Source organism: Rhodococcus sp. 27YEA15, assembly GCF_049739425.1.
Lineage (GTDB): Bacteria > Actinomycetota > Actinomycetes > Mycobacteriales > Mycobacteriaceae > Rhodococcus_F.
Genome location: NZ_JBMHHW010000002.1, coordinates 172,584 through 230,254, shown reverse-complemented (window position 1 = coordinate 230,254; position 57,671 = coordinate 172,584). Strand labels below are relative to the sequence as shown.

Sequence of the window (57,671 nt, the reverse complement as noted above, 5' to 3'; positions counted from 1 at the left end):
AACGCTACAGACGACGGAGGACAAACATGCAGAACAAGACGGCAATATCAACCGCAGAGCACGGCGAGCGTACGGCGGAGCCCGGGTACTGCCCTGCACGTGAACTGTTTGAAGTCCTGTCGAGCAAGTGGGTGATTCGAACGCTCCTACTCCTCGACGATGCGCCGGCGGTACGGTACTCGGCACTACGACGACAGCTCCCTGGAATCAGCCACAAAATGATGGCGCAGACGCTGCGCATCCTCCAACGAGACGGGTTCGTCTCGCGCCACGCTATGCCGGGAATCCCGCCGAGGGTCGAGTACTCCCTCGAACCGATGGGGCATGAAGTGCTAGCGATCGTGAGCAGCTTCAAGACCTGGACGGAAGAGAATGTCGAACGCGTTCTTGATCACCGCCGATGCAGCTCAGAGGCGATATCGGACAACTCTGAGGGGGCGCTGAGCTCGAGTGCGGTGCTGTAGTCGGCTGCCGCATCGGCACCGATGACATCGGTACGCGCAACGAACGCAAGGGTGGCCGGTGATCCCGTGAGCGCGATCACCACGACGGAATTGGCAGGGACGAATCCGAGCAAGGGACTGCACCCACTTCAGTTGACACGTGGGGTTGATAGCTTCAAGCCGCGTATGCAGCCTGGTTGATTGTCTCAAACTCGATCGGGGTGAGCTTCCCGAGGCGCCGTTGCCTGCGTTTGCGATGGTAGATCTTCTCGATCCAGGTCACGATCGCCAACCGCAGCTGTTCCTGAGTCGACCACCGTTGTCGGTCGAGGACGTTCTTTTGCATCAGTGAGAAGAAAGATTCCATTGCGGCATTGTCACCGCATGCCCCGACCCTGCCCATGGAACCTTGTAAACCGTTGTTGGACAATGTATGAACGAACTTCCTCGACCGAAATTGGCTGCCCCGATCGGAATGTACGATCGTCCCGGCTGCGCCGCGAAGAGCGAGGGCATTAGTCAGGGCGTTCACAGCCAGCGACGCCTTCATTCGGGAGTCGATCGAATAGCCGACGATCCTGTTCGAATACACGTGGCGGTTTCAAGAACCCAGCGCAACACTGCTGATGAGTTCGTTCAGTTTCTCACGAGGGGTATGGAATCCGTGAATCTTCCGGGGGCGGTTGTTGAGCTGCTCTACCATTGCCTCGATCGCGTCGTCGGTGACGTTGTTGAAGTTAGTGCCCTTCGGGTAGTAGTCGCGGATCAAACCGTTCAGGTTCTCGTTCGAGCCTCGTTGCCAGGGCGAATGCGGGTCACAAAAGAACACGGGGCATCGGGTAGCGATCGTGAAGTCTTTGTGTCTCGACATCTCCTGCCCCTGATCCCAGGTCAGAGTTTTCCTGAGATGTTCTGGGAGGCGCATGATTTGGTTGCGGATGACGTCGATCACGGTGGCCGAGTCGCGGACGCCGGGTAGGCGTTCTACCAACGCGAAGCGTGTGTTCCGCTCGACGAGCGTGACGATCCCGGAGCTTGCGGGACCGACAACGAGATCGCCTTCCCAATTCCCAGGTACAGCACGATCGGCTGCGGAAGCGGGCCGGTCCGTGAGCCGGGCCCCCGCTAACCACGGTCGGACATCGCGCGATGGCAACCGTGAGGCAGGTGTCCTGCGAGAACGGCCTGAACGCAACGCCTTGGCGACGGTCAATTCGTGCCGTAACGATCCCCGGCCTTGGACATAGAGGGCTTGGTAGATTGTTTCGTGGGACACCCACAACTGCGGCTGGTTGGGGAAACATCATCCGTTGTCTCCCTGCGATCTGCTGCGGAGAGTGCTTCTCGTTCAAGCCTGTGACGATGAGTGACCGCAGCTCATGGCAATCAAGTTTGCGCGGCCTTGTTCTCACGCGCGAGCGCATCGTGTGGTGATGCGCGACCCCGGCATGGTATCTCGTCTCCCGCGACCCGCCGCGTCCTCGCCCGGTCTCGACTCTGTGACGTCCAAGCTCCCGTGAAATTGTGGACGCGGCAACGTCCAGATGCCGGCCGATCGCTCGCATCGACCACGCGGGCGTGCTGTTGATCGCCATCTCGATGAAGACACGGTCCTCGTGAGTCAAGCGACGGTATGCGCGTTGAGGATTCAACGCTGACGTTGACGTAGTGACAGGCTCGATACCGCCTCGGGCTCCCATACGGATCACCATGCCCGCCAGCCTGGCCCACTCGACGACCGCTCCCGTGTTCACACCGAATCGCCTCGCCGTTTCCTGAGCTGACACACCCACAAGAAGCATCGAATACGCGATGCACCGATCGTTCCACGAAACCGCCACGACAACCTCCGAATGAAGGTGTTGCGCTGGGTTCTTGAAACCGCCCGCAGCACGTCGAGGAGTAGTTGAGTGATTTGGTCCGGGTCGGCTTCATCATCTCCCCTGATGCTGAGAATGCTGGTGTCGAGTAGCAACAGATTGGACTGCCACGATTCTCTGGCATCTTGAGTTGCTTGGGCGGACTCGTGTTCGCGTTCTGGGAACGCCCAGTCGGGTCCGCCGGTCACGTAGTCGAGGAAGCTTTCCACGCGACCAGTGCCGGCCGCGTCGATTACGCGTTTGATCAGTTTCACTCCCACTGATATCAGGCCTGATCTCAAGTCCTTGCCTGCTTCGCCGGCGGTCAGTGTCGCCCACTCTTTTAGGCGATTCGCGTCCCTCCGAATGTCTGAGGGAAAGTGTGGGTAGAGCACCAGGCCCTCTGTATCGACGTACGCGCGCCCGATCACATTGGAAAATTGGGCTCCCGTGAGCAGATCCTGGCCGTTACTGAGTCCGTGGAAGAGCACGGCGGAGGCGGAAAGATTGAGACCTTGTGAAAGTGTCGGGGACGCTATGGTGACTTTGATAGCGCCGTCGTGCAGGAGTTGTTCGATTTCTTTTCTGAAGGGGCCTGGCAGTGTCCCGTGGTGAATCGCGACTCCGAGTTCTAGGCATTTGAGAATGGGGTGGTCCGCTCCGAACCATTCAGTGCCCACTGCGCGGGCGTCGGCGAGATCGGCACCGGGGCGAGGATTGTGCCTATGAGACCTTGCTGGTGGAGTTTGACGATGCGTTCGGCGTATGGAGTCACGCCGCGGCGTTGGGGGCAGAAAATGAGAACCGATTGACCTTCTTCCACCAACCGCCATGCGGTTGCTATGACGGGTTCGCGACGGTCGGCAGGGAAATCTCTTCTTCTACGTCTGCCGACCACCGGAGGCTTCGCCTCGACGTATCGGGGGATGAAAGCAGGTTGCCCACTGCTCAAGGTCATCTCGAGTCTGGCGTGATCACTTTGCCATCGGACGATGCCGAATCTCTGTTGAGGGTGCAGATACGGATCCATCGAGACTGACGACACATGTCCGAGGAGGTCTCCATCAGACCCAGAGCGATTCATCTCGACGTTGATTCTCCGGTTTTCTTTCTGTGTGCGAGAGTGGATATCGCGCAAAAGTTCGACGGTGATATCGTTTTGTCGCATTTTTCGCGATGCCGTGTTCATGGGGATGCGTCGCGCGCTCCCTCGATTTGAGCATCAATGGCAGATGGAATCCATTGTTCTCGTGTTGGTATGGAACGCCTTGTAGTCAAACGCGTCCTCGATCGGCGCCGATTCGTGAACATGGCTGTTGGCCAATCCTCTTATGCGCAAGTCCATCACGAGCGATGCCCTCTCGTGGGCGTTCTTTCGTTGATTCGCTGCGGACCGCCAAGTCTTCCGATGTTCGGGCGAAATCTGTATGCAGCGTGCCGCCCGTATTGCGGAGGCTGACTCGGACGGCACGCTGCGGCAGGACTCATCAAATCCGAGAGTGTCGGTTCGTTGGACCTGATGAGTCGGGCTTATCGGACGTGCTCGGATCAGGCGTGGACGGGAAGCACAGGACGCTGATTTAGTCCCTGAACTTCCCGCTTTCTGGAGGGGCAGCGCAAACCATCGAATGACGTCTCCATCATGGAACTCGCAGTGTTGGCTTTTATCACGGCTCGGGCAGCGCTCGTGCCGTCCGAGCCGTGATGGCTCGCAATAGTGTTCGAGTCGTTACTCATCGCTGGCGATAAGTAACGACTCGAACACTTCGATTGTGTCTCGGCTCGTATGTTGGCCGAGACCCCTTCTTGCCTGCGAGTGCAACGTAGTCGCCACGGAGTATCCGTATCGATTACATCCGGGATATTGGTGTTTTATACAGGTCCCTTGGCCGGAGTCGGTCGCTGAACGAGCAAGCAGTGGCTTCAATTACCTGCTTGGAAAGCGTGACCGAATACGGCAAACAACCCCGGGAGACTGCAAAGTAGTCAGGTCTAGGCGATATACGTCAGTCGCTTGTTCACGAACTCGTCCATGCCGAGTGGGCCCAGTTCACGCCCGAAACCTGAACGCTTCACTCCTCCGAACGGAAGGTCGGCTCCCTCTCCGGCGGTCGTGTTGACGTTCGACATCCCGACGTCGAGGCGAGTCGCGACGCGTTCCGCGCGATCGGTGTCGGTACTGAACACCGAACCTCCGAGTCCGTAGGGGGTGTCGTTGGCGAGGTCGAGTGCTTCCTCATCAGAACTGACCCGGTACACCACCGCTACCGGGCCGAAGAGTTCTTCACGGTAAGCCCGCATGTTCTCGGTGACGCCGCTGAGCACTGCCGGTGAGTAGTAGGCAGCTGGGCCGGAGCCGAGAACGCCACCCGCGTGCAAAGTCGCACCCTTACTCACCGCGTCGTCGACCAGAGCCGACAGTGATTCGGCTGCCGCTCGCGACGACATCGGCGAGAAATTCTCCACTGCCAGGGCTTTGTCAGCCAACTTTGCAACGAAGTCGTCGAAGAGGTCGGACATGACGATCATGCGTTTGTTGGAGTTGCACACCTGGCCGGAGTTGTACATACGGAAACTCCACGCCTTGTCAACCAAGTCGTCGAGATTGTCGGTATCCAGAACAACCATCGGATCCGAGCCTCCGAGTTCGAGGACGCACTTCTTGAGATGCTTGCCGGCGAGTGCGGCAACGATGGATCCTGCCCGTTCAGAGCCGGTAAGGGAGATGCCCTGCACCCTGGGGTCAGCGATGATTGTCTCGAGTTGGGCGTGAGTTGCGAAGACATTCTCGTAGGCGCCGAGTGGCACGCCCGCATCTGAGATGATCTCCGCGATCGCGAGCGCCGAGCGCGGGACCGACGCTGCATGCTTGAGTAGGATGGTGTTACCGAGCATCAGATTCGGAGCTACGAAGCGAGCGACCTGGTAGTAAGGGAAGTTCCACGGCATGATGCCCAGGAGTGGCCCGACTGGCAGCTTCCGTACTACGGCGTGGCCGCCCGACGTCGTCTGGATTTCCTGGTCAGCGGCGAGAGCTGGCCCTTCCGTCGCGTAGTACTCGAAGATCGCCCGGCAGAACTCTATCTCCTCCATGCCCTCTGCAACAGACTTGCCCATCTCCTGAGACATGATCGTGGCCAGGTCGACCGCACGCTCAACGAATAGATCTCCGATTCGGCGCACGACGACCGCGCGGTCGGTGATCGGCATATCCTTCCAGCTGGCGTAGGCCACCGCTGATGCTGTGATGGCCCTCTGAATCTCGGCATCGCTGGTGTGCTCAAACGTCTCGACGACCTCGCCGGTCGACGGGTCAATCACCTGATAGGTCTGGCCGCTCATAGTTGCTATTCCTCACTTAGTTGAAAGATGCGTTGGGGTAGGGGGTGATGGGCTTTTCGGCGGCTGAGTGCCCAGATGCGCCTCATCGACCCACTCGGCGGCGACAGCCCTCATCTGAGGACACGCATAGCGTCGCGGCGTCACGCAGAGGGTGGACGTCGTTTTTTTGTGGGGGTTTTGTGCGTCAGATGAAGCCGTCCATACCGTCGATCTTGTTCATCATGCGCCGGTATGCCATACCCGTTGCGTCTGGGACCTTGATGTGCAACTCTTCACGCAGATCGAGAGGGACCCGTTCCGGACGCTGGCTCTCAACGATCAACCGGTCCTGATCAGCGACGAGTTCACCGAGCTGCCCGGCGAACTCACTGTCGTCCATGTCGAGGTGATGGTTACGTCCGACGTGCATGTACACGATGCAACTCTTGTCGTCGAGAGGGGTGTGGAGTTGGCTGACGACAGTCACTCCGTCTTCGGTGACGCTTCGTGCGTCCCACTCGAGCGACTGGTCGAGAGAGCCGACCAGATGCTTGGTGATGAACATCGTGAACGGCGAGTGGAAGACGTATTCGCGCTGCACGACCGAGTCGTTGTATGTGTACGACATGTTGAAACCGTCGATCTTGACGTCAAACGGTGTGATGACCTCGTCGATGAGCTCGAGGTAGCCAGCGTGGGCGTGGTTGAAGTGCGAGAAGTCCAGAGCACCCTCGCAAGCACGACCGGCGGATCCGTGCCACACCTTCTTGTGGGCCAGGTAGGTGCGGAATCCGGGGTCGTCGTAGCTGTCGAGCGGCCACTGGGGGATCGGCTCGACCGGATCCTCGAGTGCGACCCATACCAGTCCGTAGCGTTCCTGGGCTCGATAGGTGAGGGTTTTTGCCTTACGCGGAATCGTCGTTCCCTCGGGCAACGACGGAATTCGCGCACAAGCGCCCGTCCGGTCGTACTGCCACCCGTGGTAGGCGCAGGTGATCCGGCCGTCGTTGACGCTACCCAACGAGAGTGCAGCACCGCGGTGGATGCACAGGTCGTTCATCACGACCACTCCGTCGGCGTCACGGTAGGCGACGAGTTGTTCTCCCAGCAGCTTGAAGGGTCGGGGCTGGTCGATCACTTCGTCGGAGGTACCGATCGGGTGCCAGAAGTTGGTCAACTTCGGCCGGGGCATGGTTTCTACGTCCATAATCTTTCCTTCGGTGATGCTGTCAGACTGATTCACAGGGATCCCTAGGACACTTCAGAGACCCCCAAAGTCGATAAGCGACCCTGCACAAAGCGAATCTGGTTGCGCGGCCGCTTTGGTCGGCCCGGAAGTTGAGACTCAGCGGGTGGGGAGCGCCGCGACGTGGCTGGTGTCGATTCCGATCGGGCCGATGTTCATTGCCCCTCCGGGGCTTCCCAATGGCTCGTCCCGACCGGGCAAGGTCAAGACGAAAAAGTCACGATTACTCTCGGCAGAGGATGCGAATTCGTCGGGTAGGTCGGTCTCGAGGTACACAGCTCCGACCGGGCAAGCCGCCTCGCAGGCACCGCATTCGATGCACTCGTCGGGGTTTATGTACAAGGCGCGGGCACCTTGGTAGATGCAGTCGACCGGGCACTGTGTCATGCAGCTGCGGTCCATCACATCCGTGCACGCCTCGGTGATCACGTAGGGCATCAGCTTGTCTCCTCGATTGTGGTGGCCTGAGATGCTTCGGCACCGAGTGCACGCAGGCGAGGCCAGTCGGTGATCTTGCTCCTGGTTCGGCCTTCGCTCGCGCCGAGTTCGAGCTCTGCGCGTTCGATTACTTCCCAACCTGAGTAGGGGACGACATCCACTCCTCGGTGCCGGAGCAGTTCGTCGACCGCGGATCGATCTGGATCCGGACGGCGCAGTCTCCCGGCCGCGTGGTCGTCGAGGAGGCTTTGAACGGTCTCTTGCGCGTCGACCTTGTTGGTTCCTATGACCCCACTCGGGCCACGCTTGAGCCAACCGGCTACGTATTCACGGGCGCCTTGCTCGCTCTGATCGCTCACCCGACCAGCTGTGTTCGAGACAACTCCGCGAGAATCGTCGAAAGGCAAACCGGCGATCCCGTTGCTGCGATAGCCGACGGCGCGAACCACCAGGCCTGCGGGAATGGTCGTGAACTCGCCGGTGGCCTGGGTCCGGCCGTCCGCAGTGACCACGGTGCGTTCTACCCGGACTGCCTCGACCCGATCCTGACCTATGATCTCTACCGGGGCGGCGTAGAACCGCAACGTAACGCCACGGGTCGCTTCGGCCGGCGTTGGCCGGGTGGCCCACTCGCCGAACAATTTCAGATTTGCCGCGACCCGCCGGTCCGACTCGTCAAGCGAAGCGGGCTCGTAGTGTGCGGGGTCAACAGTGACAGTGAGTTCGGAGATCGCGCCTAGCTCGCGTAGTTCCTTCGTGGCGAACTTGGCGTCGGCAGGGCCTCGACGGGCCAGCACGTGGACACGCTGGGTGGCGTTGGTCTGAAGCCGGTCGAGTACCGCGCGTGGCATATCGGTACACGCGAGGTCTGCGTAGGGGCGAGTAAGTACCCGTGCGATGTCCAGTGCGACGTTGCCTGCGCCGACGACGACGACGTCGCTGTTCTCCAAGCTGTGGTCGGTGGTGGCGTCGGGATGGCCGTTGTACCAGGCGACGAACTCGGCCGCGGAGACACTGCCGGGCAAATTCTCTCCAGGGATGCCCAGGCGTCGGTCCGAGGGAGCACCGGTCGCGTAGATGACTGCGTCGTATCGTGCGATGAGGTCGCTGCGGGTGAGGTCAGTTCCGATCTCGACATTACCGAGGAATCGAACCCCTGGCTTCTGCAGGACGCTTGCCAATATGGACACTACCGATTTGATAGTGGGGTGATCCGGTGCGACACCGTAGCGCACCAGGCCGAACGGCGTTGGTAGACGGTCCAACACGTCGACCTGCACCGGCGCACCCTCGTAGCGCATCAGTGCCTCGGCGGCGAAAATGCCGGCTGGCCCTGCGCCGATGACCGCGACCCTCAACGAGTCTTGGTCTCCTCTGTACGGCATGTGTTCTGCTCCGTCCTCAGCAGGTCCCCAAAAGTGGCTGCCGGCGTTGTGCGAGTGGTGTACCCATCGGCTACCTGATGGACGTACGCGGCGCCGACGATGACCTATCAGCACCTTCCACAGTCGCCTTCACAGTGCCGACCATCACATCTTGCGCGTGCAATTGCAGGCCCGGAACCTCACACTTTGTCCAGTGTCGAAGGACTTTTAGGCAAAGTGTCGTTTGCCTGTCAGCACATTGCTCCCAAGGATGGAGTAAATCTACGCACCATCATGCCGAGGGTGATGAATTCATCGACTTGGCGATTGAACTTGCGGGAGCGCAGCATGTGGATCTCTCCACATGCTGCTGGCATACAGCCCTGGCAGGCGTGAGAATCGAGGCAGTACGGCCCTCTGGGTGACCGCAACGAGGCGCGCGTCTGCGCGAGAAACTTGACAACGGCCACCGATTGAGACCAAAATCACCGTTTTAAACGGCCATTCAAGTCCCGCGATTGTGAGCGGTTCCATGAACAGTATGCGGCACATGCCCACAAGCTCGCTGGCATTGATCAGCCGATCAGGTCCGGTTCTTTGTCAGTCGGGAAGCGATATGGCGTCCAGGCACATCGGGAACATTCGAGGGCTGCAACGCCCTCTGCCCGAGGGTTGGGTCAGCACTGGACCTCGTGGGAATCACCGGCACGGACCGGATCAATCAACTTTTGAAGGAGCACAATGACCACCATCACTCGCCGTGCGCTGATCACGAACGCCGGCAAGGGTGCCTTGGCTTTGGGTGCATTCGGGTTACTCGGGGCTTGTGCCACCTCTCCGAGCAACCCGAGTGCAGCCTCCTCCGGCGGCCCTCCCATCCACGGGGGAACTCTCCGGGCTGCCTTGACAGGAGGTTCCGTCTCCGACAGTTGCGATCCGAACAGACTTGTCAGCAACCCCGACTGGTGCCGCGCCACGAACATGTACGAGAGCCTCGTGTGGATGGATGCGAATGCGCAGGTCTACAACCGACTCGCCGAAGATATGTGGCCAAACGAGGATGCGACCGTCTGGACGATCCGTCTCCGGTCGGGAATCACCTTCCACAACGGCAAGAGCCTCGCAGCCGACGACCTGATCTTCTCCATCAACCGCATCGTGAACCCTGCCTCTCCCGGTGATGCATCCACCGCCTTGGTCGGCATCATCCCCGATGAGATCAAGAAGCTCGACGATCTGACTATCAGCGTCCCGTTCGACAGGCCGTACTCGACCCTTCGGGAGAGCCTGGCCACCAATGTCACCGTATACGTGATTCCGGTTGGTTTCGATCCCAAAAAGCCAATCGGGACAGGACCTTTCAAACTCGAGAGCTTCACCCCCGGCCGGCAAACAGTGATGACCCGGAACGAAAACTACTGGAACTCACCGTTCCCGTACCTCGATAAGATAATCATCACCGACTATCCCGATGAGACCAGCCAGGTCAACGCGCTGCTGTCCAACCAAGCAGACGTTGTCAACCTCCTTTCCCAAGCGACTCTCCGGGCCGTCACCGGCGCGGGAAGACAGGTGCTGATCTCCGAGGGCGGAGGGTGGAACCCGTTCACGATGCGCGTCGACACGGCGCCGTTCGACGATGTTCGGGTGCGCCAGGCCTTCCGCCTGGCGGTCGACCGTCAAGCCATGTTGGACACCGTGTTCGGTGGCTACGGCACCATCGGCAACGACATCTTCGGCATCTGGTCCCCCGACTACGACCGCAGCATCCCCCAACGTGAGCACGACCCCGACCAGGCGAAGTGGCTCCTCAAGCAAGCCGGCCGCTCGGACCTGACGACCACGCTGGTCACCGGCGACATCGCACAGGGCTCACGCAACATGGCCCAATTGTTCGCGCAACAAGCCGGGGACATCGGAGTGAACGTCAAGCTGCGCAACGTCACCGTCACCGACTTCTACGGTCCGAGCTATAAGGAATGGGTTTTCGCCCAAGACTATTGGTACTACAAGCCGTACTTGACGCAGGTGAGCCAGGCGACTCTCCCGAGCTCGCACTACAACGAAACCCATTTCGACAACCCGAGGTACAACGACCTCTACAAGCAGGCGCTGGCAACCCTCGACGTCGGACTCCGCGGGGAAATCGCCCACGAGATGCAAATGATCGACTACACCGAGGGCGGCTACATCATCCCGTTCTTCCCGCCAGTGTTCGACGGTCTTGCGTCCAACGTTCACGGGGCAGTCGAGTCGAAGACCGGCGGCTCCTTCAACAACTGGGACTTCGCACACTTCTGGAAGTCGTAATGAACACTCCTGAGAGGCAGTGTCGATGAGCATCTCCACAACTACCGAGCCAGCGGCCACCACGCCGGATGCAGGTCCGAGCTCGAGCCGTGCTCCCTACCGTCGCCGACACCCGATCGCCTGGATGATCCTGGTCCGAACTGCCCTTGGGCTGATCACCATCTTCGCGGTCTCTGTCGTGATCTTTTTGGCCACGAAGGCGCTTCCTGGCAATGCGGCCTATGCGGTGCTCGGCCAGTCCGCCACACCAGAGCGCGTGGCGGCGCTCGAACGCGAGATGGACTTGAACCACCCGATGATCGGTCAGTACGTCAGTTGGGTTGGTGGAGTCCTCCATGGTGACTTCGGCACGTCGCTCTCCAACGGGCAGCCAGTCTCCACGCTGGTCGCATCGCGACTCGGAAACTCGGCCGCGCTGGTGGTCGTCGCTGGAGTGGTCGGTACCCTGTTCGCCTCAGCTCTTGGACTCATCGCCGCAGCGCGTCGCGACTCGTGGTTCGACCACATCCTCTCGGTAATTGCCTTTGTCGTTACAGCACTGCCTGAGTTCGTGGTCGCAATCGCTTTGGTCATCGTGTTCTCGGTCAACGTGTTCCACTGGTTCCCTGCGGTGTCTGCGATTCCGCCCGGGGATTCCCCGTTCAGCAATGTGAGCATGCTGGTGCTGCCGGTGGCGACATTGACGCTCGTGCTCTTCCCCTACATCTTCCGGATGGTACGAGGTGCGATGATCGAAGCGATCGAGAGCGACTATGCCGAGATGGCGGAACTCAAGGGCATTCCTCGTTGGCGAATTCTGTTGGTCCATGCGTTCCCGAACTCTCTTCCCTCGGTAATCCAAGTGATCGGACTGAACCTCCTCTACTTGGCGGGCGGGATCGTGGTCGTCGAGTACGTATTCAACTACCCGGGTATCGGAGCGCTGCTGGTCGATGCAGTTTCCAACCGCGACATCCCGACAATCCAGTTCATTGTCCTATTACTAGCTGTGTTCTACGTCTTCGTGAACATTGCAACCGACCTGGTGGCACTGCTCGCGAGCCCCCGCAGCAGGGCAGTCCGGTGAGCACGCACGCGAAGAAAGGTGGCAGCGCGATGATGTCAAGCACGACTCGAGTCTTCCGTCCGGAATGGCTGGTGATTGTCGGACGCGCGGCACGGAGTCGACGAGGCGCGATCGGCTTGACTATCGCAGGCATCGTGTTCCTGATTGCGTTCGTGGGTCCGTGGGTGGCCCCGTACTCGCCGATTACGACGGTGACCGAGGCCTTTGCCTCTCCGTCGTGGGCACACCCACTCGGCGCTGACGGGCTCGGCCGAGACGTCTTCAGCCGCGTTCTGGCTGGCGGTTGGAAGCTTCTTATCATCGCCGGCGCTGCGACCACATTCGGTATGGCACTCGGAGTCGCCTTAGGCGTCACTGCGGCGTACTACGGTCGCGCCACAGATGGCCTGATCATGCGAGTTGTCGACGTATTCTTGGCTTTTCCACAGCTCGTTTTCGGTCTCCTGCTGGTCAGTCTGATTGGCCCAGAGGTCTGGCTGATCGTCGTCGCCGTCGGTATTTCACACGCCGCTCAGGTTGCTCGGGTTATTCGGTCGGTTTCTATTGACGTGTGCGAGCGCAACTTCGTCAAGGCCGTCGAGCTCATGGATGTTCCGACCCCGAAGGTGATTATTGGTGAGGTCATCCCGAATTTGGTCTCGGTGGTGATGGTCGATATCGGCCTTCGGTTCACCTATTCGATCATGATCATCGCGGGATTGAGTTTCCTCGGATTCGGAATCCAACCGCCAGAGGCCAATTGGGGTTTGATGATCGATGAGAATCGAATCGGACTGCTGGTGAACCCCTGGGCAGTGGTTGTTCCGGTTGCGCTAGTTGCGCTGGTCACGATCGGCCTGAGCACGTTCACCGATGCGATTGCACGGGCCTCGCTCGGTGTCAATCGGCCAGCCGAAGAACTTGCCATGACATCGGGCATCGTTCTGGACGACGGCAAATTATGAACTCAAAGGAAAGCATGACTGTTATGACGAGGACCGCAGTTCACGATTCCCAGTGTCTCCTCACGGTTGATCACCTCAGGGTTGTGACTGCCGGGACGAGCAGTGACGTCGTCGACGACGTTTCGTTCACTGTCGCCGCCGGCGAAGTGTTGGGCCTCGTGGGTGAATCCGGTTCTGGCAAGACCACCGTGGCCCATGCGTTGATGGGCTATTCGCGCAGAGGCCTTGAGATCGCGGGGGGGAGCGTGTCCCTCGACGGTCAGGAACTGATCGGACAGCGACCGTCTGTTCTTCGGCGCCTGCGCGGAGAGTCGGTGGCATACGTCGCGCAGGACCCGACCAGCGCGCTCAACCCAGTCCTGAAGATAGGGACTCAGCTTCGCGAGATCTTTGTGGCCCACCCGGACAGTCTCGGTGACACCACAATCGACGACCGAATCGATGAACTCCTTGCCGATGTTCGACTCGACTCCGTCAGCCGAGTTCTCGGGTCCTACCCTCACCAGCTTTCAGGTGGCCAGCAGCAGCGCGTCATGCTTGCAATGGCGTTCGCGTGTCGTCCAAAGCTAATCGTCCTCGACGAACCGACTACTGGGCTTGACGTCACCACTCAACGTCACGTGCTCGACTCGATGCGGCGTCTCTGCCAGACCTACGGTGTGGGCGCAGTGTATGTGAGCCATGATCTCGCTGTGGTGGCCGACATCGCCACCACGATCGGCGTGATGTACGCCGGGCGGCTGATCGAACTGGGGCCAGCTGAACGTGTGTTCCAGGCCCCCGCCCACCCGTACACCCGCGGTCTTCTCCGCGCTATTCCATCGCAGACCAGGGCTCATGTTCTCGAGGGTGTGCCGGGTCAGCCTCCCCGTCCCGGATCTCGACCGAAGGGATGCTTCTTCGGGCCGCGCTGTCACTTCGCTACTGACACCTGTCGTACCGAGTTCCCTGTGGCCGACAAGGTCGGTGACGGGCACTGGACGCGGTGCATCCACGCGCACCACGTGGCGCAGCGGCCTTTGCTCGGCGAGCTACCGCTTCGTGAGCATCTTCCTCTGATCGAAGCCGAGCGGCCCTTGCTACGCATCGAGGCGCTCGATGCCGTTTATGCGGACAAGCCTGTACTGCACAAGGTTTCGATAGACATCCATCCGCGCCGTTGCGTTGCCATCGTTGGGCAGTCAGGTGCCGGAAAGACGACTCTCTCCCGTTGTCTCGTCGGGTTGCACTCAGATTGGTTGGGGACGATCGAATTCGAGGGGGAGGCGATCCCCTCCGATCGTCGCCGTCGCTCGCACGCTGCGGTCCGCTCGATCCAGTACGTGTTCCAGAATCCGTACACGTCGCTCAACCCCCGTAAGACCATTGGCCAGTTAGTGGAGCAGCCACTGCGTCAGTTGTTCGACTTTTCCCGGGACGAGCGTCACCGCCGAGTGGTGGCAGCACTCGAAGATGCAGCACTCAGTGAGAAGTACATGAGCTACTATCCAGACCAATTGTCCGGAGGTGAGCGGCAACGGGTTGCAATCGCTCGCGCTCTCGTGGTCGAGCCGAAACTCCTGGTCTGCGACGAAGCTACCTCGGCGCTCGATGTGTCGGTGCAGGCCGCGATCGTTGAACTGCTGGACAAACTCAAGCGCGACCGCGGACTTACCATCGTGCTGATCACCCACAACCTGGCAATCGTGCGGAGCCTTGCTGACGACGTTGTCATCCTCCGGGACGGAATCGTGGTTGAGCAAGGGCAGCAGGTTCTGGACAACCCACAGACTGATTACGCCGTACAACTGCTCGCCGATACACCGAAGCCTGTCGCTGGCAGCGTCCACTGACTTACGTACGGGCGCATCTAGCCGCCTCTTGCGCGCCCGCACTCGGCAGGGTTAGCATCACGGAATTGAATGACCATTTAAAACCGGCGTTTAAATCGTGTCACGTAGATCTGAAGTGTCCTAGGGATCCCTGTGAATCAGTCTGACAGCATCACCGAAGGAAAGATTATGGACGTAGAAACCATGCCCCGGCCGAAGTTGACCAACTTCTGGCACCCGATCGGTACCTCCGACGAAGTGATCGACCAGCCCCGACCCTTCAAGCTGCTGGGAGAACAACTCGTCGCCTACCGTGACGCCGACGGAGTGGTCGTGATGAACGACCTGTGCATCCACCGCGGTGCTGCACTCTCGTTGGGTAGCGTCAACGACGGCCGGATCACCTGCGCCTACCACGGGTGGCAGTACGACCGGACGGGCGCTTGTGCGCGAATTCCGTCGTTGCCCGAGGGAACGACGATTCCGCGTAAGGCAAAAACCCTCACCTATCGAGCCCAGGAACGCTACGGACTGGTATGGGTCGCACTCGAGGATCCGGTCGAGCCGATCCCCCAGTGGCCGCTCGACAGCTACGACGACCCCGGATTCCGCACCTACCTGGCCCACAAGAAGGTGTGGCACGGATCCGCCGGTCGTGCTTGCGAGGGTGCTCTGGACTTCTCGCACTTCAACCACGCCCACGCTGGCTACCTCGAGCTCATCGACGAGGTCATCACACCGTTTGACGTCAAGATCGACGGTTTCAACATGTCGTACACATACAACGACTCGGTCGTGCAGCGCGAATACGTCTTCCACTCGCCGTTCACGATGTTCATCACCAAGCATCTGGTCGGCTCTCTCGACCAGTCGCTCGAGTGGGACGCACGAAGCGTCACCGAAGACGGAGTGACTGTCGTCAGCCAACTCCACACCCCTCTCGACGACAAGAGTTGCATCGTGTACATGCACGTCGGACGTAACCATCACCTCGACATGGACGACAGTGAGTTCGCCGGGCAGCTCGGTGAACTCGTCGCTGATCAGGACCGGTTGATCGTTGAGAGCCAGCGTCCGGAACGGGTCCCTCTCGATCTGCGTGAAGAGTTGCACATCAAGGTCCCAGACGCAACGGGTATGGCATACCGGCGCATGATGAACAAGATCGACGGTATGGACGGCTTCATCTGACGCACAAAACCCCCACAAAAAAACGAATTACGCTGCGGCAGAAGATAAACGGGTGCCATATAGGTTCGGGCCCTTGAAGTGGTCGAAGTACTCGGCGAGGCCGAGGCCACCCCTTCATTGAACAGACTCGATCGTTCCTGGCCCTGCCTGATGAAGCCAGGCGTTTCCATGATCGGTTGTGCGGGCATGTACCTCGATCGAGCACTATTCAAACGTCGACAGCCGTCCAGAGTCGGTAACCAGTTGGTGCAGCACATCCAGAAACCGTTGAGGATCTGCGGCAGCGACCCTAATGCAGCATTGAGTGATGTTATGTACCCGACGATAGCCGAAATACTCGAAATCCCATCCGTCGCGCGGGGCCTTCCGCGGGTCCGCTCGGGTAGGGCTGCATTGGACACGCGCATACGTTGGGTCCATGTCAACGAGCAGCAGAATCCGGCAGGGAGCCTCTCAGGCGGAGAGTTGATCCTGTCGATAGGGGTTCCGGCGAGCGATCCGACCACGAACCTGGTCGAGTACATCTCGATGCTCAAGTCTGCTGGAGCCGCCGGATTGATGATCGAGATAGGTCAGCACGTGCAGGCTCTGCCGCAGGCGCTGGTTCAGCATGCCCGAGCGATCTCGTTTCCATTGATCGAGTTGCGTCAGAGCGTCCGATTCATCGACGTCACCGAGGCGGTCCACGGAATCATCCTGAACCAACACTATGCGCGCCTCAAATTCACCGAGCGGGTAGCTCAGGTCTTCCGTGGGCTGGCCGTGAGTGGTGCGACAGTGGAGCAAGTTGTTACGGAAGCGGCTGCGCTGCTGACACTTCCGGTCGTACTGGAAGATCTCGGTCACCGCGCCTTGTGTATTGCAGGTGGCAACCCTGAAGAGGTGCTTCGAGATTGGATGTCGAGATCGCGGCAAACTCCCGGAGTCACGAGCGGCGACGGCCCACGGGGCTGGGAAGTGGCACCGATCGGACGTCGACACAATCGGTGGGGCAGGCTGATTGTTGCTGCACGAAAAACGGGTGATGAGCGCGTGGCCATGGTACTTGCTCACGCAAGTGACACTCTAACCCTACTGCGACTAGCCAATTCGCGCAACGCAACTCCCACACAGGACGCGCAGGAGAAAATACTCGCCGACCTGTTCCGTTCGCCGCAAATCCCTGGCGAGAGTCTTCTCACGCGTGCTCGGGCGCTCGGGTTGAACCCTTCAGCAGCCTACGGAGTGCTCATGCTCGCTACATGTCCACAGGACGCGGAGCATCTGATGAGTAGCATCTCCGCCGCTACTCATCGACTAGGACTCGCTGCAGTTGTTGGCAGGGTTACCAATGACCACTTAGCCGTGATCATGCCGAACGTAGCAACGGATGGAAATGACCAACAATCGTTGGAACGGATAGTTGCCGCATTGCCCCCTGAGTTCGTGCGCGCTGTGGGTTGTGCACAATCCGCGAACTTGAATGGTGTCCCGGACGCCCTCGTGGAAGCTGCGTACATATCTGATGTTGTCAACGCGGGCTTATGTTTATCGACTCGCCGTGTATGGAGGTATGGCGACATCGGAATTCGTGGATTGCTCTGGAATCTGAGATCTGACAGTAGGCTCCTGAGCTTCGCGGACGAGCAACTTGCACCCGTTTTGAGGAAGGAATCGGGTGATGATCGCAAGATGCTACTGAAAAGTCTACGCGCTTACATTGATTCCAACGGAGTCATTGCGACGTTCGCCAAGCATCTTGATTTGAGTCGGCAAACGGCGTATGCGCGTGCCGGCAAGCTATCGCGTGTGTTGGGGAAAGACTTGACGGATCCAGTGTGCAGGCTCGACCTGCATGTTGCGCTGATTGCGTTGGATCTGATCGAGAGGGACGTACGCGGCGTGGTCAGCTGAACATTGACCAACGCGAGGTCGACAAATCTGTAGACAAGGCTGCAGAGCCGTCGCGACTCCTCCTGCCTGTGCCTTGGCAGGAGCCTTCGCGGGTTCTGAGGGCCGGCGCCAATCGCTGGACGGAGCCGACGTGCCGGCCGGACAATCCTCTCGAAACGATACGTGCACCGAACTGTGCCGTCAGGTGACAGATCGTTCGGGAATCACCCGATTTCATTCACACTGACGGCTTTCCGAGAGCGCTCGGACGAGGGAGAGTTGGCCATACCTTCGTAACCCGGACGCAGATCGGGTTGTCGCACTTGCCGATGAGGAGCCTCATGCCACACAAGATCGCACGAGCGGGGGAAGGTCTAGCCTTCACCGGGAACACAGCCGGGTGTACGAGCTACGTCGTACCTCTGACAAGAGCTTGGTCGACTTCAGGTGCCTGCTCGGTCCATAGCATAGTACCGAGCAGGGTCGTCCTGCCGCAGTCACTGACGCCAGGTCGCCTTGCAATCGCGCAGGTGCCCGATCTTGCGGGGGAAACCCGATGACACTCCAGAACGGCCGAGTCTCGTACTGGAGATCACGCCCGGAAATACCGCGACCGGTGTTACCGGCAGTCAACGGCGACCTGAGCGTTGACGTTGCCATCGTCGGAGGGGGGCTGACCGGTCTCTGGACGGCCTGGTCACTGGTATGCAATGACCCGAACCTCAAGGTCGCTGTCTTCGAAGCAGAGGACCTAGGCTTCGGAGCTTCAGGACGGCACGGAGGATGGTTGTCTGCCAAACCCGTCGGGATGCGGCCGGTCTTGGCGAGCGGAGTTGCTGGACGCACCGGCGTAATCGCGGCCGACCGCATCCTCGCGCGGTCGATCCACGAAGTGGTCGATGTTCTCGGAGCTGACCAGATCGACGCCAAGCACGGCGGTTGGATGGAGGTCGCTCGAACTCCGAGCGAACTTGCCAGACTCGAGACGTACTTGGCGAAGAGCCGCGCGTGGGACGTGCCCTCCGAAAGACTGCGCTTGCTCAGTGCAGGCGAAGCTCACTCCAGGGTCGCTGTCGATGGTGTTCGGGGAGCGCTCTACTCTCCCGACAACTACCGCGTCGATCCCATCAAGATGCTCTTGAGGCTTGCAGATCTTGCACTCGAAATCGGGGTCGAGATCTACACTGGATCCCGGGTTGACGACGTATCCCCCGGACAATTGCGTGTCAACGGATTTCAGGTCCGCGCGGCGAGGGAGATCGTAATCGCTACCGAGGGCTACTCGCGGTGGGAACGCGGTCAAAGTCGGCAGCTACTTCCGATGAACAGCGCCATGCTCGTCACGGAAAAGCTGACCAAGGACCAGTGGGCGAAAATCGGCTGGGAGGGAGGCTGAAGGACTCGGTGGCGCGAGCCACACCTTCTTCTATGCGCAGCGCACCTCCGACGGGCGTATCGCGATCGGTGGGCGTGGGAGGCCGTATCGATTCGCCTCTGGCTTCGATCGAGATGGCCAGGTTGACCCGGCGACCGTGCAGGCACTTACCGACGCGCTGTCAGACCTTTTCCCCCAGATCAATGTAAATCCAGTCCATGCCTGGTGCGGAGTGCTTGGGGTAACCAGAGACTGGTCGCCATTCATTGATCGACGAACGACAGTTGGTGTGACTCGGGTCGGCGGCTACGCGGGCCAAGGGCTTACCGCCTCGTACGTTACCGGACGCACGGTCGCCGACCTGGTCACTCAGAAGCACTCGGAGTTGACCTCGCTGTCATGGGTTCGGCCGGCTCCGCGTCGATGGGAGCCTGAACCGCTTCGGTGGTTGGGAGCGAACGGGCTCTACAAGGCATACGCGCTCGCAGATCACATCGAGGGGCGGTCCGGTAGTGCTCAAACGGCCTGGCCAGCGCGAGTCGCCAATGTGATCGCTGGCCGCTGACGGACCGTGTGTCCAGATTGCTCCGAGCCGTTGTCGATCTGCACCTCAAGTAGCACGACAACGGCTCGGAACCAATCGACTCGACACTGTGCTGTACTGGACTTCACCCCCGGGCTCGCTGTCGAACCAGCAGATGATGAGATGCGTAGCAGGTGCCGCTGCGGTTCGCCTACGCTCGTCAGAGCCCGTGGGGGCTTGACATGCCACATGGAACTGGATAAAACCACACTTGAATGGCGGTTTTAAATCATCAGTGCGGAGGGTTGTCTTGAACATGGCGGGAAATGGATCAGCGGTCATCCGCCGGGGGGAAGCTGATACCTGTCGATCGGTGGGTGTGGACGTTCCTCGAGGAATATCGGCTCCGAAGCAGACGAGCCGACGTCAATGCACGGTGGGCACGACTGTCGGGACAACCTATTCGTCAGACGCAGTCGTACCCGCAATGAGGACCGTGCGCACTCTCATCGAAACCCAGCGATCCGCAGGACATGCTCAGCATGAGCCCGCTGCCGCCTGAATGGACGACACGACACCGGTCCGGCCGGGAGCTAAGTTGCGTCGCCCCCAGATCCTCGCGAGCGCCGTCGAGGTACTGCGCGAACGCGGCCTGTGGAGCGTCCGAGTACAAGACGTGGCTGAGCGAGCGGGAACCAGCGCTGCGGGTGTCATCTACTACTTCGGCACCAAGCATGCTTTGTTCAGAGCGGCGATCAATTTTGCCGAAGACGCGTACTACGACACTGTCGGTCCTGAACTCGGTGCGCTCGAGACAGGGGTCGAACGCATGGCCTGGTTGGTGGTGCGTTCGAGCGAAAGCGAATGGATTCTGTGGATGGACCTGTGGGTGTATGCCCGCCGACATCCCGATATGCTCCCGACACACCGCGAGTTCAACGATCGCTGGATCGCCACTGTCACGGAGGTGGTGCGGCACGGGCAGCTCAATGGAGAGTTTGCCGGCGCATCCGCCGACGCCGTTGCTGAACGGCTTGCCGCGCTGATGGCTGGGATGGCTATCCAGATGGTCAATGAAGCTCCAGGGTGGACTTCCGAGTACTACATAGAAATGGCGCTGGCCAGTGCAGCCGCTGAACTGGACTGCGACCTGCAGACACTCACTGACGAAGCCCGCGCGGTTCCGCGAGCATGGTCCAGGGCTCGAGGTCAGGCTCTAACCGTGTCGGATCCGATGAGCATGTGTTCTGACGGCGGAGGGGCGACTCCTCGTAAGTGAATGCCACGGTTCGATGCCAACTCAGGAAGAGAAAGCAGCGCGTGTACAGTCCTGATGTTTCCAACGGGCGCAGATGGTGGAATTCAATTTGTCGGAGACAGCACGCCTCTGACAATCAGGAACGCGTCAAGTTGACTTTGAAAACTGGTCAGCGCAGTGCTGCTCGTGCGCAACTGGGCCGGGAGCAACGCGTGGCGTGTGTGCTGGAAAGAGTGCGGGGGACCACCCGACTCGCCGAATCCCGATATCCGGATCCGTTGTGGCTCATGGTATTACGGAAATAGTTACTCGGGTCGACAGCCAGTTTATGATCGTCGATCCTATCGGTGGTGTGGTGCTTGCCGAACATGCACTGTCGAGCAACAGTTTTGCGCACTCGGAGTCAGTGCACAACGGTCTTCTATTGGTGCCGAAGCATTCGGAACACCCGACTGCCGTACGATCTCATTTCGATTCTCTTCGTTGAGATATCAGGAATTTTTGTCTGAAGTTGCACGAATGGAAGGAGCCCTCCCTGCGGGCGCCATTGACCACAGGGAGGACAGTTTCTCAGCGAGACATGTGCGAGTCTGCGACGTCGAGCGCCGCGTCGAGAATTGCCAGCCCTTCACGAGCTTCCGCTGGGGTAACCGTGCAGGGCGGTACCGCGTGGATGCGATTGAAGTTCGCGAACGGTAGAAGACCGCCTGCCTTCGCAGCAGCGATAGTTTCGTTCATTGCAGTACTTGACGTACCATACGGGGCGAGCGGTTCACGGGTTTCGCGGTCAGAGACCAGTTCGATCGCCCAGAACACTCCGACCCCGCGAACTTCGCCGATCGACGGATGTCGCTGAGCGAGTTCCCGCAATCCTGGCCCGAGAACTTCAGCACCGATGCGCGCTGCGTTTTCGATTATGCCCTCGTCCTCCATCGCGCTGATCGTTGCCACTGCGGCCGCAGTCGCCAATGGATGACCGGAATAGGTCAGGCCGCCGGGGTAGGGCCGGTCAGCGAACGTCGCAGCAATTTTGTCGCTAATTGCGATACCGCCGAGCGGAACGTACCCGGAGTTGACGCCTTTCGCGAAGGTGATCAAGTCGGGGACTACATCGAAGTGATCTATCGCGAACCATTTCCCGGTGCGACCGAATCCTGCCATTACCTCGTCAGCGATGAGGATGATGCCGTACCGGTCACAGATTTCGCGAACACCGGCCATGTAGCCGGCCGGTGGAACCATGATCCCTGCAGTTCCTGGCACCGATTCGAGAACGATCGCCGCGATCGTACTCGGACCCTCGAGACGGATCAGCTGATCAAGAGATGCGAGAGCGCGTTCGGCTTCCTGATGCTCGTCCTCTGCGTGGAACTGAGACCGATACAGAAATGGGCCGTGAAAATGGACGATGCCACTGTTTCCGTAGTCGTTTGGCCAGCGCCGGGGATCTCCGGTGAGATTGATCGCGGTATCAGTTCCGCCGTGATAAGAGCGGTATCGAGAGAGGACCTTGTAACGGCCTGTATGTAGACGCGCCATTCGTACGGCATGCTCGTTGGCGTCAGCGCCGCCGTTGGTGAAGAACACTCTGTTCAAATCACCAGGGGTCCGCTCTGCAATGAGCCGAGCGGCCTCCGAGCGAGCATCGTTCACATATTGCGGTGCGATGGTACACAGCTTTGACGCTTGATTTTGAATAGCCGCGATCACCGTCGGGTGTTGGTGCCCGATGTTGGTGTTGACCAGCTGGGAGGAGAAATCGAGCAAGCACCTCCCGGCACCGTCCCACACGTACGAACCTTCTGCAGCCAGAATGGTCATCGGAGTGAGCTGTGCCTGTGCAGACCACGAATGAAATATGTGAGCCCGATCCAACTCATACGCCCGCTCACCTTGTACGCGGGCGTCGTCAAACAATTGGCCACTGGGAAGTGCTCTGGGGGCAACTGAAGATGTCATGATCCGAATGTCCTTCCTGCTCAGTTGTTCTGCGGGAAGCCGAGGTTGATGCCGCCATGGCTAGGATCAAGCCAGCGGCTGGTGACGACCTTTCCTCGGGTGAAGAAGTGGACACCTTCGATGCCGTGGGCGTGGGTATCGCCGAAGAGTGAAGACTTCCAACCGCCGAACGAGTAGTAGGCCGTGGGCACTGGGATCGGAACGTTGATGCCGATCATGCCGACCTCCACCTCGTTCTGGAATCGTCGTGCGGCGCCGCCGTCATTGGTGAAGATCGCAGTACCGTTTCCGAACGGGCCAGCGTTGATGAGGTCAAGTGCCTCTTCGTAGGAATCGACTCGAAGAACAGAGAGGACGGGGCCAAAGATCTCGTCGGTGTACACCGACATGTCGGTGGTCACGTTGTCGATCAGAGTCGGGCCGAGCCAGAAACCGTTTGCTTCGCCATCGGGTTGTACGGTGCGTCCGTCTACCACGATTGTTACGCCGTCACGTTCGCCCGCGTCGACATACGAAGCAACCTTGTCTCGATGCGCCTTCGTCACGAGTGGACCCATGTCGGAATCACGCGTTCCATCACCAGTTTTGAGAGTCAGTGTGCGTTCTTTGATCTTCTGCACGAGCTCGTCGGCGATGTTGCCAACTGCGACAATCACGGATATTGCCATGCAACGTTCACCAGCTGATCCGAAGCCGGCGTTCACCATTGCATCTGCCGCGAGATCCAGATCGGCATCCGGCAGCACAATTGCATGATTCTTCGCGCCACCAAGCGCCTGAACACGCTTGCCATGAGCAGTGCCGGTCGCATACACGTACTCGGCGATGGGGGTCGAACCGACGAAACTGACAGCCTTGACCGCAGGATTTGTCAACAGTTCGTCAACGGCAGTCTTGTCGCCCTGAAGAACGTTGAAGACTCCCGCAGGCAATCCGGCCTCGGCCCACAGTTCTGCGACCCAGATTGCAGCAGACGGGTTCTTCTCCGATGGCTTCAGCACCACGGTGTTGCCCGCAGCTATCGCGATCGGGAAGAACCACATCGGGACCATCGCAGGAAAGTTGAAAGGTGAGATGATCGCGACAGGTCCGAGTGGCTGCCGAACCGAATGAACATCGACATTCGTTGAAGCATTTTCTGTCGTACCACCCTTGAGGAGATGCGCAATTCCACAAGCAAACTCAACTACTTCTTGACCACGAGAGACCTCGCCGAGTGCATCGGAAACTACCTTGCCGTGCTCAGAAGTGATGATTTCTGCAAGCTCGAGCTTGCGCTCGTTGAGCAGTTCGCGGAACTTGAACAGAATCGTTGTTCTCTTGGCGAGTGAAGCATCCCGCCATGCCGGGAACGCCGCCGCGGCAGCATTGATCACCTGGCGTGACTCCTCGACATTTGCCAACGCCACGTGTCCGGTGATCACACCGCTCGCCGGATTCGTCACAGGCGAAGTGGTTCCACCAGCTCCCACGAACGGCTTGTTATCGACCCAGTGTGGAATCGTCCGAATCTCTTCGACCTCGGGCATATTGGGATCCCTTCATCAATTGTTACGCGTGGAACTGCACGCTCGAGTAGTGCGACACACTCACTCTGCTTCGGAAAGACAGCAAACACCCGCTACGGAATGTAAAACTGTTGAACGGCTTCTTTACACTAAGTAGATGCAGCCGACGATTGCGGAAATCCTCGCACTTCCAATTGTTCAAGCCGGACGGCCAGAAGTTGTCGGAGGTGGAACACTGGACAAGTCTGTTCGGTGGGTTCACGTCAGCGACCTTGAGGATCTGTCCGACTTGCTTTCCGGAGGAGAATTGGTCCTCACGACAGGTCTACCACTCGCAGACAACCCGCTCCGATACCTCAACGGGATCGCCGAAGCTGGGGCTGTCGGGATCATTGTGGAACTACACAATCATGTCAAGAGTCTCCCACGACGGATTGGCAGGGAGGCCGACAGACTGCAGTTACCGCTAGTCGCGCTGCACCGAAAGATACGGTTCGTGGAACTCACCGAGGAGGTGCACCGGTCGATCGTCGCAGAGCAGTACAGCGAAGTCACGTTCGCTCGGAGCATTCACGAAATCTTCACTTCCTTGAGCATGCACCGCGCAACCCTCGCCGAGATCATAGAAGCGGCTGCCGACATGCTGAACACCCCTCTCGCTCTCGAAGACCTCAATCGCCAAGTTCTCGCTTTCGCACCCAAAGGGCATCCCGCAGTGACACTTCTCGCCGATTGGGAACGTCGATCGCGCTTGACACCCGTAACACAAACCACGACAGTCGGGGGGCCCCAGTCCTGGTTGACCACTCCAGTAGGGCCGCCGCGGCAGGAGTGGGGCAGGCTCGTCGCACCGGTGCAAGTGGAATCTGCAGAACGCGCGCAAATGACGCTAGAACGCGCCGCGCAAGCGCTCGCGCTTCATCAAATGATCGAACAGAACCGTAGCGCCCTCGAACAGCAAGCGCAAAGTGGGCTGCTGAACGAGCTTCGTCGGGGACGACTCTCCAACGAATCCGACGCAATCGCACGCGCGAAGGCTCTTGGCCTGAATCCCGGGTTGAGTTACCTTCCGATAACCATCCGCATAGAGGAAAGCAGTGGTACCGACCATGCTCTCGCTCAACGCCAAGTACTCGTTTTCGACGCTATTCGGCATGCGGTCCGCACTGCTCGGCAAACCGCGCTAGTCGCAACCCCACACACCGACCGGTTCGATCTACTACTCCCACAGCCAACGACGATGTCCGACAGTGCTGTACTACACGCAGTCAGCTCGGAAATCCGCTCAGCTCTTGCTCGTATCGACGGAATCCGAGGGTGCGCGGTCGGGGTCGGGCCCGAATCGACCAGAATTGTTGAGGCGGCCCGTGGCCTGGACGAAGCCGCGCACATCGCCGGCGTCGCACTTGCGATGCCGCCATCAGGAAGAATATTCCACCGAAACAGAGATATTCGACTCAGAGGACTCTTGGCACTGATCCGAACCGATCCGCGTGTCCAAGCTTTCGCCGAAGCCGAGCTTCACGGACTACTCGAACACCGAGCACGAAGTAACGACGGAGCATACGAACTTCTCCGAAATTTCCTCGAACTCGGCGGCAACAAAACAGAACTCGCCAAGTCTCTCAACATTTCTAGGCCCACCTTGTACACCCGACTTGCAATGATCGAGCGACTCCTAGGACTTTCGCTCGACGACCCGGAATCGCGCACCTCTCTGCACACCGCGGTACTTATCGCCGACAGCGCGTCGAAATCCACTACCCGGGTGTGACTATCGGGCGTTGAAGCCGCCAACGAGTCCGAGGCATTTCTCCGCGATGTTCTCCAGTTGAATATGTCAATCTCATTCAGGTCCAGTGGGGCGGCTTGATCCGGACCCACCTTGCGGATGGGATCAGGCGGATTGCTGAGCTCGGGTATGAGCGAGCCGGTAGGAATCGGTGCCGGTTTCGATGATGTTGCCGCCGAACGTGAGCCGATCCACGATCGCCGCACAAAGCCTCGGATCGGTGAACGTTTTCGTCCAACCGGAGAAGGACTCGTTTGAAGCGATCGCGACGGAATTCTTCTCCTCCCGTTCGGTCAACACCTGGAAGAGCAGCTCAGCACCTCGCTTGTCGAGTTCCATGTAACCGAGTTCGTCCAGCAAAGTAGATCCACTCGGCCGTAACGGGCGATCGTGCGGGCGAGTTGTTTCTCGTCGGCAGCTTCGACGAGTTCGTTCACCAGTCGGGTCGCGAGGACGTATTTGACTCGGTAACCGTGTTCGGCTGCTGCGGCGCCGAGCCCGATGAGTAGATGCGATTTCCCGGTTCCGGAGTCCCCGATCAAACACAAGGGTTGCCCTTTGCGGATCCAGTCGCCGGTGGCGAGGGCACCGATGGTGGCGGGGTTGATGTTGGGGTTGGCATCGAAATCGAATTTGGCCAGCCATTTTTCGCGTGGGAACCCCGCTCCTCTGATCCGCCGCACCACACTTCTGCGGTCGCGGTCGTCGCATTCGGAGAGCAGAAGTTCCGCGAGGAATCCGTAGTAGGAGAGTTGGTCTTTGCGGGCTGCGGTGGCGGCGTCGGCGTCGGCGCCGACGGCGACGACGGCGACGACGGCACGCATGGTGGGAAGCCGAAGTCTCCGGCAGGCTTGATCGACGGCAGCGGTGGCGGCTTCCTCGGTCAAACCTCTGCGACGCAAGGTGGTGGACATTACGGCGGTGGGACGAACCATGTTCATGCCTTTCTTTCACTCGGCTCGGGCGGCAGGTTGGGCGGGGCCTCGGCGTTCGGGTAATCGCAGTAGTTGGTCGTAGTGATCCACCGTCGGCGCGGGCCGGAAATTGGCCGGCAGGCCTGCGATGATCGCTGCCGGATCGGCGAGACGGCGCCTGGTCAGGCTGACAACGCGTTGCTCACGGCCGTCGCGGCGAGCAACGAGATGACGAGCTGAACCGGACCCACCCGTGTTGGTATTCGATGATGCGTGTCGGCGGGCTTCGACCGCGACGACGTCGGCGGTGACCGCGCCGACGGTCAGCGCTGCGTCGATGCCGGCGATCACGTCATCGGCGTTCATGGTGCGGTGCAGGAGTAGAACATCAATGAGTTGGCGGGTTCCGCCGGCATCACCGTCAGTTTTTCTGGCCGCAGCCCAGAATGCGTCATGACTCGAGGTGAATGTTCCGTTCCTGCGGGCAGCGGCCAAAGCGCTCGCCCCGGGCAGGGCGCCGGGTTTGGTGGCCAGCACTTCGAGGTAGTGATCGAGTTCCAGCCCTTGACCGCCTTGGGTGATGACACGCTCGTGACGGGCGATCACCGTCCGTCTCTCGAAGACCACCACCTCCGATGCGCGCAGTGATACTCGCACTCGCCTACCGATGAAACGTGCTGGGACAAAGTATTTCGCCATCCGCGCCGTGATCAATACTGACCGATCGACTCTGGGAGTCAAGGACAGGCCGGGGTCGAATCCTTCGCCAGGAACAGGGCGCAGGAGCGGTGCTTCGACGGTGAAATCAGCTCCGACGGTTCGGATCCGGTCATTGATGCGTCGGCCGTCGTCGGCAGTGTCCCAGCTGCGGATCTTCTCGCCCAAGCTCATCGAGGGAGTCGACAACAGGCATCGGGGACAATCTGTTTCGGCGGAATCTGCCGACCTCGCCCTCCACGCCGCCCTTTTCGTGTGCTCCGGATATGCCGGGTTGGCCGTAGAACGGGTCGAAACCGAAATGCGAACGGAACAGCACCCAACGCGGGTTCTCCACCCGTCCTCGGGAAGACCCGTAGATCACTTTCTGCACTGCGCTGGTCAAATTGTCGTACCGGATGTGACGGGTCGCCGGCACCGCTGATCTCCTCGAACGCCGCGATATGGCCTTCGAAGAACGTTTCCTGCCCTCGCGTCGAGTACACGCGGTGCACAGCTTTCCCCGAGTATGAGAGGCGGAAGGTGAACATGTGGCATTTGGTTTTCACCCCGGCCAAGATCACCCACACTTCACCGAAATCGACTTCTGCTTCGGCTCCGGGAGCGTGTTCCTGCGGGACGAACACTTCGATTCGCCGACCGGCTTCGATGTCGATCTGCGCTCGCCGGACCCGCACGTAATCACGCACCGTCGAATACGACAACTCTTGCGCCCCATGCTCATCAGCCAACCTGGCAAGAATTCGCCGGGCCGTGTGACGTTGCTTGCGCGGGGCCTCGACATCGGCCGCCAGCATGCCGTCGATAGCGGCCGCATACGGATCGATCTTTCGGGACTGCCACACTCTCGGAGCTGGCTCCGGCGGCATCGCCGACGCCAGCGCTTGCCTCACTGTTCTGCGGTGAACGTGGTGACGTTTCGCTAGCGCACGAACCGAGAGCCCCTCGACACGAGATTCACGGCGGATCTGCTCGAACAGCTGCACTCTGGACCCCATCTCATGCCCTCCTGATCGTTGGCGTCACAGCCAACGATGGGGTGGGGCCACTCGAATCCGACACAACACGCCCGGCGCGTCGAGGTGGGGCCAACCAAACTTGTCACGACCCGCTCAACTGGGGCCAATCCAACCTGTCATAACCAGCCTCGATCTGATCGAGGCCGGCGGCGGCTACCAGACCTGTGCCGACGACAACCCAGATAACGGACGCGGCTGCGGCTTGCTCGAGTGCGGTGCTGTAGTCGGCTGCCGCATGGGCACCGATGACATCGGTGCGCGCGACGAACGCGAGGGTGGCTGGTGATCCGGTGAGAGCGATCATCACGACGGAATCGGCGGGAAACGAATCCGAGCAATGCCGGGATTGCGGCCAAGACGTCGGTGGCGGTCCTCAAACGGATGTTCTGCATGTCGTTCCCCTTGCTGTGACAGTGACCGGGCCTGGTGCCTCGCCAATTTTTTTCGCCTTCTGGCAAAGGAGAATCGTGTCGGCATGAGGGGGCCGGCGCTTGCGCCGCCAGGGGTTGCGCACAGGTCACCGCCGACGAGAATCGGAAGGCCCGAAGGAGAATAGAAAGATGTTCTTCATCAGGACGTAGCGCAGCGGAGTTCATTTGGAGAATCCCAGCGCTGAGCTTGTTGCCGCGTATGCAGAGTTGCAGGCTGCGGAGGCGGCGATTGATCGTGGCTACAGGGTCGTTATTAAGCCGCCGTCGACAGCCCGGATCGGTTGCGCTCCTTGCGGCGATGTGAGTGACCCGAAAACGGTTCGGGCTCTTGCTCGGCTGTTGAGCGATCACGCCGAAAAATTCGAGTAGGAGCAGTTCACCGCCACATTTGTTCTGGTCAGTCCGATTTTTGTTTGGAAGTTTTCAGTCGCGGCCGAGGTCGTGGGCGCGTTTCGGTGTCTGGGTCCGCGGGGTTTCCGGCCCGGTCGTCCCTGATTCCCGTGAACTTGTCGGTGGCTGTGCCGGGTAGTCGAGTAGGCGGCTGCGCATGAGGTCGCTGAGTTCGTTGGGGTTGTACGGTGCGCGGTTTCCGCTGCGGAGGTGCTCGATCATCGCTTTGTGGTGCTCGGCTACCTGGAGGTGAATGGCTGTGTCTTGTGTGGCCGCGAGGGTGGGTGGTTCGGTGTTGTTGCGGTGTACGCCGGCGGCGAGGACATCGCGGAGCGGTGTGTGGGTTGCTTCCATGGCGACGTAGCGGGCTGCTTGTACTGCGGAGGCGTGGACTTTTTGCCAGTCGATGCTCCAGCCGGAGGATTTGAGGAGTTCGTCGAAGAAGACTCGTTGTGTGCGGGAGTTGCCGTCTCGGAATGGGTGCAGGACGAACCGCCACCTATTCCATCAGATGCAACATCGCGGTGACCTGCACTGATCCGGCACGAATGTGAGCGCGAGCGCTGCCAAGGACACTTCATGGAAGATACCTAACTCACGATGTTGGTGCACTGTTGCTAGACAGACGAATTCGCGACGAATGCGGCCCATCTTCTGTCCGGGACTCTTGCGGACGGGTCTACGTTTGATGCAACATTGTTGCTGTGAGTACGCCTTCTGAATCTGTCATTGCGGAGTTCCGGCGGCGCGGCATTGTGCCCATCGATGAGCCAGCTTTTGTATTCGACGAGATGGTCGAGGGCTTCTCGCAGCAGCAGGCAAGTCGGGGCCTAGCGAAGGCTACGGTCGAGGTCCGGAGATCGCAGATCCAGCGGTTTCGGCACTTCACAGACACTTACCCTTGGCAGTGGCTGCCCGGAGATCTGGAGGACTTCACCACGAGCCTGCTCTCGGGTGACAAGCCTCGTTCACACTCGACACTGCGCGGCTATCAAGTGACGTTGCGACTGTTCTGCGCGTATCTGACTGACCAGCGCTACAACTGGGTCAGCGAGTGCCGCCAGCGGTTCGGAGAAGTCCCCACCCAGATTTGTTTCGAATGGAACACGATCGCGCATCTGGCAGCATTTGAAGGAAAACCCGGGCGACGGCCGTTCGATTACGACGAGCTCGAGAAGTTCTTCGACGTCGCCGATGCCCGCGTAGACCGCATACGCAGCAGCGGACGTAAAGGGGCTCTCGCCGCACTACGCGACGCACAGTTGTTTAAGACGATCTATGCCTACGGGCTCAGGCGGACCGAGGCACTGCAACTCGACGTTGCCGATCTACGTTCCAACGCCAAGGCAGATCGGTTCGGTCGCTTCGGTCTCCTCCATGTGCGATACGGCAAAGCTTCACGCGGCACACCGCCGAAGCGCCGGTCTGTTCTGACATTGCCCGAGTTCGATTGGATCGTCGAAGGTTTGGACTTCTACCTCGAAGAGATACGAGAGAAGTTCCACCCGGGTGAGAGCCCCGCATTGTGGCCGACCGAACGCGGGACGCGGGTGGGTGGCAAGTACTTCAATCTGCGCTTCGCCGAGTTGCGCGACGAGGCGGGCCTCGACGAAAATCTCACGCCGCACTCGCTGCGCCACTCATATGTGACCCACCTGGTGGAATTCGGATACTCCGAACAGTTCATTCAGATCCAGGTCGGACACGCCTACGCCTCAACGACCGCCATCTACACCTCCGTCAGCGACGACTACCGCAACAGCGTGGTCTCCGACGCAATCAATCGCTTCTACTTCCCAACCAAGGACGGATAGCAATGCGCTCCACAATTGACTGGCGACTGCGATCGTTGATGGCCGAGCGCGGCATGTTCCAAACCACTGACCTTCTGGAACCTCTGCGCGACGCTGGCATCGCACTTTCGCGTGAACAGGTCTTCCGCCTGGTCACACAGACCCCGCAACGAATGAATATGGAAGTCTTCGCCGCGTTATGCACAATCTTCGACTGCGAACCCAACGACCTCATTCACGTCGCCGCGGCCGTCCAGGACACACCGCGCCGAACTGGGACCGGCGGCCCAATCGATGACATCGGCGATGCCCGCCCAGTGCGAGCGCGAATAAACCGGCCACAGCACCGGAAATGACGACAACCCGCACCGGCCGAGATCTAACCGACGCCATCACAAAACTGCTTGCAATCAAGAAGATTCAGGCACTAGACCACGTAGTGGCCGAGGAGATCGCCCGGGTGGACCCCACGCGGCACACCACACTTCTCAGATATCTCTCCCGCTCTGATGTCGATCTCGCATCGGTTGACCCCGAGACACCAATTGCAGCCCAAATCTTTCTTGCACGGTTGATCCGACGAGGCGTCACCACCATCGGCCTACCTGCATGTCCGAGTTGTCACCAACGCCGCGTCCTGCGACGCCGAGATCCGGAAGGACGGCGCGTTTGCTACCGCTGTTACGAGCGGCAACACTATGGCGAGTGTCCTACATGCCAGCGCATGAAAAAACTGACATCAGAAACCGACGGTCAGGGCCGGCGACTATGCCAACGGTGCTCACCGCGAGGCGCCACCCAAATCACCTGCTCTGCTTGTGGGAAGAACGTCACCGCAGCCACCAAGATCGACGGACAAGACGTTTGCCTGAGCTGCTACCCACGCAAACCGAGCACCTGCTCAGCATGTGGCAAGGAGAAGAAAGTCGCCAGCCATATCCGGTCGACGCCCCACTGCTTCGCCTGCCACAACCGCATACTCCGAAACCCGCAACCATGCCCGATCTGCAGAGATAAGCGAATCTTGGCGTTCACCAACGAAATCCAGACACCGATCTGCGCCGAATGCGCCGGTCAACCAGCCCGGTACGCATGCCGCAGATGTGGCAGCGAATCAACCTCACGTAATGAACACGAGGGGCCGGGCGCAACACTCAGCCCGGCCCCTCGCCGCCACACCCACAGCCGAACACCCAATGGACACTTACTTACGTGAGCAGCGGTCGAGAAAACTCTGATGACCAACGCCGGCTGACAGTGAGAGTGCGTCCGGAAACTCACGATGGCGATGGGCGGTGTGGTGGGCTCCTGATTAGGTCAGTGATGTCGATTCGCTGCCCGTACCCAGGAGCCCACCAATGTCGTCATCATTGATTCCGCAGTGCTCGTCGTGCCCGCCCCACGCGGTACGCTGGCACCGGTGCGCGGTGTATCCGTCCTCGTCGCTGACCGACGCGCAGTGGACGATGCTGGAACCGTTGCTGCCGCCGCCTGGTAATGCGGCGGGTCGCGGCGGACGGCCCGAAAAGCATTGCCGCCGAATGATCCTGGATGCCATCCTGTACCTGGTGCGGGGCGGGATCGCGTGGCGTCAACTGCCTGCCGACTTCCCGCCTCCGACCACTGTCTACGACGTGTTCACCCGCTGGGTGCGAGCCGGGGTGTGGCGGCGTATCCATGACGCGCTGCGCGACCGGCTGCGGGTGCGGGCCGGACGAGATCGATGCCCGACCGCGGCGGTTATCGACTCGCAGACCCTGCCCGCCGCCGACACGGTGCCCCGATCCAGTCGCGGATGGGACGGCGGGAAACGTACGAATGGGCGCAAGCGACACATCGCGGTGGATGTGACCGGGCTGCTGCTGGCCGTGGTGGCTACCGCCGCGTCGATCCAGGACCGTGATGCCGCGTTCCGGCTACTGGCGCGTCTGCGTGACGCATTTTCCACGATCCGGCTGGTCTGGGCCGACGGAGGTTACCCCGGTCGGCTGGTCGGCTGGGCGAACCAGGTTGTCGCCCTTCGGATTCAAATCATCAAACGCATCCCCGGCAGTACCGGATTCCACGTCCGGCCCTGGGTCTGGGTCGTCGAGCGGACCTTCGCCTGGATCAACAAGCACCGCCGCTGCGTCCGCGACTACGAAACCAGACCCGACCACCACGAAGCCATGGTGCACATCGCCATGATCGGCCTCATGACTCGACGACTTGCACGAATCTCATGAGTATCCGGACGCCCTCTTAGCGTGCCTAGGATCCCAGTTACTCACGGGCGACGTAGACCCTGACCGCGTCCGGGCTCTCTCCGACTCCGACGGCCGCACCTACGCAGAGCTTGCCCGAGCAAACGGACTCGATCCCCGCCATATCGGCCCCGATCCCGAAAGACTCGCGTCGATTGCTCAATTCGTGGAACTTCATGTTGAGCAGGGGAGGGGCCTGGTCGACCTTGGTCAACCCATCGCAGTTGGTTCGTCAATTATAGGTCACGGACGTTGGCGTCTATCGTTCATTGGTCAGGGCAACCATGCAGGCACTACCCCGATGGCCTGGCGCCGTGATCCAATGATCTCCGCTGCGCAGACGGTTTTGGACGTTCGTGAACTCGGGCGGACATACAAAGGCGCCAGGGCCACCGTGGGCAAGATCGACCCGACCCCTGGGGGCACGAATGCAATAGCTTCTCGTGTCGATGTTTGGCTTGATGTACGTCACGATTCGGATGAGGTCGTGGCCTCTCTAGTCGCCGACATAACCGATGCAGCTCGGAGGACCGGTGAAAACGAGGGGTGCGCCGTTTCCCTGGTCGAGACATCCATATCGCCGACTGTCTCATTTGATGAAACGTTGCGTCACCAGATCTCGCGTGTCCTCCCCAACGCCCCAATACTCTCGACCGGAGCAGGTCATGACGCTGGAGTACTCGCAGCACACCTACCTACGGCGATGCTGTTCGTTCGTAACCCGACTGGAATTTCGCATGCCCCCGAGGAGTATGTGGAAGGCGTGGACGCCGCAGCTGGCGCGACGGCCCTCGCTGATGTGCTGCAGAACTTGGCCGCAGTCTGAACGCCCTCACAAGCCCGGGGAAGCCCGTTAAAGAATCGACGCCACTGATCGCCGATTAAGGTGCAGGAATCAATCGGCTTACGAAATCGCGACCATAAAGCTCTCCGCAGCAAAAGCTGATGCACTAACGTGCAGCGTATATATAAGTCGAATTGTGCATCTTAGCCCAGTACGCGGCCCTAGCCGAGGTAGACAGGGCGCGATTAAATCCTTGCAACACTCATGGAAGGTTAAAAGATATGGATAGAACGTGTAACTATGTAATCGTTGGCGGTGGCTTGGAAGGCTTGGCTATAGCATGGACGCTGGCTGCTCGAGGTGAGACAGACGTCCTAGTTCTTGAGAAGGAAACCATCTGTTCAGGAATGACAGGTAAGTCAAGCGGCGTCGTCCGGGCGCATTACGGGAATAAATCGTTGGCCGCGATGGCTTGGTATGGAGTTGGTGTTTTTGAACAGGCGACCGAGCTTTTCGGCGACGACATGGCGTTTAATCAGTGCGGATATGTGGTCGGGGTAGAAGAAAAAAACCTCAATGCTCTCCGAAAAAACGTCGCTATGATGCAGGGCGTCGGTGTCGATGTCGAGCTTATTGGGCACGACAAGATGGCGGAACTATGGCCTGGATTACGCCTGGACGACTTCGCTGGCTTTGCCTACGAGCCTCGGGGTGGACGGGGTGAAGCTTATATGGCCGGGATGGCGTATGCTGCGGCTGGCCGCCGTGAAGGCGTTAAGATCAGACAGTCCACAAAGGTCGCCGAATTGCTACAGGGGACAAATAGTAGTGTTATCGGAGTCCGCCTCGCCAATGGAGACGAAATCCTAGCCGGCACAGTAATTCTCGCGACAGGGCCCTGGGCTCCTGAACTCACACAGCCACTGGGCTTCGATCTTGATGTCAGAGCTCAGCGCGCGCAGTTGGTCCTAATCGACCAGGGCGAACCTACGCCGGTTGTTCCAGTGCTTTCGGATCTTGCCGGGCTGTCATATCTGTGCCGGGAGCCGAATGGGGAGTTACTCGTTGGGAACTCCGATCACCAGGCTCCTCAGTTCATTGATCCAGACAATTACGTGAATCGCGCTGATGATAGTACCTTCGAAAAAATTGTAGAGAAGATGACCCACCGGATCCCGCACATGCCTGACCCCCGAATTACAAGTTCTTACGTCGGCGCATATGATGTCACGCCGGATTTTAATCCAATTATTGGACCCGCGCCAGTGGAGGGTTTGTTCTTAGCTACCGGTTTTTCTGGTCACGGTTTTAAAATTGCTCCGGCGGTGGGCCATCTAGTAGCCGACCTGGTGACCAAAGGCGTTAGTGCGATGCCTAATGTGGATGCCCACGATTTTCGATACTCCAGGTTTTCTGAAAACGACCCTCTTACCAGTGAAAACCCGTACATCGGCGCAGGAGAGATGCGGTAGTTAAGGCTGACCCCGCGAAAAGGGAGAATCGGGCTCCCTCCCGTCCCTACCGAAAACGAAAGCGGAATAACCGATACTGCTCACGGCAACTTCGGCTAAACGGGTATACGAGTTGAGAGTGCCGCAATCTACGTGAACAAGAGCGCTTGATGTCGGTGGTTAATACTGCAATTCACGAATCCGCACCGTCTCCGGCAGCGGCGTCCGTTCCTTGTAGCGACTATGCAGCAGAGTTAACTCAACAGTCAGCCCAACGCGCGCTGTGCAACTGAAAGAGGCTTATGACCGCGGGTCTCGTGCTTTTTGCTCGAGGCGTTCGTAGGGTGTTTGGCCCGAGAGGGCGCCGTGGGGTCGAACGTAGTTGTAGTGGTCTTCCCTTTATTGGAACCGCTCGGCGAAGAGGTTCGCATCATCGATGACTTCACCTTCGAGCAGTCGGTAGAACTCGTCGGAATCGATGTGATGGGAGCGCTCGACTTTGCCGTTCAGGCGCGGGGCTCGGGGACGGATCTTGACGGGGCCGATGCCCATGTCGAGGAGGTGCCAGTGGAACGCCGAGCCGTATTCCTGGCCGTTGTCCGTTTGAGCTTTCTCGACCTGGAACGGCAGCTTCGACAAAACGTGGTCGATGAACTGAATCGCGACCTTCTGATCGTTGCGCGGATAGGCGCGCAGGACCCGCAATCGCGTGCAGTCGTCGGTTGCGGGGTACTGGTGGTAACGCTTCTTCTTTCCGGTTTGACAAAGTGGTTCAATGAATTTCACGTCCACTTGCAGTTGATGGCCGGGGCGTTGTTTCTCGTAGCGTTTCCACCGGGTCTGCGTGCGTTTATACCGTTGCGATGCAGGTAGCCGGTTGAGTCCGAGCTTGTGAAGGATGCGTCAGACACCGGACGGGCTGATGGTCACGTCGTGATAACGCGCGAGGTACATCGAGATCCTTTGACGCCCGAAATGATACGGCTGGCGAAGCCAGTGGATCTTCTCGATCACCTCCGGATCGGTCTTGGTGGGCTGATGGTGCGGCATGCTCGACCGATCGTTCAGCCCCCGATTCCTTCTTCGTCGAACCGTTGCCGCCACACGTAGTAGCACTGCCGGCTGATGCCGTAATAGCGGCAGGTGGCGGCGACGCTGCCACTGATTTCCTCGACGTGACGCAGCACTGCGAGTTTGTGTTTTGCCCGACGTTCGAGCGCTCGTGGTCACATGGGGAATTTTGCTTTCATCGGAAGACCCAACTGTCAACAACCTCCATAGGTTTTAGATATAGCTTCAATACACCGACATTGGCGTGAAGAGATTTCGACCGGCTTGACAAACGGGAGTCTTCCACGGTCGACGGTTCAGCTCGCATGGTCGGTCCAGTAATGCACCAATCGAATTATCATCGGTTTCAAGACGTCTCGGCGAATCGCCCTGCGCGAGGATGCAACGCCTCGCCATACACGTCCGACGGAGCTCCGCGGGCGTTAGGGCATCGACTACCCGTACGCTTCGGCGCCCCAGAGCCATGCTTTGAGCCAAATATGATGTGCGCCATGGTTTGTGTGTCTACAGTGGTTGTGCAACGTGCGGTCTGCGATGCACCACCATGGACTCGTGGACGCCAATCAGTGATTGGGTCGGGAAGTGAGCTGTGTCCCAAGCGCTAGTGGCGGTGGCTCAGCCCCGTAGTGTCCATCCCCGCATATCGAGTCGAGCACGGTGGACGAGCACCACAGCAAAGGTCTCGCGACTGCTGGCGAGGGGCGATAGAATCGTGACCAGTTGCCCTCGTGCACCATTGATCAAAATCCGTGAGCAATTTTCAGGCTCGTGATTATTCGGGTCAAGGGGCTGAGCGAACAGCGCGAGAGCAAACAGGGCGAGAGCACCGGAATCGGGGAGCAACTCTTGGCCAGCGTCGCTGCTCGCGAACAAAGTTGAACAACCGGCGAGCTATTTGCGGGCATCCCTCGGTTTGGGGAGACCTGCGGCGGTCAGTGGTGCATGCCATCGACGCACCCAGGATAGTGCTTCACCCAGGATAGTGCTTCTGGTCGCGCCCCCACGAACCTATTCTTTTGACTAAATTTACCGTGTGGCCTTCTTCAACTGCCGGCCGATCATCGCGATGGGAGTGTCGTGTTATGAGCCACAGGGAGAGTTGGCGTGCTGCGAAAAACATAGTCAACGTGAAGCTCCGGTGGTTACGTGCAGCGTGCAGCAGACCCGGTCGAGATGTACTGCGAGGCTACAGCACACGAGAAAGGGCTCTTGCGTTCGTGCGTTTACCGGATTTGTAAGAACAATCTCGGGTGGGCCGGTCTCGACGATTCTGCCTTCAGCCATGAATACAACCGTGTCAGCGACCTCGCGAGCGAATCCGATTTCATGTGTGACAACCACCATTGTGATTCCGGTGTTGGAGAGCCTCTTCATAACGTCCAGCACGTCCCCGACAAGCTCTGGATCGAGTGCAGATGTAGGTTCATCGAAGAGCACGATCTCGGGGTGCATCGCTAGTGCACGTGCGATTGCGACTCGTTAGTTGAACTGGCTGAACTTCGTGTCGAATCACTTGTTGCAGAGGTCGTTGCGCACACATTCGAATTGAGTGATCAATCGGCACGCGGTGCCCACGACCTCCTCATCGAATTGCTTTCGCAAAGAAGGCTCTTACTTGTTCTCGACAACTGTGAGCACCTCTTAGATGCAGTGTGCGAATTGGTGGGGATGTTGCTTCGCGCGTGCCCCAACATGGTCATCCTTGCCACCAGTCGCGAACCGCTCAGGATCGCGGGTGAGCACGTCACAGCGGTACCCCCACTGGGCATCCCACGATCCGCCAATACGGTTGGGGGTGCGGGTGCCTACACCCAGTGTGACTCGACTACCTTGTTCAACGAACGCGCATCATCCGCCCATTCAGGTCTTGAATTAGACGGCAATGCGCAGGAAGTCGTTGCCTCGATCTGCCGTAAGCTCGATGGCTTGCCACTGCCTATTGAACTAGCTGCAGCGATGCTTCAATCCATGTCGGTCCGGCAAATACTTGAGCGCCTGACTGACCGCTACAAGCTTTTGGTGCGTTCGGGTCGCGATGCGCTCGCGGCAACAAACACTTCGCCTTTGCGTCGACTGGAGTTACGAACTTTGCACTGAAGAAGAGCGGCAGATGTGGGCGAGGCTGTCCCTATTCGCAGGCGGGTTCGAACTCGATGCAGCTGAGGAATTTTGCGCTAAGCCCGACTCGGCTGCAATTCTTGACGTCCTCACTGCTTTGGTAGATAAACCCATACTCATTCGCGAAACCGTGGATCAAACCGTCCGATTTCACATGTTGGAAACTTTGCGACTGTACGGAAGAAAAAGGCTGGATGAATCTGTCGAACATACTAAACTACGACGTAAGTATCTTGTTTGGCATCAGAAACTAACTGCGAGAGCAGAAGTAGAATTTCTGACGCTCCGTCAGGCGGAGTGGAACAACCGACTCACCCGGGAACTTCCCAATATTCGAGACGTAATGCAGTATAGCCTGGGATCCACCCCTGCGGATCTGGAAATCGGGCTAGAAATAGTAACCAGCCTGTTCCCGTATTGGCTTTTTCACGGACTGTTCCGTGAAGCACGGTACTGGATTGCACAGTTCATAGATCACCGTGAAGACAAGACCAGCATTCTGGGTCAATGCGTTCAAAGCAGGCTCCATCTTTGCCACGATGCAAGGGGATCTTGATGCCGCGACCGACCTTTCTATGTAAAGGCCGTGAGACAGCGTACTTCACTTCCACTCCTGCTGCCCAGGCTGCTATGGACAATGCCGAGGGCACAATTCAACTTGAGCAGCAGAACATGCCAGGCGCAGTTGCGTCACTTCAGGCCGCTGCGACTAAATATCTCGACGGCGGTGACACAGTCGGCAACATACGAGCATTAGCATCGCTAAGTATTTGCCATGTCATCTGCGGTGACTCGGCTAGGGCTCGTACATGCGCGGAGCAAGTCAGCGCCGCCATCAATACTGAGGATGAGTGCATGTACAAATCGGTAGCCCTGTGGGTTCTGGGCTTCGATGAATCCACACGCGACACCCGCAAAGCCTCCGACTTGCTCGGCGAGTCTCTAAATTTATCGATCGCGATCGATAATCTGTTGTGGTCGGATGGTGTTTGGAATCATTCGCCCGGCGCGCAATATTTACCCCGATTTTAATCGAGCGGCGATACTGCTCGGTGGCGCGACGAACTTATGGAACCGAATGGGGAATCAAAGTGGTAATCCTCCCGTGTTGGCCAGCTACCGCAACTATGTTGAGTTAGCTGCAATTCGAAAACTCGGACAGACCAGATTCAAAGAGTTGCGACAGGAGGGTATTGCCATGGGACTGGAACCTATTTTCGCATATGCGCTTTGTAAATCGCCGGAACTTCCTTCCGCACATTCATCTTCTACGACTTCGCCACTGACAAAACACGAAAGATAGGTGGCCATTCTCGTAGCGAAAGGCTTCACAAACAAGGAAATCGCTGCGCGATTTGTCATTGCAAAGCGTACCGTAGATGGTCACGTCGAACATGTGTTAGTCAAGCTCGGATTCCGAACCAGAGCACAAATTTCAGCTTGGGTCGCCGCTCAGAGTGCCCGATCCAGAGAAGGCTATGAACCCACATGATTCTCTAGCGGATCAGCCGAGTTCTCGGCAAGAGGATTCCTCGGAAGAGAACCATTCATCCTACCCAGTTCGCGAGATTTACATCATAGGCAATTTACACCGGCAATAGATACCAGACCAATTGATGGTCGTGTGTATCGACACAACCATCAATTGGGTCTTCATTTCAAGAGAGTTCATCGTCGATGCTCATTGCAGATCCTCTCCTGGTTATGGGTCAACCGTGCGCGTGTAGTGGTGTTCCCGCGAGGGCGAGCATGGCCTCACCCAACGCTTCGCTCTGGCTGGGGTGTGCGTGGATGAAACGCCCCACTTCATCGGGAAGCGCTTCCCAGGCAACGGCCAACTGCGCTTCACCGATCAGCTCGCCAACCCGGTCGCCCACCAGGTGGACGCCGACGACGGGACCTCTGGTTCCGCTACGAATCACTTTGATTCCCCCGGTGGTTCGCAGGATCTGACTCTTGCCGTTACCCGCCAGGTCGTAGACGACGGTGGAGATGTCGCCGTACTGCGTGCGCGCCGCAACTTCGCCGAGCCCGACTGATGCGACTTCGGGATGCGAGTACGTCACGCGAGGAATCAAGTGTTCGGCGACCGGTAGCGGATCCTTCCCGGCGATCTGTTCAGCCACAAAGATTCCTTGTTGGAAACCTCGGTGCGCCAACGCAAGACCGGGCACGATGTCGCCGACCGCGTACACACCGTCCACGGACGTACGGAGGCGTTCGTCGGTGACGACAAAACCCTTGTCGAGGCTGATTCCATTCTCTTCGAAACCGTTACCGTCCGTGCGGGGTCCGCGGCCGACGGCGACCAACAGTAGGTCGGTATCGAGCGTCGTTCCGTCGCCCAATTCGACGCGGACGGAATCGGCTGCTTCTTTCGCGGAAACGATCTTTGTGTCTGTCTTACAGACGATTCCGCGTTTCCGGTAGGACCGCTCCAGCTGCTTCGACGACCACGGATCCTCGGCGGCGATCAGTCGGGGGAGGGCCTCGACGATCGTGACTTCGGCGCCGAACGAGCGCCACAGGCTCGCGAACTCGACACCGATGACACCGCCACCGAGCACTGTCGCGCTGCTGGGCACCCGGTCGAGTTCGAGCGCCTGGTCACTGGTGAGGATCCGGCGGCCGAGTTCTATGCCGGGCAGTTCCCGCGGATACGAACCGGTGGCCAGAACGAGTGATGTTCCGGTGTAGCGGGTTCCGTCGACGTCGATGCTCCGCCCACCGACGTACGTTCCGTATCCGTTGACAATAGTGATCTTGTGTTGCGCCAACAAACCGTTCAGACCGCTGTACAGCCGCTCGACTGTCCCGTTCTTGTAGGCGTGCACCTGCGCGATGTCGATGCCGTCAAAAGATGCCCGGACTCCGAATTGCTCACTGGTGCGTGCCGAGTCGGCCACCTCGGCGGAATGCAGCAGCGCCTTGGTCGGGATGCATCCGCGGTGCAGGCACGTTCCGCCGACCTTGTCTGCCTCGACCAATGTGACCGACAATCCGAGTTGGGCGGCGCGGATGGCGCAGGCATAGCCGCCCGATCCGCCACCGAGGATCAGGACATCACTGTGCCGTTTGCCGGCCGTCATCGAAGCCTTGGTCATCGGAGCCGTGGTCATCAGAGCCTTCCCAGGATGCGGATCGGGTTCTCGATGTAGTCACCGAACAGCCGTAGGAAACCGCCGGCTTCGCCGCCGTCACAGACGCGGTGATCGAAGCTCAACGAGATCTGAGTGACCTTACGGACGGTCAACTCGCCGTTCACCACCCACGGCTTGTCGATGATGCGTCCGATCCCCAGAATTGCCGCCTCGGGGTGGTTGATGATCGGAGTCGATCCGTCAACCCCGAATACCCCGTAGTTGTTGAGTGTGAACGTGCCGCCGGTCAGGCGGGCGGGCTCGAGTTTGCCGTCGCGGGCAAGGTCGGTGGTTACCCGAAGTGCCTGTGCGAGTTCGACAGTGCTCAGGGTGTCGGCATTGCGAATGACCGGCACCATCAATCCCTTCGGTGTCTGTGCGGCGATTCCGAGGTGGATGCGGGCGTGTCGAGCTATCTCGCCTCGAGCCGTGTCGACCGACGAGTTCAGTTCGGGGTACTGCGCCAATGCGGCGGTGGTCAGCCGAGCCAGCAGCGCCATCAGGCTGATCTTGTCGGAATCGGGCAGTGACTTGTTGATCTCGCCTCGCGCCGCCAACAGTTCGGTGGCGTCGACGTCGACCCAGGTTGTCGCGTCGGGAATCTCGCGGCGGCTGGTGGACAGCTTGTCGGCCACCACCTTGCGTAGCCCCTTGATCGGGATCCGCTGGTCGCCCACATGCGACGTTTCCGTTTCCGTGCCGGTGTTCGACCCTGCCTCGACATCAGCGCGGGTGATGACCCCGCCTGCACCGGATCCGGAGAGGATAGACAGGTCGATATCGTTGTCGGCAGCCAGTTTACGAACGATCGGCGAGATCACGCGTACCGACGAAGAAGTCCGACGTCGGCGTCTCGGTGCATCCTCACTGGTGCCGTAGCCGATCAGGACGTTACCCGAACCGGCACGTTCTTCTTCGCGGTATTGCTCGTGGTTAGCCGAAATGACCGCGTCGACACTCTCGCCACCACTCACAGTGATCAACGGCGTACCCACCTTCACGGTGTCACCGTCTTTGCCGTGGAGTTCGATCACGGTCCCGGCGAACGGGATGGGCACATCCACAGCAGCTTTCGCAGTCTCGACCTCGACGACGATCTGATCGATGGTGACCACGTCGCCTACCTTGACGTGCCACTCCGCAATGTCGGCCTCGGCCAGTCCTTCACCCAGGTCCGGGAGCATGAATACCTGATTGCTCATGCCGTCACCGCCCAACGGGTATCGGGAGTGTCGTTCCACTGCAGACGATCGACGGCATCGAGGACGCGATCGACGCTCGGCAGATGGTGACGCTCGAGCTTCGGTGCGGGGTAGGGGATGTCGAATCCGCTGACCCGGAGCACCGGGGCGTGGAGATGGTGGAAGCACCGCTCCTGCACGCGAGCAGCAATTTCCGCACCCACGCCGGCAAAACCTTGCGCCTCCTGGATGACGATGCAGCGTCCGGTCTTTCGCACCGATGCAGTGACCGTCTCGTCGTCGAACGGCACTATCGAGCGGATGTCGATCACCTCGATGTCGCGGCCCTCGGCCGCAGCGGCCTCGGCCGACTTCAGTGCAACCTCCACGGACGGGCCGTAGGCAATGAGCGTCGCGTCACGACCGGGGCGCCGGACGACCGCGCGACCGATCGGCTCACGTGCGGTCAGTTCGACATCGGCACGGGAGAAATACAGCTTCTTGGGTTCGAGGAAGATCACCGGGTCGGGGTCCTCGATCGCCGAACGTAGCAGTGAGTACGCATCTTCCACCGTGGACGGCGACACGACCTTCAGGCCGGGCGTGTGTGCGTAGTAGCCCTCGCTGGAATCACAGTGATGCTCCACCCCGCCGATACCACCGGCAAAAGGAACACGGATGACGATCGGAATCGACAGTGCGCCCTTCGTGCGGTTGCGGATCTTTGCGACGTGGGAGGCGATCTGCTCGAATGCCGGATAGGCAAACGCGTCGAACTGCATTTCCACGACCGGACGAAAACCGGCCATGGCCATGCCGATTGCGAATCCGATAATGCCGGACTCGGCGAGGGGAGTGTCGAAGCACCGGTCGTCGCCGAAGTCGCGGGTGAGGCCGTCGGTGACGCGGAAAACCCCGCCCAGGGTGCCGACGTCCTCACCGAAGACGACGACGTTGTCGTCGGCGGCCAACGAGTCCCGTAGTGCGGTGTTGAGGGCTTGAGCCATCGTGAGCATGGGCATGGTCAGTTTCCCCCTGTGTCAGCGGCTTCGGCGGCAAGTTCGGTTTCGAGTTGCGCCTGTTGCTCACGCAATTGCGGTGTCTGCTCGGCGAAGACGAACCGGAACAGATCGAGCGGATCGTGCGGGCGGTCGACGTTCATGCCGGCGCGCAGTGTGGCGGCCTCGGCCTCGGCCTCGGCGGTCAGTGATTCCACGAACGCGTCGTCGATCAGATCGTGTGCGCGCAGATACTTTTCGAGTCGCGGCAACGGATCTCGGCCGAGCCACGTTTCCACCTCCGCGCTGTCGCGGTAGCGGGTGGCGTCGTCGGCGTTGGTGTGGGCGTCGATGCGATAGGTGTGTGCTTCGACGATCACCGGTCCGTTTCCGCTCCGAACGAAGCGCGCCGCCTCGTCCATGACGGCCATCATCGCAACAGGATCGTTGCCGTCGACCTGCTCGCTGCCGATCCCGTAGCCGACGCCCTTGTGCGCCAACGTCGGTGCTGCGCTTTGACGTGACAACGGGACGCTGATCGCAAATCCGTTGTTCTGCACCAGAAAGATCACCGGCGCCTTGAAGACGGCGGCGAAGTTCAGCGCTTCGTGGAAGTCACCCTCACTGGTGGCCCCGTCACCGCAGAGCGCGAGCGCGACGGTGTTCAGGCCCCGTCGGGACTCCCCGTACGCCACTCCCGCTGCGTGCAGCAACTGCGTCGCCAGCGGGGTGCACTGCGGCGCACTGCGCAGTGCGACGGGGTCGTACCCGCAATGCCAGTCGCCGGCAAGCATGCTCAGAATCTGAACCGGATCGACACCTCTGGCCGCCAACGCCATCGAATCCCGGTAGGTGGGGAAGAGCCAGTCACTCGGCTCCAAACTCATCGCTGCCGCGATCTGACATGCCTCCTGCCCCCGCGAGGACGGATACACAGCCAGGCGCCCCTGTTTGGTGAGCGCCGTCGCCTGCTGGTCGAAGCGCCTGCCCAGGAACATCTTTCGATACATCTCGATCAGGCGATCGTCGCTCGGTTTTGCGTAGCGGGCCTCACTGCGAGTCAGTTCTCCAGCGGGGTCGAGGTACTGCACCGCGGAATCGGCGGGCAGGAACTTCTGATACCGCAGCGCCCCCAAGGGCTCGACAAGAGTCACTTCTACCTCCAGAAGACGTTGTGTCCATCAGTATTCGCACTTCGGCGACGTAATAGCAGAAGATGTCGAAGATTCAAGACAAACGGCCTATCATGGGGATTCGGGCAGCAATCTGTCCATGAACCGACTCGACTACCGAAGCAGGAATGGACAGATGGCCACCGAACCGCACGCTCTCGATGCGATCGACCGCCGCATCATCGCCGAACTGGTCGCAGACAGTCGCATCTCCATGCGCGCGCTGGCCGAGAAGGCGCACATATCTCGCGCTCACGCCTACGTCCGCATCGAAAGGCTCGAGGACGCCGGAATCATCACCGGATTCACGACGCGGATCGCCCACGAGAAGGCCGGACTCGGCTCCTCGGCGTACGTGGCGCTCTCGATCAGGCAGCACTCGTGGCGAGGTCTGGCGGCGTCGTTGAAGGCACTGCCGTTTGTCGAGCACTTCTCCCTCCTCGGCGGCGACTTCGACGTTCTGGTGCTGGTTCGCGCCCCGGACAACCAGGAACTACGCCACACCGTGCTCGAAGAACTCCAGGGACTCGACGGGGTTCTCTCGACCAAAACGTGGCTGATCTTCGAAGAAGACAATGGGCCAGGACCGGACTGGGAACGGAATTGAATGGCAACGGAAACTCTCTGTCGGGAAACTTCGACGAGCAAGGTCTCACGCGTCACGATGTTTGCTCGGAAAGTGAACGCCTGGAGTGACACCATGAACCGTGGCCCTGTTCTGGCTTGCTTCACAGTTCGGCAGTCGCGGTTCCGAAGTTTTTCCGTTGTTGCGGAGGCGGCAATGGATTGGTTGGACAAACATGAATCACTGGCCAGTTGGTCATGAAAACCGTTGCGATCTGGCAATGGAAAGCCTTACTTGACCCGCGCTGATCGATTTCGATTGCAGCAATTTTTAGGCGTCGAAGTCGAGGGTAACGGCGTCACTGATGGGGGATCTGGCAGGTGTACACGAAGCCCGCTCTGTGTGAGGTACGCCGATAGTCCGGTGACCTGCGTGTACTGGTTATCCTTGCGGGGAGGGCGGGATCACGAATCTGCTGACAATACATTAGTCAGTGCGATCGTCACAGTCTAGTTCTCTTCGGACGAGGACGGCGGTACCCCCTCAAGGTTCACTTTGTCTGCAGGGTCTTGAGGAGGTGCAGTCCGAAGGAGGAAGGGCTCGTGTTTGATTCGACCGGTTGTTGCCGCAGAGAGGATCACCTGCACAGCGGCGGTATCGTCGCCGCTGAACGTGCACGTCAGGGTATTGGCGGGGAGGGCGTGGCTGATTAGGGTGGTTGCGGCTTCGTTGGTGGCGAGGAGTAGATCGGATGGTAACAAGAGTGCATAGTGCGCGGCCCCGGTTCGCACCAATGAACGCAACGACTGGAGGAACCGAGTTCCGTTCGGTGATCACAGGTAGAGCCATTGCGAGCAGTTCAGCTAAGCTGCGTGTCCACCGCTCCAGATTACAGAAGTGGCCCTGAGCAGAGAAGAATTCTACATTTCCCATGTGGCCGGACGGTGGGCCGAGATCAAAGAGAGGCATGCCGTTTCTTGCGGGTTGAGGCTGCTTTATGTTTGATGCATAAACGGCGTCCGAGGTTTTCGGCCGAATCGATGGGTTGGCAACATTATCTGTGGCGGACGGTCAACCAGCACGGCACTGTGCTCGACGTGCCGATCCAGCCCCACTGAACTTGAATGCAGCCAAGGTCCGACTGCAGATCTAACGCATCGAGCAAATTCTTCCGGCGACCGCTCAAGCGCTTGCACTATGTGCCGCTGGTGATCGTCACCGACACGCTGACCAGCTACCAGGTGGCGCACCGCGAGGTGTCGGCCTCGGTCGAGCATCGCCGCCCGATTCTGAACGGAAGTGCCGAGAATTCTCATCAGCTGACTCGACACAGCGAGTCGGCGATGAAGCGCTCCAGATAAGCTGGGACGCGCAGCGGTTCCTGTCCGCCTACAGTTCAATCTCAAGCATTTCAGGCTCTGTCAGCATCGACGACCGCGACTCAGTGGCGTACCGAAAAGGGAAGCCCGATTCGGGGTCTGACTGGAAGGGGCCGCGACCGGTGCCGTCACCTGAACGTGAACTGCTCGGCGGTGTTTCGTGCCGTCCTGTCCTAACCTGGCTGCGCCGCTATGCCCTTCGATTAATGTGACAGTGCCGGGCCGACGTTCCAAACGCCGACACTTTCGATAAGTCGCTTCCCGACCCTCGCCACATCTCACCCTGCAACCGGGCCAGAGGCTCGTCTTGACACAGAGAGGCGCCGTCTAGTTGTTGCGGGTATGGACGTTGCTGACGCTGGATTGAAGTAGACGGGCTGGCCCTTCGCGGCAGGATGGAAGTTGCGAAACTGACCATCGACAGCAAGGGACCAGCCCTGTGACACACCGTAATGCTCCGCTGATCGTCGAGGGAAGACGACGACTCGTCGAGCGCTGCCAGAGCCGTCCGATCGCCCACGTAGCCGCCGAAATGGGTATCTCCCGCCAATGCGCCTCCACCTGGGTCAACCGATACCGCAAGTACGGTGACCTGGGACTACAGGACCGATCCAGTACACCGAAACGCCAACCGACCGCCACAGCAGCAGAGGTCGTGGCCGAGATCGAAGCGATGCGACGAACCCGGAAGTGGTCGGCCTCGCGAATCACGTTCGAACTGCGTACCGACGGCATCGTCATTGCTCGCCGAACCGTCACGAAAATCTTGCGGAACCTGGGATTGCACCGCCGCCGGTTCATCGACCCGAACGGCAACACCAACCGAAAACCGCAGGTCATCATCGCGGAACGGCCCGGTCAGATGGTCCACGTCGACATCAAGAAGGTCGGGAAGATCCCCGACGGCGGCGGGTGGCGTGCCCACGGCCGCGGCTCCGAGCAGGCCAAACGATCACAACGCCGGAAAACGAAGAACACGCAGACTCGCCTCGGCTACACCTACCTGCATTCCGCGATCGACGGCAACACCCGCCTGGCGTACACCGAAGCCCGCGACAACGAAACCGCCGCAACAGCCATCGATTTCATGAACAACGCCCGACTCTTCTTCGCCGCCCACGGCATCACCCGAATCGAGCGCGTGATCACCGACAACGGATCATGCTACCGGGCATCAGATTTCACCGCTTCATTACGCGAAGCGCGGCACTACCGCATCAAGCCCTACACCCCGAAACACAACGGGAAAGTCGAACGCTACAACCGCATCCTCGCCGAAGAACTGCTGTACTCCCGCGAGTACACCAGCGAAGCCGAGCGGCGCACTGCCGTCGAAATCTGGAATGTTCACTACAATTACCACCGACCGCATTCAGCACGCGGAGGACGACCGCCCGCCGCTTACCGCCGGCACCGCGTAACTAACGTCCGTGCCTCATACATCTAGTTTTGCGATTCGATTTCGTTGATGTAGTTATAGACCGTGTGTCTGCCCACCCTGAGTTCTTGCGCAGCCAGTTCGACACTCTCTCGTATGGTGAAGAAACCGCTCCTTCGAAGGCTACGGACCACCTCGACCTTGTGGCTCTTCTTCATGAGATCTACGGGGACCCCGACATCGCGGATTGCCTCGATCAGGATCCCGGCTGCCAATGCGTCAACGGTTGCGGGGAAGGTCTCGTTCTTCTTCCGTGGACTTTCGTGAACCGTAGGGCTGATGACGCTATCGGTAAGAGGTTCCGCACGAAGAGCTGGGTCTATTGTCGTTATCGATGACATGCTCCGCAGAACTTCCTGTACAGCAAGTATTTTGTCGATATCGGTATTGATGCACAGGCAGGCGACAGCACGTCCGGATGAGCCATGGAAGAAGATGCTCGACGATCGCATCTGCACTCCGTTCTCGGTCTCCGTTCGGTAGCCGATTAGGTGGTCGCGCCAGCCAGATGAAAAGTTTCGGATCCCCAGATCCGTCGGTGGTCCTCCGATCTGTCTGCCAGTCAGATTTCCGGAAATCGCTTCGATCGTAGTGGGCAGCTTGGTCAAGTTGTGGAGGACAACTTCACTGCGAGGTTCCCATGCGAGGGCCAACGCTTCGACGATGGGTCCGACCGTTTCGACAACGCGTCGCGCGTCTTCCCGGTCCTCTTTGCTGAATACAGTTACGGGAGAGCTTCCGGGCGCGTGGTTAGGTTCGCTCGCGGTCTCGGCCGACATCATGACTCCTACTTGTTGGTAACGCTAGTGGCGATTCTGCACGACGGTTCGAATTCGCGGCGGCGATCCTGGCGGAGATACAAATAGCCTGGCAAATTCACAAAAGCTTCTATTTTTTGTCTAACCAGTCTACTATTTGTAGACATCCGTTGGTTGGTTACGTGTCGGATCTCCTTGGATTCGTCCGACTGGCAAAACCTCCTGCGCAGCACGTATCGGCATAACCTCGAAGGAAGACAGATGAGCGATTCGCCCCGCAGCGATAGTGAATTCATCGCGCGGCACTTCCCACTCAAGCCCACGGGCGCCTACTTGGATACCGGGGCGATCGGACTGGTTCCGGTTGGCGTCGGTGAGGCGTTGGCTCGGTGCGCGCAGGCACTTGGCGTTGGCACTCTTGGCTCTTCGTCCTGGGAGGCTTCCGGAGCCTCGGCACACACACTTATCGCCGCTGAGTATGGGGTGGCGGAAAGTCGGTTGCAGTCGCTGGCTACAACAGGCGAGGCGATGAACGCGGCAGCGCGGGCGATCGTATGGGAGCATGGTGACGAAGTCCTTGTCTTCAGTGACGATTTTCCGACTGTGCGTTTGCCGTGGCGCGGGCTTGGACACGGTACCCGTGTCGTCGAACTCGCTCCACCCTCGGACGAGAATCGAACATCGGCATTGATCGAGGCGCTTTCGCCTAGGACAAGAGTTGTGTCCGTCGCCCATGTGCATCCGGTTACCGGTTCGACTGTCGACCTCAGTGCTCTCGGCCACGCTTGCCGCGACAACGGGACATTCCTCATTGTGGACGGCGCCCAATCGGCCGGAGTGCTTCGCTTGGATCTCAGTGAAGTCGACGTCTATATCGGTACGGCGTATAAGTGGCTCCTCGCCGGATTCGGGTTCACCACCCTGGTGACGAGCGAGCGCTTCACCGAGGCCGCTGTGCCGGGGTTGCTTGGCTATGCCAATACGCCACCGTCACAATCGCTTGTCTATGCGCACCGGAACCTGTTCGGGATGTACTCGATACGAGCTGCCGCAGAGGTTCGACTCGAATTCGGTTTGGACCGAGTTGCTCGTCGAACACTTGAACATGTCTCGAGATTGCACACCGAGCTCAGTGCCTTGGGTTTTCAGCCGATGGCTCCGTTGGCGCTATCGGCTGGAATCGTCACCGTTGATGGACTCGACGCCGCACCATTGGTTGCTGCCCTGGGTGAACGAGGGATCTCGGTAGCGAATCGCCAAGGCAATGTACGTATTTCGCCGTACTTCTACACAAGCGATGCCGAGATCGACCAGTGTCTCGTTTCCTTCGCAGAACTTGCTCCCCTATATCGACGATAACCTCCCACTACAGATTGAGGAATGCAAATGACGATACCGACTGCCCCACGACTTCCTGCTCCGCAAGGCCCTTACTCCACCACCTTGCGTGCCGGCGGTTTTCTGTACCTGGCTGGTCAGGGCGCTCTAGACCCGTCCACCGGTACGCCAGGTGCCTCTGGAGTGGAGTCCGAGACGCGCCTTACGCTCCGTAATATCGAACGGCTACTCCACGCGGAAGGGTACAAGTTCGAAGATCTTGTACAGGTAACCTGCTATCTGACGGACATGAACGACTGGCCGCGTATGAACGAGGTCTACGCGAGCGTGCTCGGGCCCGATGCCCGCCCGACACGGACCGCAATTGGCGTGGCCAGCCTTCCATTCGGACTCAATGTCGAAATGACCTGTGTGGCTTACCGGGACGTGCCTGCGGACAGGATGTGTGCATCCTCAACGACCTAGCGGCGAGTTGGAAACTTACCTTGTGGCCGAGCATGAAACTCAAATCTGCTCTGTTGTAGCAGGATAAAACTGCCAAACCGACCTGACGATTCGTAGAGCGGCCGAGGTCGTCTTTTCCGTTGTGTAAGAACAGCATTCGATCTTCTGTCGGCACTGTAACCGCCGTGTGGATGGCGAATCCCGCTTGCTCCGTGACTGCATGCTGGTGTGGTTTTTTCGCCAGATCACCAGGTGCGAATTTGACCAAAATGTTGAGGATGGACATTTTTTGTCGAAGGTGATTTACTTCACCACGCAAACGGCGATGTGACCCGTATCGCCGAGTTATTGGATCGCTTCGTCCTGTTCAGACAGGCGAGAAAGCGCATTGGTTTGCCTACTTTGGGCTCAAAGCCCCTGCGAACCGACATGACCCTAGGAGATCGATGAAATCACTACGTAGGACGGCGTGTGCTGCGGTTGCGTTGGCCACCGTCAGCACGATCGCGTTGTCAGGCTGTAGTTCAAGCGCCGGTGGAACATTCGAGGATGGCACTGTCACGCTGGCGTCCGGTGCGGCGCCGAGCGGATTCAACCCGGCGATGTATTCGGCGGGAGATGATGCGACCGGGAAACAGACTTCTGTTCGACACGCTCGTCCGTCGGGCGCCGGAAGGGAAAGTGGTTCCAGGACTTTCGTCGTCGTGGGAACAGTTGACACCGACCGAGTACGTATTCACCATCGGTGAGGGCGCCACGTGCGCCGACGGGACCCCGATCACGGCAGACGTGATTGCCAACTCACTGTCCTATCTTTCGGATCCGGAGACCGGAGCAACGCTTCGGAATGTAATTTTCGGAAGCTCCAAAGTCACTGTCGCGGCAGATGCCTCTGAATCAGCCGTCCGAATCAGCCTCGACGAACCCTGGAGTGGGCTCGTCAACGGATTGTCATTGCCTCAGTCGGGGATCATCTGCCCTGCTGGCTTGGCCGATCCGAAAGGGTTGCACGCAGGAACGGTTGAAGCGGGATACTCGGGACCTTACGTGCTCAAAGAAGTGACCCCGGGAGTCCGATACATCTACGAATTGCGCGAAGACTACGATGCGTGGCCCGAGTTTGCGCGAAACCTTCCGGGGGAACCGCCATCAAAGCTTGACTACGGTGTCCTTTCGGATACTTCTGCAATTCAAAATCGTCTGTTGTCGGGTGATCTGGATGTAGGTTACTTAACGTACGCTACCGTTGACCGATTTGAGAGTCGTGATGACTTTTCTGTAGTGGCCGTCTCGTTGGCTGTGGATAGCCTTGTCTTCAACCAGCGAGAAAGTAGCCCTTTCAAAGATCGAGATCTTCGACTCGCTGTCGTGCACGCCTTGGACCGCACAGGTCTGACCGATTCGGTCACGAACGGTCGGGGAAAGCCGGCTGACAGCTTTGTAATCTCGACGATCGGTTGTGGAAACGATGACTCCTCAATCATTCCCGAGTTCGAGGGAAGTAAGAATGCTAAGGCTCTAGAAGGAGTGAACATTCGGATCGTCGCCGGACCTGGTTCGTCTAAAGCATCCGAATACGTTCAGTCAACGCTTAACGAGCTCGGGGCAAATGTAACCCTCGATTCGCTCGACAATACTGCAGCGCAAACTCGATTCAACACTCAGCCCAATTCCTGGGATATAATTATCCCGAATATTCAGAACCCGGCTGGCACGATGGCGGGACCGCTTTCATTTGTTCTCGGTGCACCTCGAGAAGCTGGGGGATCAAACTACTCCGGTGCCACCAATGCCACTGCGATTGATTTCTTTCACCAGGCCCAGAACGAGACGGATTTGGTCAAGCAGTGCGAATTGTTCGAAGAAGCTGAGGCTGCAGTAATCAAGGATGTCGATACCATTCCTTTGCAGGAATACAAGAGTTACGCAGCTCTTCGGTCGGGACTCAGCCTCGTTGATATCCCCGGGTACCGTGATCCATCACTGTATAGAATTGACAAGTAGAGATGTCAGGCGCGAATGTTTTGGCAGATCGAAAGTTGGCCTGGGTGAATTCCCCGTGGTCATTATTTCTCGCACGTAGAATCGCCGGAGTCATACTTGGAGTAATGGGATTGGTGCTCATTACCTTCTTTCTCATCCAATTGATTCCGGGGGACCCAGCGCTCGCCGTGGCGGGTGATGATGCTCCACCTGAGGTGGTGGAACAGGTGCGCCATCGGCTTGGCCTCGATCAACCGCTGCCGACACAGTTCATCGATTATGTGCGGGGGGTCCTGACTGGTGACTTTGGAGAATCATTCCGGTATAATACCCCGGTCCTGGATTTTTTGCTCATACGGCTGCCGTATACCGCCTCACTGGCGGCCACTGGAATTGTCGTTTGCCTGAGTGTGGCGGTTCCGCTCGGGTTGGCTATTGCCGTTCTAACACGCAATGGTCGGCGCCGAATGCTGGATTTCGCTTTCGGGGCGATTACCGGGTTTCTAACGGCAATTCCAGGATACGTGAAAGCTACGATTCTGATCGTCATTTTTGCCATCTGGTTGTCCGTTCTTCCTCCTTCATTTGTGCGAAATGAACCTGTAGTTTCCATGATCCTCCCCTTGGCGGCAATGGTGATCGGGCCGATATGTGTCATTTCTCGAATCATCCGAAGGGAAGCTGCGGATGTATTTGAGCAGGACTATATGAGAACTGCACGTGGATGGAGGGTAAGTTCGAGCACCCTTTATCTGCGGTATGCACTGCCGAATTTGCTCACCACCACTCTCACAGTCGGTGCCATGATCTTGACGTCAATGATTGGAAGTGCCGTCATTATCGAGACAGTTTTCGCCATACCTGGAATCGGTAGTGAAGTGATTGCAGCTATCGCTAATCGTGACTATCCGCTCATTCAGGGCGCGGTACTTTTGGTTGGCACCATAGCCCTCCTGCTCCACGCAATGGTAGACATTCTATTGGCGTCGTTGGACCCGAGAATTCTGGGAAGGCACAATGACTAATAATTTGATCGGTGTGCATCCCGAATCGATCGAATCGATGCCCAATCGCCGTTCTTTGAATGTCGGTTTCATCGTCGGCGCCGCGATGTTCGCCCTACTTGTAGTCATCGCAATCGTAGCTCCGATTGTGTTGGGCGATAAAGCTAGCCTCCTCACAAGTAATGCCAGCCAACCTCCGAGCGCGGAACATTTCCTCGGTACGGACTCCTTTGGGCGAGACCTTTTTGCGCGCGCGTTGGTCGCGACCCGTCTTACTCTCACGATGGCGTTCGCAGCCACTGTCATCTCCGTCGGTGGCGGCATCGCATTTGGGGTAGGCATTTGGCTTGCGCCGGCACGCGCACGGCGCATTGCACTGCGGTTGATCGAAGCGATGGTTGCCTTTCCCGGCCTGCTGTTTGCACTCGTAATCGCAGCGATACTGGGCCCTGGCGCTACCACGGTTGTGGTTGCAATCGGCGTGACGGGAATCGCGAGCTTCGCACGGCTGACGTCGAACCTGGCTGCGGGACTTGCTGGTCGAGACTTTGTCACGACTGCGCGCCTTATGGGTGTCCCTTCGTATCGTATCGCGTTGAAGCACCTCATACCCAATATGGCAGAGCCGCTTCTGGTGGTAGCTTCGACTTCTATAGCGGTAGCACTACTTGAGATTTCGGCGCTGTCCTTTATCGGTCTCGGTGTGCAATCGCCCGATTTCGACTACGGAAAACTGCTGAACGATGCGTTGGAGACTATTTACAGCCGACCGACCGAATTGATCGGCCCGGTGGTGATGATCGTGTTTGCCGGCCTGGCAGCAACATTGATCGGAGACGGACTAGCATCGATGACCAACCCTAGGGTGAAGCAGAAGTATCGCCCTTCGTATCGGGCCAATTCTGCTTCGACAGATACTTTGGGAGCAGGCGAAGAGAATGCAGTTCTCGAAGTTGAGAATCTGCAAATCACCAGTTCAAGCGGTATCTCTCTGGTCCGTGGAGTGTCGTTCTCCGTGGAGCACGGTGAGGTACTGGGAATCGTTGGAGAATCAGGATCTGGAAAATCGCTCACTGCCATGGCCATTGCTCAACTCCTGCCTGATGATCTCGAGGTAGAGGCGGATAGGCTGCGTCTGCTGGATATCGATCTGCGGAAGCCTGCAGAACCTAAGCGGATTGCTGATGCACTCGGTCTCGTTTACCAAGATCCGGGATCAACATTTAGTCCAGCTCTCAAGATCGGCCGTCAGGTTGGTCAAATTTTGCGAAGTCACCACGGGTTCTCTCGAAAGAACGCCACTGAACGTGTCATCGAAGCATTCGAATCGGTTCGCATCACACGGCCAGCTATGCGAGTCCGACAGTATCCCCATGAATTGTCGGGAGGTATGCGCCAGCGAGCGATGATTGCAAGCGCTATCACTACGGATCCAGCTTTGATGATCGCGGACGAGCCCACTACAGCTCTTGACGTGACCGTCCAACTGGATGTCCTACGAGAATTCAAACGATTGAATCTGGAAAATGGCGTCGCAATGGTCTTCATCAGCCATGACCTTGGAGTCGTGGAGGCGCTGTGCGATCGAGTTCTGGTTATGCAGAAGGGTGAGATTGTGGAGGAGATACTTCCAGCACAGCTTCGAAATCGAGATGTGACACATCCATACACGGCAAGTCTGCTGAATGCGACACCCACGATTCGAGATTTCAAGTCTGAAGATTCAGGCGCAGTCACATGAAAAAAGTAGAGAATGTCGACCCTGTAGAATCTCATACCGCCGCAAAGGTCTGTATCGACGACGTTCGCGTGGTCTTTGGCCGAGGGAAGTCGGCGCACACCGCGCTCGATGGAGTCTCATTCGATCTATTTCATGGTGAGACTGTCGGATTGGTCGGCGAGTCCGGGTGCGGAAAGTCCACACTGGCAAAGGTATTGACAAGCAGCATTCGGCCGAACTCGGGAAGAATCACGATCGACGGCCTCAACCCGGTGAACCTTCGGCGTCGCGAACGGTTCGAGCATCGGAGGTCATTGCAACTCATTCCGCAAGATCCGTACTCGTCGTTGAACCCGAGGGCGACGGTCGGATATGCGATTGCCGAGGCTCTCGCGCCTCGTCGTCCTTCGTTGAAGTTGAACCTCGATCGTGTGGAGGAGCTGCTCGATCTAGTGAAACTCCCACGAGGCACGTCGGCAAAGTACCCGCATGAGTTGTCGGGTGGTCAACGTCAGCGAGTAGCGATCGCCAGGGCTCTCGCAATCGAACCCGAGGTGATCATCGCTGACGAAATAACCTCGGCATTGGACGTCTCGGTTCAGGCTGAGATACTGCAGCTCCTCGAAGGCTTGCGCTCATCGCTCTCCATCACCATGTTGTTCATCTCACACAACATGGCGGTCGTCAGCCAGGTCTGTGATCGAGTTGCGGTTCTCTTTCAGGGACGTCTGGTCGAGATAGGTTCGACGGCTGATGTCTTCGACAGTCCCGCAGATCCGTATACGCGCAAGCTACTCGAATCAGTACCAGGCGCGCCGGGATTCAGTCTCGATCGAAATGAGCGGAATTAAGTCGGTCTTGCGGCAGTGATCTTCTTAAGAGCGTATTGACATAACGATAAATGTCTTGCATTCGATAGTCGGTCATCCATTGTCTGTGAATGTACCGAGATTATTTGTTCACCTGAAGGAGGTGGCGGTGAAGATTATTGGTTATGCAGTGTTTTCCGCAGATGCTGGTTATAGAACGGCGAAGTATCTCAGAATAGACACTGACGGCGGAATTTCCGGCTGGAGTGAATACTACGATCAGTTCAATGTCGCTTCATTGGAGCCGGTAATCTCCTCACTGATCGGGGCGCTTCAGGCGTACGAGATCGATCCAGCATCGCCGATGGTAGTGAGCGACACTTTGCATGCGGCAACTAAGATTGTCGCGGGGGGAATCGCTCACCAAGCTGTCGCTGCCATCGAGAACGCTTGCTACGACATCCAAGGCAAGTACCTCGGTGTTCCTGTCCACGCGCTACTCGGCGGCAAATCCAGGAGTCGAATTCCGCT

At 58.8% G+C, this 57,671-nt stretch carries 44 protein-coding genes and 8 pseudogenes (2 of these 52 cut by a window edge); 30 read left to right on the top strand and 22 right to left on the bottom strand.

The window, feature by feature from the left end; genetic code table 11:
• Positions 1 to 464, top strand: partial view of a winged helix-turn-helix transcriptional regulator gene (locus tag ABH922_RS26060; RefSeq protein ID WP_424809930.1) — the 3' portion only. 94 nt of this gene lie to the left of the window's left edge; 464 of the gene's 558 nt are visible here — the last part of the coding sequence; the start codon falls outside the window, past its left edge; the stop codon is at positions 462 to 464.
• On the opposite strand, the gene ABH922_RS26055 is transcribed toward ABH922_RS26060, so the two are convergent.
• From ABH922_RS26055 to ABH922_RS26020, 8 genes and pseudogenes are all read right to left on the bottom strand, one after another.
• Complete coding sequence (locus tag ABH922_RS26055) at positions 392 to 577, bottom strand: DUF4192 family protein (RefSeq protein WP_424809929.1); 186 nt, start codon at positions 575 to 577, stop codon at positions 392 to 394. The two genes, ABH922_RS26060 and ABH922_RS26055, sit on opposite strands and share 73 nt — an antisense overlap.
• A 41-nt stretch (positions 578 to 618) precedes the next feature.
• Positions 619 to 1,041, bottom strand: a pseudogene (locus ABH922_RS26050) (transposase); the annotation flags it as partial.
• A gap of 3 nt (positions 1,042 to 1,044) precedes the next feature.
• Positions 1,045 to 1,719 (bottom strand): IS30 family transposase, encoded by a 675-nt coding sequence (locus ABH922_RS26045; protein ID WP_424810320.1) that lies wholly within the window; start codon positions 1,717 to 1,719, stop codon positions 1,045 to 1,047.
• A 474-nt stretch (positions 1,720 to 2,193) separates the two neighbouring features.
• On the bottom strand, positions 2,194 to 2,982 hold the full coding sequence (locus ABH922_RS26040; protein ID WP_424809928.1) for a hypothetical protein: 789 nt from the start codon (positions 2,980 to 2,982) through the stop codon (positions 2,194 to 2,196).
• Between the two features lie 1,312 nt (positions 2,983 to 4,294).
• Entirely contained in the window at positions 4,295 to 5,644 is a 1,350-nt protein-coding gene (locus ABH922_RS26035; RefSeq protein WP_424809927.1) for an NAD-dependent succinate-semialdehyde dehydrogenase, read from the bottom strand.
• Positions 5,645 to 5,828: 184 nt separating this feature from the next.
• Positions 5,829 to 6,830: a Rieske 2Fe-2S domain-containing protein gene (locus ABH922_RS26030; protein WP_424809921.1), complete on the bottom strand. Its 1,002-nt coding sequence runs from the start codon at positions 6,828 to 6,830 to the stop codon at positions 5,829 to 5,831.
• Positions 6,831 to 6,968: 138 nt separating this feature from the next.
• Positions 6,969 to 7,307, bottom strand: coding sequence for a ferredoxin (gene fdxA, locus ABH922_RS26025; RefSeq protein WP_424809926.1), 339 nt, complete (start codon positions 7,305 to 7,307; stop codon positions 6,969 to 6,971).
• Complete coding sequence (locus tag ABH922_RS26020) at positions 7,307 to 8,692, bottom strand: FAD-dependent oxidoreductase (RefSeq protein ID WP_424809925.1); 1,386 nt, start codon at positions 8,690 to 8,692, stop codon at positions 7,307 to 7,309. Before ABH922_RS26020 ends, fdxA begins: the two co-directional genes overlap by 1 nt.
• A gap of 720 nt (positions 8,693 to 9,412) precedes the next feature.
• Between ABH922_RS26020 and ABH922_RS26015 the strand changes: the two genes are divergently transcribed.
• The 10 genes and pseudogenes from ABH922_RS26015 (at position 9,413) to ABH922_RS25970 (ending at position 21,042) form a co-directional block, all read left to right on the top strand.
• Positions 9,413 to 10,981 (top strand): ABC transporter substrate-binding protein, encoded by a 1,569-nt coding sequence (locus ABH922_RS26015; RefSeq protein WP_424809924.1) that lies wholly within the window; start codon positions 9,413 to 9,415, stop codon positions 10,979 to 10,981.
• A gap of 25 nt (positions 10,982 to 11,006) precedes the next feature.
• On the top strand, positions 11,007 to 12,047 hold the full coding sequence (locus ABH922_RS26010; protein WP_424809923.1) for an ABC transporter permease: 1,041 nt from the start codon (positions 11,007 to 11,009) through the stop codon (positions 12,045 to 12,047).
• Between the two features lie 29 nt (positions 12,048 to 12,076).
• Positions 12,077 to 12,991 (top strand): ABC transporter permease, encoded by a 915-nt coding sequence (locus ABH922_RS26005; RefSeq protein ID WP_424809922.1) that lies wholly within the window; start codon positions 12,077 to 12,079, stop codon positions 12,989 to 12,991.
• Positions 12,988 to 13,938: pseudogene (locus tag ABH922_RS26000) on the top strand (ABC transporter ATP-binding protein); the annotation flags it as partial. The gene ABH922_RS26005 and the pseudogene ABH922_RS26000, both read left to right, overlap by 4 nt.
• Before the next feature lie 3 nt (positions 13,939 to 13,941).
• Positions 13,942 to 14,823, top strand: coding sequence for an ABC transporter ATP-binding protein (locus ABH922_RS25995; protein ID WP_424810319.1), 882 nt, complete (start codon positions 13,942 to 13,944; stop codon positions 14,821 to 14,823).
• A 168-nt stretch (positions 14,824 to 14,991) separates the two neighbouring features.
• Complete coding sequence (locus ABH922_RS25990) at positions 14,992 to 15,993, top strand: Rieske 2Fe-2S domain-containing protein (protein WP_424809921.1); 1,002 nt, start codon at positions 14,992 to 14,994, stop codon at positions 15,991 to 15,993.
• 150 nt (positions 15,994 to 16,143) lie between these two features.
• On the top strand, positions 16,144 to 17,886 hold the full coding sequence (locus ABH922_RS25985; RefSeq protein WP_424809920.1) for a PucR family transcriptional regulator: 1,743 nt from the start codon (positions 16,144 to 16,146) through the stop codon (positions 17,884 to 17,886).
• Between the two features lie 535 nt (positions 17,887 to 18,421).
• Positions 18,422 to 19,261 carry an NAD(P)/FAD-dependent oxidoreductase gene (locus ABH922_RS25980; RefSeq protein WP_424809919.1) on the top strand — a complete coding sequence of 280 codons (840 nt, stop codon included), beginning with the start codon at positions 18,422 to 18,424 and terminating at the stop codon, positions 19,259 to 19,261.
• A 58-nt stretch (positions 19,262 to 19,319) separates the two neighbouring features.
• Entirely contained in the window at positions 19,320 to 19,805 is a 486-nt protein-coding gene (locus ABH922_RS25975) for an FAD-dependent oxidoreductase (RefSeq protein WP_424810318.1), read from the top strand.
• Between the two features lie 556 nt (positions 19,806 to 20,361).
• On the top strand, positions 20,362 to 21,042 hold the full coding sequence (locus tag ABH922_RS25970; RefSeq protein ID WP_424809918.1) for a TetR/AcrR family transcriptional regulator: 681 nt from the start codon (positions 20,362 to 20,364) through the stop codon (positions 21,040 to 21,042).
• A gap of 549 nt (positions 21,043 to 21,591) precedes the next feature.
• Here ABH922_RS25970 and ABH922_RS25965 read toward each other — a convergent pair.
• Positions 21,592 to 22,980, bottom strand: coding sequence for an aspartate aminotransferase family protein (locus ABH922_RS25965; RefSeq protein WP_424809917.1), 1,389 nt, complete (start codon positions 22,978 to 22,980; stop codon positions 21,592 to 21,594).
• A gap of 20 nt (positions 22,981 to 23,000) precedes the next feature.
• Positions 23,001 to 24,509, bottom strand: a complete 1,509-nt coding sequence (locus ABH922_RS25960; protein ID WP_424809916.1) for a CoA-acylating methylmalonate-semialdehyde dehydrogenase — start codon at positions 24,507 to 24,509, stop codon at positions 23,001 to 23,003.
• Positions 24,510 to 24,645: 136 nt separating this feature from the next.
• Here ABH922_RS25960 and ABH922_RS25955 point away from each other — a divergent pair, with 136 nt between their 5' ends.
• Positions 24,646 to 26,262, top strand: a complete 1,617-nt coding sequence (locus ABH922_RS25955; RefSeq protein ID WP_424809915.1) for a PucR family transcriptional regulator — start codon at positions 24,646 to 24,648, stop codon at positions 26,260 to 26,262.
• Between the two features lie 123 nt (positions 26,263 to 26,385).
• Here the strand turns inward: ABH922_RS25955 and istB are convergent.
• The 4 genes and pseudogenes from istB to ABH922_RS25935 all read right to left on the bottom strand — a co-directional run bounded on the left by istB (position 26,386) and on the right by ABH922_RS25935 (position 30,105).
• Positions 26,386 to 27,194: pseudogene (gene istB / locus ABH922_RS25950) on the bottom strand (IS21-like element helper ATPase IstB).
• Positions 27,195 to 27,230: 36 nt separating this feature from the next.
• A pseudogene (gene istA / locus ABH922_RS25945) lies at positions 27,231 to 28,909 on the bottom strand (IS21 family transposase).
• Positions 28,910 to 29,012: 103 nt separating this feature from the next.
• The gene (locus ABH922_RS25940) at positions 29,013 to 29,237 is read right to left on the bottom strand and encodes a hypothetical protein (RefSeq protein WP_424809914.1); all 225 of its coding nucleotides are present in this window, start codon (positions 29,235 to 29,237) and stop codon (positions 29,013 to 29,015) included.
• A 547-nt stretch (positions 29,238 to 29,784) separates the two neighbouring features.
• A complete protein-coding gene (locus ABH922_RS25935; RefSeq protein WP_424809824.1) occupies positions 29,785 to 30,105 on the bottom strand; it encodes a hypothetical protein in 321 nt (106 codons plus the stop codon).
• A gap of 350 nt (positions 30,106 to 30,455) precedes the next feature.
• Here ABH922_RS25935 and ABH922_RS25930 point away from each other — a divergent pair, with 350 nt between their 5' ends.
• The 5 genes from ABH922_RS25930 (at position 30,456) to ABH922_RS25910 (ending at position 36,043) form a co-directional block, all read left to right on the top strand.
• The gene (locus ABH922_RS25930; RefSeq protein ID WP_424809823.1) at positions 30,456 to 31,565 is read left to right on the top strand and encodes a tyrosine-type recombinase/integrase; all 1,110 of its coding nucleotides are present in this window, start codon (positions 30,456 to 30,458) and stop codon (positions 31,563 to 31,565) included.
• A 2-nt stretch (positions 31,566 to 31,567) separates the two neighbouring features.
• The gene (locus ABH922_RS25925) at positions 31,568 to 31,900 is read left to right on the top strand and encodes a helix-turn-helix domain-containing protein (RefSeq protein WP_424809822.1); all 333 of its coding nucleotides are present in this window, start codon (positions 31,568 to 31,570) and stop codon (positions 31,898 to 31,900) included.
• Between the two features lie 1,002 nt (positions 31,901 to 32,902).
• Positions 32,903 to 33,769, top strand: coding sequence for an IS5 family transposase (locus ABH922_RS25920; protein WP_424809913.1), 867 nt, complete (start codon positions 32,903 to 32,905; stop codon positions 33,767 to 33,769).
• On the top strand, positions 33,753 to 34,613 hold the full coding sequence (locus ABH922_RS25915) for an allantoate amidohydrolase (protein ID WP_424809912.1): 861 nt from the start codon (positions 33,753 to 33,755) through the stop codon (positions 34,611 to 34,613). The genes ABH922_RS25920 and ABH922_RS25915 overlap by 17 nt, the downstream gene beginning before the upstream one ends.
• Positions 34,614 to 34,852: 239 nt before the next feature.
• Positions 34,853 to 36,043 (top strand): NAD(P)/FAD-dependent oxidoreductase, encoded by a 1,191-nt coding sequence (locus tag ABH922_RS25910; RefSeq protein ID WP_424809911.1) that lies wholly within the window; start codon positions 34,853 to 34,855, stop codon positions 36,041 to 36,043.
• A 279-nt stretch (positions 36,044 to 36,322) separates the two neighbouring features.
• On the opposite strand, the pseudogene ABH922_RS25905 reads toward ABH922_RS25910, so the two are convergent.
• The 3 pseudogenes from ABH922_RS25905 to ABH922_RS25895 all read right to left on the bottom strand — a co-directional run.
• A pseudogene (locus ABH922_RS25905) lies at positions 36,323 to 37,082 on the bottom strand (integrase core domain-containing protein); the annotation flags it as partial.
• 4 nt (positions 37,083 to 37,086) lie between these two features.
• Positions 37,087 to 37,218, bottom strand: a pseudogene (locus ABH922_RS25900) (helix-turn-helix domain-containing protein); the annotation flags it as partial.
• Positions 37,219 to 38,302: 1,084 nt separating this feature from the next.
• Positions 38,303 to 38,572 (bottom strand): annotated as a pseudogene (locus tag ABH922_RS25895) (AAA family ATPase); the annotation flags it as partial.
• A 66-nt stretch (positions 38,573 to 38,638) separates the two neighbouring features.
• On the opposite strand from ABH922_RS25895, the gene ABH922_RS25890 reads away from it, so the two are divergent.
• The 3 genes from ABH922_RS25890 (at position 38,639) to ABH922_RS25880 (ending at position 40,703) form a co-directional block, all read left to right on the top strand.
• Entirely contained in the window at positions 38,639 to 39,190 is a 552-nt protein-coding gene (locus ABH922_RS25890; RefSeq protein ID WP_424809910.1) for an ATP-binding protein, read from the top strand.
• A gap of 651 nt (positions 39,191 to 39,841) precedes the next feature.
• Complete coding sequence (locus ABH922_RS25885; RefSeq protein WP_424809909.1) at positions 39,842 to 40,243, top strand: hypothetical protein; 402 nt, start codon at positions 39,842 to 39,844, stop codon at positions 40,241 to 40,243.
• A gap of 271 nt (positions 40,244 to 40,514) precedes the next feature.
• Positions 40,515 to 40,703 carry a LuxR C-terminal-related transcriptional regulator gene (locus ABH922_RS25880; protein WP_424809908.1) on the top strand — a complete coding sequence of 63 codons (189 nt, stop codon included), beginning with the start codon at positions 40,515 to 40,517 and terminating at the stop codon, positions 40,701 to 40,703.
• 217 nt (positions 40,704 to 40,920) lie between these two features.
• Here the strand turns inward: ABH922_RS25880 and lpdA are convergent, their stop codons facing one another.
• From lpdA to pdhA, 4 genes are read right to left on the bottom strand one after another with little or no spacing between them, the layout of a single operon-like run.
• On the bottom strand, positions 40,921 to 42,330 hold the full coding sequence (gene lpdA, locus ABH922_RS25875; RefSeq protein WP_424809907.1) for a dihydrolipoyl dehydrogenase: 1,410 nt from the start codon (positions 42,328 to 42,330) through the stop codon (positions 40,921 to 40,923).
• A complete protein-coding gene (locus ABH922_RS25870; RefSeq protein WP_424809906.1) occupies positions 42,330 to 43,553 on the bottom strand; it encodes a dihydrolipoamide acetyltransferase family protein in 1,224 nt (407 codons plus the stop codon). The genes lpdA and ABH922_RS25870 overlap by 1 nt, the downstream gene beginning before the upstream one ends.
• Positions 43,550 to 44,554, bottom strand: coding sequence for an alpha-ketoacid dehydrogenase subunit beta (locus ABH922_RS25865; RefSeq protein ID WP_424809905.1), 1,005 nt, complete (start codon positions 44,552 to 44,554; stop codon positions 43,550 to 43,552). The genes ABH922_RS25870 and ABH922_RS25865 overlap by 4 nt, the downstream gene beginning before the upstream one ends.
• Positions 44,555 to 44,556: 2 nt before the next feature.
• A complete protein-coding gene (gene pdhA, locus ABH922_RS25860) occupies positions 44,557 to 45,684 on the bottom strand; it encodes a pyruvate dehydrogenase (acetyl-transferring) E1 component subunit alpha (protein WP_424809904.1) in 1,128 nt (375 codons plus the stop codon).
• A gap of 154 nt (positions 45,685 to 45,838) precedes the next feature.
• On the opposite strand from pdhA, the gene ABH922_RS25855 reads away from it, so the two are divergent.
• From ABH922_RS25855 to ABH922_RS25845, 3 genes and pseudogenes are all read left to right on the top strand, one after another.
• Positions 45,839 to 46,309: an Lrp/AsnC family transcriptional regulator gene (locus ABH922_RS25855; protein WP_424809903.1), complete on the top strand. Its 471-nt coding sequence runs from the start codon at positions 45,839 to 45,841 to the stop codon at positions 46,307 to 46,309.
• Positions 46,310 to 47,310: 1,001 nt separating this feature from the next.
• Positions 47,311 to 47,823: pseudogene (locus ABH922_RS25850) on the top strand (DDE-type integrase/transposase/recombinase); the annotation flags it as partial.
• A 262-nt stretch (positions 47,824 to 48,085) separates the two neighbouring features.
• Positions 48,086 to 49,093, top strand: a complete 1,008-nt coding sequence (locus ABH922_RS25845) for an IS481 family transposase (protein ID WP_424809902.1) — start codon at positions 48,086 to 48,088, stop codon at positions 49,091 to 49,093.
• Here ABH922_RS25845 and ABH922_RS25840 read toward each other — a convergent pair.
• On the bottom strand, positions 49,090 to 49,866 hold the full coding sequence (locus tag ABH922_RS25840) for a helix-turn-helix transcriptional regulator (protein WP_424809901.1): 777 nt from the start codon (positions 49,864 to 49,866) through the stop codon (positions 49,090 to 49,092). The two genes, ABH922_RS25845 and ABH922_RS25840, sit on opposite strands and share 4 nt — an antisense overlap.
• Before the next feature lie 237 nt (positions 49,867 to 50,103).
• Here ABH922_RS25840 and ABH922_RS25835 point away from each other — a divergent pair, with 237 nt between their 5' ends.
• The 7 genes from ABH922_RS25835 to ABH922_RS25805 form a co-directional block, all read left to right on the top strand.
• Positions 50,104 to 51,201, top strand: coding sequence for an aminotransferase class V-fold PLP-dependent enzyme (locus ABH922_RS25835; protein WP_424809900.1), 1,098 nt, complete (start codon positions 50,104 to 50,106; stop codon positions 51,199 to 51,201).
• Between the two features lie 21 nt (positions 51,202 to 51,222).
• A complete protein-coding gene (locus ABH922_RS25830) occupies positions 51,223 to 51,645 on the top strand; it encodes a RidA family protein (protein ID WP_424809899.1) in 423 nt (140 codons plus the stop codon).
• Between the two features lie 528 nt (positions 51,646 to 52,173).
• The gene (locus ABH922_RS25825) at positions 52,174 to 53,628 is read left to right on the top strand and encodes an ABC transporter substrate-binding protein (protein WP_424809898.1); all 1,455 of its coding nucleotides are present in this window, start codon (positions 52,174 to 52,176) and stop codon (positions 53,626 to 53,628) included.
• 2 nt (positions 53,629 to 53,630) lie between these two features.
• Positions 53,631 to 54,632: an ABC transporter permease gene (locus tag ABH922_RS25820; RefSeq protein ID WP_424809897.1), complete on the top strand. Its 1,002-nt coding sequence runs from the start codon at positions 53,631 to 53,633 to the stop codon at positions 54,630 to 54,632.
• Positions 54,625 to 56,352, top strand: a complete 1,728-nt coding sequence (locus ABH922_RS25815) for a dipeptide/oligopeptide/nickel ABC transporter permease/ATP-binding protein (protein WP_424809896.1) — start codon at positions 54,625 to 54,627, stop codon at positions 56,350 to 56,352. Before ABH922_RS25820 ends, ABH922_RS25815 begins: the two co-directional genes overlap by 8 nt.
• On the top strand, positions 56,349 to 57,182 hold the full coding sequence (locus tag ABH922_RS25810) for an ABC transporter ATP-binding protein (RefSeq protein ID WP_424809895.1): 834 nt from the start codon (positions 56,349 to 56,351) through the stop codon (positions 57,180 to 57,182). The genes ABH922_RS25815 and ABH922_RS25810 overlap by 4 nt, the downstream gene beginning before the upstream one ends.
• A 127-nt stretch (positions 57,183 to 57,309) precedes the next feature.
• Positions 57,310 to 57,671: the start of a mandelate racemase/muconate lactonizing enzyme family protein gene (locus ABH922_RS25805; protein ID WP_424809894.1), read on the top strand. 841 nt of this gene lie beyond the right edge of the window; 362 of the gene's 1,203 nt are visible here — the first part of the coding sequence; the start codon lies at positions 57,310 to 57,312; its stop codon lies off the right edge, out of view.

Bases quoted from the DNA above. Each gene is read 5' to 3' on its own strand.
- ABH922_RS26035 (WP_424809927.1), bottom strand. From the start codon at position 5,644: ATGAGCGGCCAGACCTATCAGGTGATTGACCCGTCGACCGGCGAGGTC.
- ABH922_RS26030 (WP_424809921.1), bottom strand. From the start codon at position 6,830: ATGGACGTAGAAACCATGCCCCGGCCGAAGTTGACCAACTTCTGGCAC.
- fdxA (WP_424809926.1), bottom strand. From the start codon at position 7,307: ATGCCCTACGTGATCACCGAGGCGTGCACGGATGTGATGGACCGCAGC.
- ABH922_RS26020 (WP_424809925.1), bottom strand. From the start codon at position 8,692: ATGCCGTACAGAGGAGACCAAGACTCGTTGAGGGTCGCGGTCATCGGC.
- ABH922_RS26015 (WP_424809924.1), top strand. From the start codon at position 9,413: ATGACCACCATCACTCGCCGTGCGCTGATCACGAACGCCGGCAAGGGT.
- ABH922_RS26010 (WP_424809923.1), top strand. From the start codon at position 11,007: ATGAGCATCTCCACAACTACCGAGCCAGCGGCCACCACGCCGGATGCA.
- ABH922_RS26005 (WP_424809922.1), top strand. From the start codon at position 12,077: ATGATGTCAAGCACGACTCGAGTCTTCCGTCCGGAATGGCTGGTGATT.
- ABH922_RS25990 (WP_424809921.1), top strand. From the start codon at position 14,992: ATGGACGTAGAAACCATGCCCCGGCCGAAGTTGACCAACTTCTGGCAC.
- ABH922_RS25985 (WP_424809920.1), top strand. From the start codon at position 16,144: ATGAAGCCAGGCGTTTCCATGATCGGTTGTGCGGGCATGTACCTCGAT.
- ABH922_RS25980 (WP_424809919.1), top strand. From the start codon at position 18,422: ATGACACTCCAGAACGGCCGAGTCTCGTACTGGAGATCACGCCCGGAA.
- ABH922_RS25965 (WP_424809917.1), bottom strand. From the start codon at position 22,980: ATGACATCTTCAGTTGCCCCCAGAGCACTTCCCAGTGGCCAATTGTTT.
- ABH922_RS25960 (WP_424809916.1), bottom strand. From the start codon at position 24,509: ATGCCCGAGGTCGAAGAGATTCGGACGATTCCACACTGGGTCGATAAC.
- ABH922_RS25955 (WP_424809915.1), top strand. From the start codon at position 24,646: ATGCAGCCGACGATTGCGGAAATCCTCGCACTTCCAATTGTTCAAGCC.
- ABH922_RS25935 (WP_424809824.1), bottom strand. From the start codon at position 30,105: ATGGAAGCAACCCACACACCGCTCCGCGATGTCCTCGCCGCCGGCGTA.
- ABH922_RS25925 (WP_424809822.1), top strand. From the start codon at position 31,568: ATGCGCTCCACAATTGACTGGCGACTGCGATCGTTGATGGCCGAGCGC.
- ABH922_RS25920 (WP_424809913.1), top strand. From the start codon at position 32,903: ATGTCGTCATCATTGATTCCGCAGTGCTCGTCGTGCCCGCCCCACGCG.
- ABH922_RS25910 (WP_424809911.1), top strand. From the start codon at position 34,853: ATGGATAGAACGTGTAACTATGTAATCGTTGGCGGTGGCTTGGAAGGC.
- ABH922_RS25885 (WP_424809909.1), top strand. From the start codon at position 39,842: ATGGACAATGCCGAGGGCACAATTCAACTTGAGCAGCAGAACATGCCA.
- lpdA (WP_424809907.1), bottom strand. From the start codon at position 42,330: ATGACCACGGCTCCGATGACCAAGGCTTCGATGACGGCCGGCAAACGG.
- ABH922_RS25870 (WP_424809906.1), bottom strand. From the start codon at position 43,553: ATGAGCAATCAGGTATTCATGCTCCCGGACCTGGGTGAAGGACTGGCC.
- ABH922_RS25865 (WP_424809905.1), bottom strand. From the start codon at position 44,554: ATGCCCATGCTCACGATGGCTCAAGCCCTCAACACCGCACTACGGGAC.
- ABH922_RS25855 (WP_424809903.1), top strand. From the start codon at position 45,839: ATGGCCACCGAACCGCACGCTCTCGATGCGATCGACCGCCGCATCATC.
- ABH922_RS25840 (WP_424809901.1), bottom strand. From the start codon at position 49,866: ATGATGTCGGCCGAGACCGCGAGCGAACCTAACCACGCGCCCGGAAGC.
- ABH922_RS25835 (WP_424809900.1), top strand. From the start codon at position 50,104: ATGAGCGATTCGCCCCGCAGCGATAGTGAATTCATCGCGCGGCACTTC.
- ABH922_RS25830 (WP_424809899.1), top strand. From the start codon at position 51,223: ATGCAAATGACGATACCGACTGCCCCACGACTTCCTGCTCCGCAAGGC.
- ABH922_RS25825 (WP_424809898.1), top strand. From the start codon at position 52,174: ATGGCACTGTCACGCTGGCGTCCGGTGCGGCGCCGAGCGGATTCAACC.
- ABH922_RS25820 (WP_424809897.1), top strand. From the start codon at position 53,631: ATGTCAGGCGCGAATGTTTTGGCAGATCGAAAGTTGGCCTGGGTGAAT.
- ABH922_RS25815 (WP_424809896.1), top strand. From the start codon at position 54,625: ATGACTAATAATTTGATCGGTGTGCATCCCGAATCGATCGAATCGATG.
- ABH922_RS25810 (WP_424809895.1), top strand. From the start codon at position 56,349: ATGAAAAAAGTAGAGAATGTCGACCCTGTAGAATCTCATACCGCCGCA.